Source organism: Bacillus sonorensis NBRC 101234 = KCTC 13918, from assembly GCF_001592005.1.
GTDB classification, from domain to species: Bacteria; Bacillota; Bacilli; order Bacillales; family Bacillaceae; genus Bacillus; species Bacillus sonorensis.
Genome location: NZ_BCVZ01000001.1, coordinates 173015 through 230685, shown reverse-complemented (window position 1 = coordinate 230685; position 57671 = coordinate 173015). Strand labels below are relative to the sequence as shown.

60 protein-coding genes (2 of these 60 running past the window's edge) are annotated in these 57671 nt (G+C 46.2%); 45 read left to right on the top strand and 15 right to left on the bottom strand.

Annotation, left to right across the window (positions count from 1 at the left end):
* A protein-coding gene (pobA, locus tag BTR1S_RS01110) for a 4-hydroxybenzoate 3-monooxygenase (protein WP_029419652.1) crosses the window boundary here: on the top strand, nt 1-1019 show its 3' portion. The gene continues 187 nt to the left of window position 1, outside the view; only the last 1019 of its 1206 coding nucleotides appear in the window; the start codon falls outside the window, past its left edge; it ends in the stop codon at nt 1017-1019.
* A gap of 114 nt (nt 1020-1133) precedes the next feature.
* Nucleotides 1134-1979 carry an octanoyl-[GcvH]:protein N-octanoyltransferase gene (gene lipL / locus BTR1S_RS01105; RefSeq protein ID WP_006639472.1) on the top strand — a complete coding sequence of 282 codons (846 nt, stop codon included), beginning with the start codon at nt 1134-1136 and terminating at the stop codon, nt 1977-1979.
* A 37-nt stretch (nt 1980-2016) separates the two neighbouring features.
* On the opposite strand, the gene BTR1S_RS01100 is transcribed toward lipL, so the two are convergent.
* Both BTR1S_RS01100 and BTR1S_RS01095 read right to left on the bottom strand, forming a co-directional pair.
* Entirely contained in the window at nt 2017-2346 is a 330-nt protein-coding gene (locus BTR1S_RS01100; RefSeq protein ID WP_006639471.1) for a YjdJ family protein, read from the bottom strand.
* 108 nt (nt 2347-2454) lie between these two features.
* Nucleotides 2455-3246, bottom strand: a complete 792-nt coding sequence (locus BTR1S_RS01095) for an RsfA family transcriptional regulator (RefSeq protein WP_029419651.1) — start codon at nt 3244-3246, stop codon at nt 2455-2457.
* Between the two features lie 219 nt (nt 3247-3465).
* Here BTR1S_RS01095 and BTR1S_RS01090 point away from each other — a divergent pair, with 219 nt between their 5' ends.
* The 4 genes from BTR1S_RS01090 (at nt 3466) to BTR1S_RS01075 (ending at nt 6743) form a co-directional block, all read left to right on the top strand.
* The gene (locus tag BTR1S_RS01090) at nt 3466-3690 is read left to right on the top strand and encodes a YuzB family protein (protein ID WP_006639469.1); all 225 of its coding nucleotides are present in this window, start codon (nt 3466-3468) and stop codon (nt 3688-3690) included.
* Between the two features lie 235 nt (nt 3691-3925).
* Nucleotides 3926-5224, top strand: coding sequence for an HD domain-containing protein (locus tag BTR1S_RS01085; RefSeq protein WP_006639468.1), 1299 nt, complete (start codon nt 3926-3928; stop codon nt 5222-5224).
* A gap of 30 nt (nt 5225-5254) precedes the next feature.
* A complete protein-coding gene (locus tag BTR1S_RS01080) occupies nt 5255-5755 on the top strand; it encodes a YwgA family protein (RefSeq protein WP_006639467.1) in 501 nt (166 codons plus the stop codon).
* A 181-nt stretch (nt 5756-5936) separates the two neighbouring features.
* Nucleotides 5937-6743, top strand: a complete 807-nt coding sequence (locus BTR1S_RS01075) for a zinc-dependent metalloprotease (protein ID WP_006639466.1) — start codon at nt 5937-5939, stop codon at nt 6741-6743.
* A 42-nt stretch (nt 6744-6785) separates the two neighbouring features.
* Here BTR1S_RS01075 and thmT read toward each other — a convergent pair whose 3' ends face one another.
* Nucleotides 6786-6971, bottom strand: a complete 186-nt coding sequence (thmT, locus tag BTR1S_RS01070; RefSeq protein WP_006639465.1) for a 2-hydroxymuconate tautomerase — start codon at nt 6969-6971, stop codon at nt 6786-6788.
* Nucleotides 6972-7108: 137 nt separating this feature from the next.
* Here thmT and BTR1S_RS01065 point away from each other — a divergent pair, with 137 nt between their 5' ends.
* Together BTR1S_RS01065 and BTR1S_RS01060 are read left to right on the top strand one after the other, a co-directional pair.
* On the top strand, nt 7109-7738 hold the full coding sequence (locus BTR1S_RS01065) for a site-2 protease family protein (RefSeq protein WP_051397557.1): 630 nt from the start codon (nt 7109-7111) through the stop codon (nt 7736-7738).
* A 12-nt stretch (nt 7739-7750) separates the two neighbouring features.
* The gene (locus BTR1S_RS01060) at nt 7751-8266 is read left to right on the top strand and encodes a YwhD family protein (RefSeq protein ID WP_006639463.1); all 516 of its coding nucleotides are present in this window, start codon (nt 7751-7753) and stop codon (nt 8264-8266) included.
* 33 nt (nt 8267-8299) lie between these two features.
* Here BTR1S_RS01060 and BTR1S_RS01055 read toward each other — a convergent pair whose 3' ends face one another.
* From BTR1S_RS01055 to BTR1S_RS01030, 6 genes are all read right to left on the bottom strand, one after another.
* Nucleotides 8300-10372 (bottom strand): transglycosylase domain-containing protein, encoded by a 2073-nt coding sequence (locus BTR1S_RS01055; RefSeq protein WP_029419649.1) that lies wholly within the window; start codon nt 10370-10372, stop codon nt 8300-8302.
* A gap of 116 nt (nt 10373-10488) precedes the next feature.
* Nucleotides 10489-11115 (bottom strand): hypothetical protein, encoded by a 627-nt coding sequence (locus tag BTR1S_RS01050; RefSeq protein WP_155910200.1) that lies wholly within the window; start codon nt 11113-11115, stop codon nt 10489-10491.
* Nucleotides 11115-11879, bottom strand: coding sequence for a hypothetical protein (locus BTR1S_RS23000; RefSeq protein WP_255265698.1), 765 nt, complete (start codon nt 11877-11879; stop codon nt 11115-11117). Before BTR1S_RS23000 ends, BTR1S_RS01050 begins: the two co-directional genes overlap by 1 nt.
* Nucleotides 11876-12514: an ABC transporter ATP-binding protein gene (locus BTR1S_RS01040; protein ID WP_006639459.1), complete on the bottom strand. Its 639-nt coding sequence runs from the start codon at nt 12512-12514 to the stop codon at nt 11876-11878. Before BTR1S_RS01040 ends, BTR1S_RS23000 begins: the two co-directional genes overlap by 4 nt.
* A complete protein-coding gene (locus tag BTR1S_RS01035) occupies nt 12511-13287 on the bottom strand; it encodes a hypothetical protein (protein ID WP_006639458.1) in 777 nt (258 codons plus the stop codon). The genes BTR1S_RS01040 and BTR1S_RS01035 overlap by 4 nt, the downstream gene beginning before the upstream one ends.
* Nucleotides 13288-13353: 66 nt before the next feature.
* Complete coding sequence (locus BTR1S_RS01030) at nt 13354-13725, bottom strand: hypothetical protein (protein ID WP_006639457.1); 372 nt, start codon at nt 13723-13725, stop codon at nt 13354-13356.
* A gap of 516 nt (nt 13726-14241) precedes the next feature.
* Between BTR1S_RS01030 and speE the strand changes: the two genes are divergently transcribed.
* The 5 genes from speE to BTR1S_RS01005 all read left to right on the top strand — a co-directional run bounded on the left by speE (nt 14242) and on the right by BTR1S_RS01005 (nt 18838).
* Nucleotides 14242-15072 (top strand): spermidine synthase, encoded by an 831-nt coding sequence (gene speE / locus BTR1S_RS01025; RefSeq protein ID WP_029419647.1) that lies wholly within the window; start codon nt 14242-14244, stop codon nt 15070-15072.
* 54 nt (nt 15073-15126) lie between these two features.
* The gene (gene speB, locus BTR1S_RS01020; RefSeq protein WP_006639455.1) at nt 15127-15999 is read left to right on the top strand and encodes an agmatinase; all 873 of its coding nucleotides are present in this window, start codon (nt 15127-15129) and stop codon (nt 15997-15999) included.
* 169 nt (nt 16000-16168) lie between these two features.
* Complete coding sequence (locus BTR1S_RS01015; protein WP_006639454.1) at nt 16169-16597, top strand: YwiB family protein; 429 nt, start codon at nt 16169-16171, stop codon at nt 16595-16597.
* Nucleotides 16594-18264 carry an arginine--tRNA ligase gene (argS, locus tag BTR1S_RS01010; RefSeq protein ID WP_029419646.1) on the top strand — a complete coding sequence of 557 codons (1671 nt, stop codon included), beginning with the start codon at nt 16594-16596 and terminating at the stop codon, nt 18262-18264. The genes BTR1S_RS01015 and argS overlap by 4 nt, the downstream gene beginning before the upstream one ends.
* A gap of 106 nt (nt 18265-18370) precedes the next feature.
* The gene (locus tag BTR1S_RS01005; protein WP_006639452.1) at nt 18371-18838 is read left to right on the top strand and encodes a GNAT family N-acetyltransferase; all 468 of its coding nucleotides are present in this window, start codon (nt 18371-18373) and stop codon (nt 18836-18838) included.
* Nucleotides 18839-18872: 34 nt separating this feature from the next.
* Here BTR1S_RS01005 and BTR1S_RS01000 read toward each other — a convergent pair whose 3' ends face one another.
* Both BTR1S_RS01000 and cls read right to left on the bottom strand, forming a co-directional pair.
* Nucleotides 18873-19145: a hypothetical protein gene (locus BTR1S_RS01000; RefSeq protein WP_006639451.1), complete on the bottom strand. Its 273-nt coding sequence runs from the start codon at nt 19143-19145 to the stop codon at nt 18873-18875.
* Between the two features lie 83 nt (nt 19146-19228).
* Nucleotides 19229-20446 carry a cardiolipin synthase gene (cls, locus tag BTR1S_RS00995; RefSeq protein WP_051397554.1) on the bottom strand — a complete coding sequence of 406 codons (1218 nt, stop codon included), beginning with the start codon at nt 20444-20446 and terminating at the stop codon, nt 19229-19231.
* A 133-nt stretch (nt 20447-20579) separates the two neighbouring features.
* Between cls and BTR1S_RS00990 the strand changes: the two genes are divergently transcribed.
* The 7 genes from BTR1S_RS00990 to pyrG all read left to right on the top strand — a co-directional run bounded on the left by BTR1S_RS00990 (nt 20580) and on the right by pyrG (nt 29859).
* On the top strand, nt 20580-22694 hold the full coding sequence (locus tag BTR1S_RS00990; protein WP_006639449.1) for a (Fe-S)-binding protein: 2115 nt from the start codon (nt 20580-20582) through the stop codon (nt 22692-22694).
* An 89-nt stretch (nt 22695-22783) separates the two neighbouring features.
* Entirely contained in the window at nt 22784-23962 is a 1179-nt protein-coding gene (locus tag BTR1S_RS00985; protein ID WP_006639448.1) for an acetyl-CoA C-acetyltransferase, read from the top strand.
* A gap of 15 nt (nt 23963-23977) precedes the next feature.
* Nucleotides 23978-24835 (top strand): 3-hydroxybutyryl-CoA dehydrogenase, encoded by an 858-nt coding sequence (locus BTR1S_RS00980; protein WP_006639447.1) that lies wholly within the window; start codon nt 23978-23980, stop codon nt 24833-24835.
* Between the two features lie 15 nt (nt 24836-24850).
* A complete protein-coding gene (locus BTR1S_RS00975) occupies nt 24851-25981 on the top strand; it encodes an acyl-CoA dehydrogenase family protein (protein WP_006639446.1) in 1131 nt (376 codons plus the stop codon).
* 21 nt (nt 25982-26002) lie between these two features.
* Nucleotides 26003-27142 carry an acyl-CoA dehydrogenase gene (locus BTR1S_RS00970; RefSeq protein ID WP_006639445.1) on the top strand — a complete coding sequence of 380 codons (1140 nt, stop codon included), beginning with the start codon at nt 26003-26005 and terminating at the stop codon, nt 27140-27142.
* 333 nt (nt 27143-27475) lie between these two features.
* A complete protein-coding gene (gene rpoE, locus BTR1S_RS00965; protein WP_006639444.1) occupies nt 27476-27991 on the top strand; it encodes a DNA-directed RNA polymerase subunit delta in 516 nt (171 codons plus the stop codon).
* A gap of 260 nt (nt 27992-28251) precedes the next feature.
* Nucleotides 28252-29859 carry a CTP synthase gene (gene pyrG, locus BTR1S_RS00960; protein ID WP_006639443.1) on the top strand — a complete coding sequence of 536 codons (1608 nt, stop codon included), beginning with the start codon at nt 28252-28254 and terminating at the stop codon, nt 29857-29859.
* A gap of 160 nt (nt 29860-30019) precedes the next feature.
* Here the strand turns inward: pyrG and BTR1S_RS00955 are convergent, their stop codons facing one another.
* Nucleotides 30020-30550 (bottom strand): DUF2529 domain-containing protein, encoded by a 531-nt coding sequence (locus BTR1S_RS00955; RefSeq protein ID WP_006639442.1) that lies wholly within the window; start codon nt 30548-30550, stop codon nt 30020-30022.
* Nucleotides 30551-30727: 177 nt separating this feature from the next.
* Here BTR1S_RS00955 and BTR1S_RS00950 point away from each other — a divergent pair, with 177 nt between their 5' ends.
* The 10 genes from BTR1S_RS00950 to BTR1S_RS00900 all read left to right on the top strand — a co-directional run bounded on the left by BTR1S_RS00950 (nt 30728) and on the right by BTR1S_RS00900 (nt 41586).
* A complete protein-coding gene (locus tag BTR1S_RS00950; RefSeq protein ID WP_006639441.1) occupies nt 30728-31102 on the top strand; it encodes a response regulator in 375 nt (124 codons plus the stop codon).
* Between the two features lie 205 nt (nt 31103-31307).
* On the top strand, nt 31308-32165 hold the full coding sequence (locus tag BTR1S_RS00945) for a class II fructose-bisphosphate aldolase (RefSeq protein WP_006639440.1): 858 nt from the start codon (nt 31308-31310) through the stop codon (nt 32163-32165).
* 202 nt (nt 32166-32367) lie between these two features.
* Nucleotides 32368-33003 (top strand): fructose-6-phosphate aldolase, encoded by a 636-nt coding sequence (gene fsa / locus BTR1S_RS00940; RefSeq protein ID WP_006639439.1) that lies wholly within the window; start codon nt 32368-32370, stop codon nt 33001-33003.
* A 259-nt stretch (nt 33004-33262) separates the two neighbouring features.
* A complete protein-coding gene (gene murA, locus BTR1S_RS00935; protein WP_006639438.1) occupies nt 33263-34552 on the top strand; it encodes a UDP-N-acetylglucosamine 1-carboxyvinyltransferase in 1290 nt (429 codons plus the stop codon).
* Between the two features lie 67 nt (nt 34553-34619).
* The gene (gene glpX, locus BTR1S_RS00930; RefSeq protein WP_006639437.1) at nt 34620-35585 is read left to right on the top strand and encodes a class II fructose-bisphosphatase; all 966 of its coding nucleotides are present in this window, start codon (nt 34620-34622) and stop codon (nt 35583-35585) included.
* Nucleotides 35586-36076: 491 nt separating this feature from the next.
* Nucleotides 36077-37360, top strand: a complete 1284-nt coding sequence (gene rho / locus BTR1S_RS00925; RefSeq protein WP_006639436.1) for a transcription termination factor Rho — start codon at nt 36077-36079, stop codon at nt 37358-37360.
* Between the two features lie 125 nt (nt 37361-37485).
* Complete coding sequence (gene rpmE, locus BTR1S_RS00920) at nt 37486-37686, top strand: 50S ribosomal protein L31 (RefSeq protein WP_006639435.1); 201 nt, start codon at nt 37486-37488, stop codon at nt 37684-37686.
* An 81-nt stretch (nt 37687-37767) separates the two neighbouring features.
* Nucleotides 37768-38352: a thymidine kinase gene (locus BTR1S_RS00915; protein ID WP_006639434.1), complete on the top strand. Its 585-nt coding sequence runs from the start codon at nt 37768-37770 to the stop codon at nt 38350-38352.
* Between the two features lie 355 nt (nt 38353-38707).
* A complete protein-coding gene (gene malS / locus BTR1S_RS00910) occupies nt 38708-40411 on the top strand; it encodes an oxaloacetate-decarboxylating malate dehydrogenase (protein WP_006639433.1) in 1704 nt (567 codons plus the stop codon).
* Nucleotides 40412-40626: 215 nt separating this feature from the next.
* A complete protein-coding gene (locus BTR1S_RS00900; protein WP_006639432.1) occupies nt 40627-41586 on the top strand; it encodes an AEC family transporter in 960 nt (319 codons plus the stop codon).
* A 48-nt stretch (nt 41587-41634) separates the two neighbouring features.
* On the opposite strand, the gene racA is transcribed toward BTR1S_RS00900, so the two are convergent.
* Nucleotides 41635-42186, bottom strand: a complete 552-nt coding sequence (gene racA, locus BTR1S_RS00895; protein ID WP_029419644.1) for a chromosome-anchoring protein RacA — start codon at nt 42184-42186, stop codon at nt 41635-41637.
* Nucleotides 42187-42327: 141 nt separating this feature from the next.
* A complete protein-coding gene (gene gloA2 / locus BTR1S_RS00890; protein ID WP_006639430.1) occupies nt 42328-42711 on the bottom strand; it encodes an SMU1112c/YaeR family gloxylase I-like metalloprotein in 384 nt (127 codons plus the stop codon).
* A 134-nt stretch (nt 42712-42845) separates the two neighbouring features.
* On the opposite strand from gloA2, the gene prfA reads away from it, so the two are divergent.
* Together prfA and prmC are read left to right on the top strand one after the other, a co-directional pair.
* Nucleotides 42846-43916, top strand: a complete 1071-nt coding sequence (prfA, locus tag BTR1S_RS00885; protein WP_006639429.1) for a peptide chain release factor 1 — start codon at nt 42846-42848, stop codon at nt 43914-43916.
* Nucleotides 43917-43918: 2 nt separating this feature from the next.
* The gene (gene prmC, locus BTR1S_RS00880) at nt 43919-44785 is read left to right on the top strand and encodes a peptide chain release factor N(5)-glutamine methyltransferase (protein ID WP_006639428.1); all 867 of its coding nucleotides are present in this window, start codon (nt 43919-43921) and stop codon (nt 44783-44785) included.
* A gap of 142 nt (nt 44786-44927) precedes the next feature.
* Here prmC and BTR1S_RS00875 read toward each other — a convergent pair whose 3' ends face one another.
* Nucleotides 44928-45917 carry a LacI family DNA-binding transcriptional regulator gene (locus BTR1S_RS00875; protein ID WP_029419643.1) on the bottom strand — a complete coding sequence of 330 codons (990 nt, stop codon included), beginning with the start codon at nt 45915-45917 and terminating at the stop codon, nt 44928-44930.
* Between the two features lie 106 nt (nt 45918-46023).
* Between BTR1S_RS00875 and BTR1S_RS00870 the strand changes: the two genes are divergently transcribed.
* From BTR1S_RS00870 to upp, 13 genes are all read left to right on the top strand, one after another.
* Nucleotides 46024-47337: a DegT/DnrJ/EryC1/StrS family aminotransferase gene (locus tag BTR1S_RS00870; protein WP_006639426.1), complete on the top strand. Its 1314-nt coding sequence runs from the start codon at nt 46024-46026 to the stop codon at nt 47335-47337.
* Nucleotides 47324-48172: an HAD-IIB family hydrolase gene (locus BTR1S_RS00865; RefSeq protein ID WP_029419642.1), complete on the top strand. Its 849-nt coding sequence runs from the start codon at nt 47324-47326 to the stop codon at nt 48170-48172. The genes BTR1S_RS00870 and BTR1S_RS00865 overlap by 14 nt, the downstream gene beginning before the upstream one ends.
* Before the next feature lie 13 nt (nt 48173-48185).
* Nucleotides 48186-49232, top strand: a complete 1047-nt coding sequence (locus BTR1S_RS00860; RefSeq protein ID WP_029419641.1) for a Gfo/Idh/MocA family protein — start codon at nt 48186-48188, stop codon at nt 49230-49232.
* 74 nt (nt 49233-49306) lie between these two features.
* Nucleotides 49307-50491, top strand: a complete 1185-nt coding sequence (locus BTR1S_RS00855; protein ID WP_006639424.1) for an MFS transporter — start codon at nt 49307-49309, stop codon at nt 50489-50491.
* A gap of 121 nt (nt 50492-50612) precedes the next feature.
* A complete protein-coding gene (spoIIR, locus tag BTR1S_RS00850; protein WP_006639423.1) occupies nt 50613-51272 on the top strand; it encodes a stage II sporulation protein R in 660 nt (219 codons plus the stop codon).
* A gap of 350 nt (nt 51273-51622) precedes the next feature.
* Entirely contained in the window at nt 51623-52066 is a 444-nt protein-coding gene (locus BTR1S_RS00845; protein ID WP_029419640.1) for a GNAT family N-acetyltransferase, read from the top strand.
* Nucleotides 52067-52224: 158 nt separating this feature from the next.
* The gene (locus BTR1S_RS00840) at nt 52225-53268 is read left to right on the top strand and encodes an L-threonylcarbamoyladenylate synthase (protein WP_029419639.1); all 1044 of its coding nucleotides are present in this window, start codon (nt 52225-52227) and stop codon (nt 53266-53268) included.
* A 72-nt stretch (nt 53269-53340) separates the two neighbouring features.
* The gene (locus tag BTR1S_RS00835) at nt 53341-53901 is read left to right on the top strand and encodes a manganese efflux pump MntP (protein WP_006639420.1); all 561 of its coding nucleotides are present in this window, start codon (nt 53341-53343) and stop codon (nt 53899-53901) included.
* 147 nt (nt 53902-54048) lie between these two features.
* Nucleotides 54049-54501 (top strand): low molecular weight protein arginine phosphatase, encoded by a 453-nt coding sequence (locus BTR1S_RS00830; RefSeq protein ID WP_029419638.1) that lies wholly within the window; start codon nt 54049-54051, stop codon nt 54499-54501.
* 142 nt (nt 54502-54643) lie between these two features.
* Nucleotides 54644-55093: a ribose 5-phosphate isomerase B gene (gene rpiB / locus BTR1S_RS00825; protein WP_006639418.1), complete on the top strand. Its 450-nt coding sequence runs from the start codon at nt 54644-54646 to the stop codon at nt 55091-55093.
* A gap of 15 nt (nt 55094-55108) precedes the next feature.
* Nucleotides 55109-55651 (top strand): TIGR01440 family protein, encoded by a 543-nt coding sequence (locus tag BTR1S_RS00820; protein WP_006639417.1) that lies wholly within the window; start codon nt 55109-55111, stop codon nt 55649-55651.
* 227 nt (nt 55652-55878) lie between these two features.
* Complete coding sequence (gene glyA / locus BTR1S_RS00815) at nt 55879-57126, top strand: serine hydroxymethyltransferase (RefSeq protein ID WP_006639416.1); 1248 nt, start codon at nt 55879-55881, stop codon at nt 57124-57126.
* A 155-nt stretch (nt 57127-57281) separates the two neighbouring features.
* Nucleotides 57282-57671, top strand: partial view of a uracil phosphoribosyltransferase gene (upp, locus tag BTR1S_RS00810; protein ID WP_006639415.1) — the 5' portion only. The gene runs 240 nt beyond the window's last position; only the first 390 of its 630 coding nucleotides appear in the window; the start codon lies at nt 57282-57284; the stop codon falls past the right edge of the window.

The following is a 57671-nucleotide window of genomic DNA, read 5'->3' as shown; positions in this document are numbered from 1 at the left end:
AACGAATGATGAAAATGGGGATGTTCCATAAAGGAATCGAAATCCGCTTTAACGGCAAACGCCGCAGGATTGATATGCATGAACTGACAGGCGGGAAGTATGTCACGATCTATCCCCAGCATGAAGTCATCAAGGATTTAATTTCCGCACGGGTGAAATCCGGGGGGGAAATGTATTTTAGCGTTTCAAATGTGCGCCTTTCTGATCTTGATACGGCAGAGCCTACAATCACTTATTTGAATGAAAATCAGGAAGAGGAAGAGATCATTTGCGACTATATTGCCGGCTGCGACGGATTTCACGGTCCAAGCAGACAGAGCATTCCGGCAGACATCCGCAGAGAATACCAAAAAATTTATCCTTACAGCTGGCTCGGCATTTTGGCGGAAGCGCCGCCGTCAGCGCCTGAGCTTATCTACGCCCATCATGAAGACGGATTCGCTCTTCACAGTACAAGAACGCCGGAGATCCAGCGTTTTTACCTGCAGGTCGATCCGGCTGACTGTATTGAGGACTGGTCTGATGAACGAATTTGGGAAAAGCTACGTTTGAGGCTGTCAACCGATGATGAATGGAGATTGATCGAAGGTCCGGTCATTCAGAAAAACATCGTGCCAATGAGAAGTTTTATTTGTGATCCGATGCAATACGGGCGTCTGTTTTTAGCCGGTGACGCCGCACATATTGTACCGCCGACAGGAGCAAAAGGGCTGAATTTGGCTATGGCTGATGTCCAGGTCCTTGCCGGGGCGCTTCATGATTATTATGCAAACGGTGAAACAAGACGCCTTGAGCGATATTCAGCGGTTTGCCTGCGCCGGATCTGGAAAGCGGAGCGTTTTTCCTGGTATATGACATCAATGCTCCACAGGCATCACCATGACTCTCCTTTTGATTATCAAATCCAATTGGCTGAACTCGATCATGCCACATCATCAAAAGCGGCAGCTCAAAGCCTGGCGGAAAACTATGTCGGACTGCCTCTCGAACTAGAGGAACAGCCTTTAAGCGTCATTTGAATGGTCATGTTTCCAATGGTTTATAAATTCCTGCCTGAATGAGTACATCCCCTTTCCCGCAAATGGTATAATGAATGGTAGCGCAAATGCATAACGAAAGGGTTTACATCATAAATGGACAAGCAATTCATTGACTTACTGATCCAGCCGAAATGGAGAATCATCGATCAATCCAGTCTCGGCCCATATTTTGACGCAAAACAATCATTCGCGATCGATGACACACTGTGCGCGTCGGTCGGAAAGGGACTGTCCCCGGCGACCGCCCGCTCCTGGGTCCACCACGACACGATCGTCCTCGGGATTCAGGATACGAGGCTTCCATATTTAAAAGATGGCATTGCGTTTCTTGAGGAAGCGGGCTACAAGGTCATCGTCCGCAACTCAGGCGGACTTGCGGTTGTGTTGGACAGCGGAGTGTTAAACGTATCGCTTATTTTTCAGGACAAGAAAAACGGCATTGACATTGACCGCGGCTATGAGGCGATGTTTGAGCTGATTAAAAGGATGCTTGCGCCTTACAATGCAGAGGTTGAGGCGTATGAAATCGAAGGGTCGTATTGCCCGGGAAGCTATGATTTAAGCATTGACGGAAAGAAATTCGCCGGGATCTCACAAAGGCGCTTAAGAGGCGGGGTGGCTGTCCAGATTTACTTATGCGCTGATCAAAGCGGAAGCGAGCGGGCGGAGCTCATCAGACGGTTTTACGATATCGCTTTAAAAGACGAACGGGGCAAAACGAAAGCCGCTTACCCCGATATACGCCCGGAAACGATGGCCTCCCTCACAGAGCTTCTCAAGAAGGAGATCTCTGTCCAGGAGCTGATGCTCGCTCTTTTAACGGAGCTAAAGGATCTCAGTGGAGACATCTTTCAGGCGCCGCTGTCAGGCGAAGAAGAAGCCGAGTATGAAAAAAATCTTGTGCGCATGGTCGAACGGAATGAAAAGGTATTTGGATAGGAAAAACAAAAACGCTCCGGTGGATACCGGGGCGTTTTTAAGCTGTGCGAACATCTTTTTTTCGGCGTTTTCCGTATTTGAAAAGCAGCCAGCATGCAAGGCCAATGATGTAGATGAAGCTGCCGGCCATTAAAACGACGGTTGTCGGCGTATGTTTAGCCGCATAAACGAAAAAATCAAGCTGTGATATATCTCCCGCGTCCTTGATCGAATCAGCTCCATAGAGCAGTGTTGTGAATTTGGCTGAATACTTCCATTCCCATGGATCGTTTAAAAGCCCGCTTCCCTGATACCAGCTGGCCAGCGCAGAAAATAAAAACAGAATGGCAGCGGTACCGAACTGGACAATATACAAAACAAATTTCATCAGAAAATCCCCGCCCTTGTTCGTGTCTACGATTTATTATGAAATTCTTGGCACATAAAATCAAGGGATTGGAGAAAAATCCCCCTTCTAAAAAAAGGGGGAGAGAAGCTATTCGGCCATTTTTTCTAAATTTCCATTTCGGTCCATTTTAAAAGCTGGAGCAGCGTGTTCATCATCCTCAAATAAAACTAGTTTTCTTGCACGGTTCATGATTTTTACAAGCGTTTCGTAGTCTTCCTGAATGGTCGATTGATCCTTTTCAAGCTTCTTGACTTCCGCTTCAAGCTTGTCAACCTTTTTCGTGAGTTCTTCATTTTCCCGCTTTAAGCGGTCGTTTTCCATTTTTAAAGCATCTGTTTGTTCCTGATTTCCAGTATAGCTTTGCAAAAAGCGGATGACATCATCCATCGTCAAAGCTGAAGGGGCAGCTCCAGCCTGTCCGGCATTCGGCTGATTTGGCGATAAAAGATGCGACAAACTAGCTAACTCTTCTTTAAAGCTTTCATCAACATAAGGAAGATTTTCGCTTGAGATCGGGGCTTGTTCTTGACTTGTTTCCGCCTCTTTCGTTTTCGGCTGAACGGCTTCTTCGGCAGCATTTATGGCATCCGTTTCGACAGGAGGTTTGTACAGCAGCCGCTTTTTCGCAGGCTGGCCGTTGCCAAGAGCCCGCATCCTCTGTTTCCTCTGCTTTTTGGCCAGCTGCAAGGCTTTTTCATATTGATGCCGCACGACGGCGTTCCATCTAAAGCCGCAGGCGGCCGATGTCCTGTTCAATCTGTCTCCGACTTCCTCAAAGGCGTTCAGCTGTGTGCTTCCTTCCCTGACATGCCGCAGAACGGTTTCGGCAAGCAATAAATCATTTTCCTCAGACCATGCGTCTTGTCTTTGTTTCATCACTTCTCAACTCCCAATATTAGTATTGGTATTAGAGTGTCCAATTTGGAAATATTTATACAAGTTTGCTAAAAGAATAGGAAGCGATTTTTTTAGCGGCCGCTCCTTGCAGGAATGAAAGAATCCTTGTAGAATGAAGGATGGTGTCATTTTTATTACAGCTCGGCAAAACGAAATGCCTTCCATAAAGACAGATGAACAAAACGAAAGGAAGCGTATGAAATGGCTAATGAATTTCGAGTGTGTGACGATTGCCAGGCCACAAATTTAAAGACGCTTTTGCCCCGGCTGAAGGAAATCGATCCGGATGCGAAAGTGGAAATCGGCTGCCAGTCTTATTGCGGTCCTGGACGAAAAAAATCGTTTGCTTTTGTCAATAATCGTCCTGTCTCAGCTCCTACTGAAGACGAGCTGATCGAAAAAGTGAAAAAGAAAGTTAAAAAATAACCGCCTCCCTGATGGGTCAGGCGTTTTTGCTTGTTTTCCGGCTTTTCTTGCATATTGGAACAAGTTCTTGGATAAATTCAAGGATGTTTTCAAAAATCAGACCCGATATAATAGAAACAGACCTAAAAGAGGACGGGCCGATCGGGCAACATTATTGTCGGCAGTACACTTTGATGAAAAAGAACGGATTGGCATGCAAACATTTTGCCTCACGTTTAAAAAAAGAGGGACACAAATGGCGTATCCAAACGGAAAATTATCAGAAGAAAAGGTATTTAAAGACCCTGTACACCGCTATGTCCATGTACGGGACAAGCTGATTTGGGATTTGATCGGAACACGCGAATTTCAAAGGCTGCGCAGAATCAAGCAGCTGGGGACGACCTATTTGACATTTCACGGCGCCGAACACAGCCGTTTTAATCATTCTCTCGGCGTCTACGAAATTGTCAGGAGAATGGTTGACGACGTGTTCAAAGGCAGGGAGGAATGGGATGACGGCGAACGCGACCTTTGTCTGTGCGCCGCGCTTTTGCACGATTTGGGGCACGGGCCGTTTTCTCATTCATTTGAAAAAGTATTCCGCCTCGATCATGAAGATTTTACAAGGGCGATTATTTTAGGCGATACAGAGGTTAACAAGGTGCTCGGAAAAGTGAGTCCGACATTTGCGAAGGATGTCGCTGAAGTCATTGCAAAAACCTATAAAAATAAACAGGTGGTCAGCCTGATATCAAGCCAGATTGACGCTGACCGCATGGACTATCTGCAGCGCGACGCATATTATACCGGCGTCAGCTACGGGCATTTTGACATGGAGCGGATTCTTCGCGTCATGCGTCCGCGCGAAGACCAAATCGTCATTAAGCAAACCGGAATGCATGCTGTCGAAGACTATATCATGAGCCGCTACCAAATGTATTGGCAAGTATACTTCCATCCGGTGACAAGAAGCGCGGAAGTGATTTTGACGAAAATCCTTCATAGAGCAAAGCAGCTTCATCAGGAAGGCTACATTTTTACGCATGCCCCTGTCCACTTTTATTCCATTTTTGAAGGAAATGTCACATTGGAAGATTATTTAAGTCTTGATGAATCGATTATTCTTTATTATTTCCAAGCATGGGAAAAAGAAGAGGATGAGATTCTGTCTGATTTATGCCGCCGTTTCATTAACCGCAGACTGTTCCAGTATGCCGAATTTAATCCGAATGAAGAAATGGCGACTTACTTTGAACTGACCTCGCTGTTTAAAGAATCAGGCATTGATCCCGATTACTATCTTGTGGTGGATTCTTCATCAGACCTTCCTTATGATTTCTACAGACCTGGAGAGGAAGAGGAACGTCTGCCGATCCAACTGCTGACCCATGGCGGTCAGATTAAGGAACTGTCGCGGCAGTCTGATATTGTGGATGCGATTTCCGGCAAGCGGAGGACAGACCATAAGCTTTATTTTCCGCTGGATCTCATCGAAGGGCTGTCAGCCGGCCGGCACGCAAAAAGAATCAAAGAATTGCTTGGACTGACATAGAAAGAAAAGGATGAAGGAGATGTCGGGGATTTGTTAAAAGAACATGCAAAGCTGATGAAGGTGTTCTCAGATTCGGGGGAGATTATCGGGCGAAAAAAGCTGCAAAAGATCATTTATATCGCCAAGAAACTCGAGCTTCCATTCTATGAAAGGTACGACTTCCACTTTTACGGACCGTACTCGGAGGAGCTGACGCTGCAGGTTGAAGAACTGTGCAATCTCGGGTTTCTCCATGAAGTCAAAGAGAAAAAAGGCGGATATTATCAATACCGGTATTCTCCCACCGAGTCAGGAAGGCAATTTTTGAGCCAGTGTGAGCTGGATATGCAGGATATCAAACCCTATATTGATGATGTAAACCGCCAGTCTTCGCGTTTTTTGGAGCTGGTCGCCACGATCCTTTATTTTGAAGGACTGGATCAGCATGAAATCAGAGAAAAAGTGTTTACCATTAAAAGCAAACAGCGCTACACGGATGAAGAGTTTGATGAAGCTGTCGCTTACATAGAAAAACTGAGAAGCCTATGTTAAAAGACCTGTCGGACGACAGGTTTTTTTGTTGTATTTTGTCGATTGTTTGGGAGTTGTAGGGATATAGAAAGAAAGCAGTAGAAAGAACATATGCTATACGGCCTCTTTTTATCTGAATTGAAGGAATTTTCAGATGATTGGAAGAATTTATAATTCGTTCAAAAAAAAGGAGGGGTTGAAAGTGAAAAAACGTTCTTTATTTTTTTCTCTACTATTGTCCGCCGGTTTGCTTCCCGGAATAACGGCAGGAGCCGCCAAAACAAGCGGCCACGATCATGGCCACGCACATGAAGCAAAAGGAAACTATGTCGAATCATTGCCGAAAGCTAACAGTTTTAAAGATTTGAACGGTAAAGTTCAAATTGAAAGAACAACGGTCACGAAGATACTGGATGAAAAAGGGGATGTCACCGGAACGAAAACGTTCAAAAAGAATACAAGCGGAGGGGAATTTTCAACACAGGCATCAACAGGGACCCAAAAGGTAAGCGTTCTGGCTGTGGCGGATGCCCAGTATCGCGCGAAATACGGTGACTGGCAGACGAGAATCGTCCAAATCGTCGAGCAGGCTGATGTGATGTTCAACCGCGATCACAGCATTGATTTTGTCGTGGAGGCTGTAGCGCCCTGGACGTCTATCGGCGGCAACAGCTCTCAGATTCTCTCAAACCTTCGAAGCAGCTTCAGCGGAGGAAAGTATAAATTTGTTGTCGGGTTTACCGCCAACAGCAAGTTCGACGCCGGCGGCATCGCATACGTGTACAGCAGCAAGCCGAGCGGCAGCGCATACAGCGTCAACCTCGATCAGGGAACGGCCAATACCGCCAAAGCGGCTACACACGAATTTTCCCATAACTTCGGTTTGAATCATGATGCACAAGGAAGCGGGATTCGCTGCATTATGAACTACGATTATGCGTATACCGCCGATGTCTGGGATTCGGCCCACAACAGCCAGATCTCAAACAACAAGGCTTGGTATAAATAATCAAAAAGGGCGCCCTGCATGAAGCGGCAGGCGCCTTTTTGATTATAGATCGCTCATTCGTTTACCGGCCACGCCATAATGTTCTTTTTTCATCTCTTCAATAATGACAGCGATTTTTTCTTTCGGCGCCCCCGTTGTTTCAGAGACGGCTTCTGTCACTTTCTCGACAAGGTTTCTTTTTTGTTCGTCAGTGCGTCCTTCCAGCATTTGTACGGTTACATACGGCATATTGATTCCTCCTTTGAAAAAATGGTCGTTCACTTTAGCATCAGTTGCTCTTATAGTATACTTAAGATAGCAAATCTTTGTATACGGGAAAGAGGGAAAATGCCATTTTAGACCGTTTTTTGATATATCCGCTCGAAATGATTCCATATGTCGTATTGACGCTTGCCGCCGCATTTACCGTGCATGAAGTCGCCCATGCGTATGTGGCGTATAAATTTGGCGATGAAACGGCCAAACGGCAGGGAAGGCTGACGCTGAATCCCCTCAAACATCTTGATCCGTTTGGGACGATTTTGATATTTTTGATGGGGTTTGGCTGGGCGAAGCCCGTACCCGTCAACCGCTTTTATTTTAAAAAGCCGAGGCTTGCCGGATTTCTCGTCTCGATTGCCGGCCCGATCAGCAACCTTGTTCTTGCTTTGCTCGGTTTTGTTTTGTTAGTGTTATCTGCAAAGCTGACTTCTGTGCTGCCGACTGCTTTTTATCACGGATTGTTTCAGTTTTTTACGATTTGGATTAATTTAAATCTGCTTTTATTTCTTTTTAATTTGATGCCGTTTCCGCCGCTTGACGGCTTCCGGGTTATACAGGACGTCGTCGCGCCTGATGTGCGGGCGAAGCTGACAAAGTATGAGGCTTACGGCTCGATCGTTTTTCTGATTATCGTCATTACGCCGCTTGGGCAATATGTATTCTGGCCATTTCTCAACGATGGACGGGAATTGATCATATCGATATTCAACATCGTTTTTCGGCCGCTGATGTAGGAGGTATTTTTGATGGAACAAGGAAAAAAGAAAAAAACAATCGGCTTCAATATCATTAAAAGCGACCCCACCGATGGACACGGAGGATTTGGAGCGGGCTCGCTCAGTCTTGACAACATTTCGCCCGTCATTGTCGACGTGACCGAAAAGGAAGCGTTTGTTGATATTGGCGCTATGCATGCAAGAAGCACTGTCGAGAAAGGGATCAAATTTCTTCCGAATAAAGAGGAGGTGCCCAATGGGAAGCCTTATTGGCTTGTCTGGGTCACCATTGACCGCAAGGAGGAAGGCCCTTACTACGCAGGTGTGACGGCTTGTGAAATGACGGTGGACAGAAGCATCCGCCGCGGCTATAAATCGCTTCCGGAGCATGTGAATTTGATGGATAAGTCCATGAAGCGGAAGATTATCGTCGATCATATGGATGAAGATTCAAAAAGCGTGCTTGGCGAGTTTTTGAAAAAACACGATCAGGGGCTTTGGGATCGTTCGTCAGATGAGCTGAAAAAAGGACTGCTTCAGGAATAGACATGCAAAACCCCCGGGTAAGGGCCCGGGGGTTTATTCATCTCTCCTGAACCACTTTTCCCACCATTTCTTCCGTTTTTGCGGTTTTGCGGGATTGTCCGGTTCGGCTTTTTTATGCTGATAGGTTTCTTTGCCAAAGCAAACCTGGCTCGGCTCGGTTCCTTCGATAAAATAGGCGAGATGCTTGGACGGACAGCTCGGAGCCGCGGCATACCCTGTAGAGGGATCGATATACATGCTTTTTACGCCTTCAGGCGGTTCTAATGCGGCCGCTGGTTCATCTTTAAGGGCTTTTTCCATGAACTCCGCCCAAATTTGTTTGGCATAATTTTTTTCTTCTACGATATCGATCGTCCGCTCCTTGTCATAGCCGGTCCATACGCCTGAAGCCAGGCCCGGATGAAAACCGATCATCCAGCTGTCCGTACTGGTCGTTCCCGATTTTCCGGCATATGTCCGGGTCAATTGATCGGCGATCGTCCGTCCGGTTACGGATGTGTAGCCGTTCAGTGATGGATCAAACATGCCGGTCATCATGGCAGCCGTAATAAAAGCGGCTTTTGGATCAAGAATTTGCTTATGGCGGTCCGGTTTTTCATACAGCACCCTGCCGTTTGAATCGGTGATTTTCGTAATGAAAGACGGCTCGATTTTCTTTCCGCCGTTTGCCAGCATGGCGTATGCATTCACCATTTCAATCGGCTTCACCGGCGAAGTGCCGAGAGCCAGCGAAGGCACTTTTTGCAGCGGACTTGTAATGCCGAATCGCTTGGCAGCATCCATCAGTTTGTCCATTCCGAGAAAAAGGTGTGTTTTTACGGCGTAAATATTATCGGACAAAGCGAGGGCCTGAAGCAGGGTAATCGGACCGTCCGCGTAATAGCCATGGTAATTGCTCGGAGAATATGCGCCTCCATTTCCGAGTTCAAATGTCGTTTCCGCGCTTTTCATTCTCGTTGCCGGTGTGAAGCCGTTTTGAATCGCGGAATAGTAAAGAAAAGGCTTCATCGTTGAGCCGGGCTGACGCCGCGCCTGTGTCACGCGGTTGAACGGACTTTTTTGATAATTCCGCCCTCCGACGAGAGCGAGGACGTTTCCGTCATCAGGATTGACTGCGGCAAAACCCGCTTGAATGCCGGACTCCGGATCGATTATATGGTTGATCGTCTTTTCGGCGATTTTTTGCAGGCGGGGGTCGAGCGTCGTATACACGTTGTACCCGCCGGTTTCCGCCTGCTCCGGCGTCAGGTTCAGTACGCGGGCGATTTCTTTGACAGCCTCATCGTAAAAGTATGGAGCGGTCTTTGCCTCTGTTTGCTGTTGTTGTTTTTCATATGTGAGCGGCATGTCTTTTAATGTTTCCGCCTGTTTTTTGGTCAGTTTGTTTTCTTTCTCCATCATCGTCAAAATCATTTCCTGCCGCTGCTTCGCTTTTTGTTCATGAACAAAAGGCGAATAAACCGACGGTCCTTTCGGAATGCCGGCAAGCATCGCAGCCTCGGCTGCATTAATATCCTTGGCCCGCTTGCCGAAGTAAAGGCGTGAGGCTGCTTCGATTCCATAGGCTCCGTGCCCGTAATAAATCGTATTTAAATAGCCTTCCAATATGTCTTTCTTTGAATAGTTTTGTTCGAGCCGTATCGTGTAAAAGGCTTCAGTCCACTTTCTTTTCCATGTTTTATCATGGCCGAGGTAGAGGTTTCTCGCATATTGCTGGGTAATGGTGCTGGCTCCCTGGACCTTGGACATCGCTTTCAGATCGGCAATGGCGGCGCCGGCCATCCGCACATAATCAAAACCGTGATGCCGGAAAAAATTCCGGTCTTCAACGGTCAGCGTTGCATCGATGACAGCGGGATTGATGTCTTTAAGCGGCACCCAATACCGCTTTTGTCCGTAATGGCTTTCACCCATCTGTTTTCCGCTGCCGTCATAAAGCACGGTTGATCTCGGCACCTGAACGGAAGGAGCCCCCTGCCAGCGTGCGGCCAGAATCACCGTCATGATGATGATTGAAAGGAAGAGCAGCATCAATATTCCCATGAACAAAAAAGCCCGTATCGTTTTGATGGTCAAACGGACCCGCTTGTTCGTCATCATGTCCATGCTAAAAATCTCCTCTCAGATTATCAAATGTTCTTATCATTATGAGAAAAAAGAGGAGGATTTAAACAAAAAGAAAAGAAAAAACGCACGGTGAACATGCGTCTCTTAAAAAATGATCACCCCCAATTTGCCGTCTTCATTTGCATTAAATATAGAAAGGAGGATCCCGTTGTTAAAACAAGTAATAAACAAGTATGGAAAAAAGCTGTTCCTTGCAGCCAAATTTCATAGCCCTGCCCATACATCCACGGAAGGAATGATGAAAGCGGAGCGATGGTTGAGAAAATGAGCAGTACAAGCCATATTCCGTACCGGTTCTCAAGTAAAAGTAGCACAGCTACTAAAAAACTGAGAGCGATCCAAGCATATAGAAAAGAAAAAACGGTCCCTGATGTAAAAGGCCCTCCCCAAGCTGCTGTAAAACAAACAAGCAGCACATAGGCTCCCGTCCGCCGATAAATTGTCATCATTTCCTTGATAATCAAGCGTTTTCGGGATAGGATCCGGCCGGGAAATAACGGATATAATTCACGTATGTCCGAAACTTTGCTTAACACAAAGAGCGCCCCGAAAAGAGAAAAACCAATCCATAAGATGGAATCGGCTGGGGTGCTGTTTGTGAAAACAACCGCTACATCTAATGGCCCTCCTTCATTGTTCCACACTCTTAAATCGAGCGATTGCTTCACCCACAAAGAAACTGATCCTAGCAATAACCAAATGATGCTGATTCGTTTTCTCATCATCGGTCTGCCCTTGGCATGACAAGATTTGTCTGAACAATGATTCGATAAAAAACAAACCATAGAAGAAGAACGGCGCATTCATTTGACAGCATGACTATTAGGGGATCAGCTCCATATGCATGAACCGATAATATCATTCCTTCTCCGGGGATTAGGCCTTTGGAAGATATGTTTGCTTTAAAAAGGCCTGTTATTCCAAATGACCATCCTAAAGATAGCATGAATGAGATCAGTACTTTTTTCATTATAAATGCCCCGGCCATTCCTAAAAATACGATAAAGCATAAACACCACCAATCAATAAACCAGCGCGAGACGACAAACCAAAAAGGCGAATCGGTTAATTGGAAAAACGGATGGGAATTTGCGTGTGCGTAGCCGCCGAATTTAAAATAGCCAATAACAATGCTCCAAAATATTAATATGATAACAACATAGGCGGCAATAGATGTTCCAAGCGTAATATAGGCCCAAAAAAGTGTACTGCGTTTAGAAATACGAGCCAATGAGGCCGTTCCAAACGGCGTCCATAACCATTGTGTCGTATCGAAACATAACAATGTAACAGACAGCCCGGCAAAAAAAGCGATCACAAGCAGGGAACCGCTGACTTCCAAGAGCCAGTCGAGCAGCGACGGAACCGCTGAAATTGGAATATAAACGGGTGGAAAAACAGAGACCGCTGCTCCCGAAAGCAAGAAAATCAGTAAAAGCCTTTTCCAGCGCCCGACTATATGCAGCCTTAAAACGTGTTTCATCATACCGGTTGAACTTCCTTTAAAACGCCTTCTTCAAGCATATACACACGATCACACAAACGCTTAATCTCTTCTTTATTATGTGAAACTAAAGCGATGCCGGCGCCTTGCTGCCGCGCTTCAAAAATCATTTCTTCAAAGCGCTTTTTGCTATCTTCATCAAGAGCGTTTGTAGGCTCATCAAGAAGAAGTAATTTTGGTTTCTCCATAAATACTTGTACAAGGCCTAAGCGTTGATTCATACCAAGTGAATAAGTTTTAACAGCATCTTTTAAATGGGGATCGAGCTTGAATTTTTCCATAGTAGATCGGATTTCCGCTTCCCCGATCTCACCCTTTAATTTAGCGAGCATTTGCAGGTTTTCATATCCGGATAAACGTTCGATAAACCTGGGGGTTTCAATCAATAAACCGATATTGCCGGGAAATTGTCCTTTTTTTATCTTTTTTCCATGAACAATGACATCTCCGCGGTCGGCATACATTAATCCAGCCAGCAGTCTTAGAATAGTCGTTTTGCCTGAACCATTTCCCCCGACAATTCCGACGATTTCATTCTCATTTATTGTTAAATTTATATCTTCTAATACGCGTTTTCCTTTAAATCGTTTTTGCACCCCGTGAAGTTCTGCGATCATCGGACAAGCCCCTTTCTTCTTTTGGATGATAACGTTATAAATAGCAGGAAAGCATAGATTGCTGCAAACCCAAGCCATGTGATGGTGTTGATTTCAAGGGAATGCAATCCGCTTTCCTGTTCATAAATCAGAAGATCGTTAGAATAGGATGGTACCCAAGATTCAGGGATTGCCATTAAGTTCATCAGGATAATCGGTAAAAGGACAATCAAAATAAACGGATAAACAATCGTTTCCCAAATACGTTTTGCAAATTGCAAAATCCATAGGGAACATAAGGCATATCCAATAGCTTGAATCATCTGAAGGCAAATCAGGATTGTAGTAGTCTGGAATTGACCAAAAATGCCGTTTAATCCGGGAGCAATGATCCTTGGATCAGAAGCCCATTGAAAACCGTGGGTAATCCCCAAAAAAAGAAGTGATAGAAAATCACCGAGAAGTATGTATAAACATACACATGCTAATATAAAACATATTTTTTTGGAGATGTATGGTTTATAGCCAATCCGCATGATGCTCCATATCCGCATATCACTCAGCCATTCTCTTGCTGCTATTTCCGAAACAAGCAATACAACTAAAAGCGGGAATACTAATGAAGAAGGATTAATATTGCTGAAATAACCATGGAATACCAAAGCGTTAATACCCGTTCCATTTATTAAACGGTTGAATTCGAACACAGTAATGCTTAAAGGGAATAACAGTATAATTACCAACAACGGCAGTTGCTGCTGTTTAAAAGGCAGAAAGTAGTTTTTTGTTTTCATAATAACCTTCCTTTTTTAAAGTGAAAAAACGCTGCTGGAACAGCGCTTTCTCACCACTTTGTATTTTTAAGGAGCCCATTCAACATGTGCAGTTGTCGTGAAGTAGTTTATCCATGTTGTTTTAAAGGACGCATGCAATTTAGCACCTTTTAATCCAGTATAATGATATTGGGCGTGGGGATGTTTTTCCCCGCCATCCCATGTCCTGTCCGGCCCTACTTGTTTATCGGTAGCATGCACTTCAATCCAAGAGTACACCTTATGACTATTCTTACTAACAAACGTTCCTTGAGTATTAGAAACAGCTTTTCTGCCTACCGTATCCCAATCTCCTGTTCGTGGCAGTGTGACATTTTTCTTATACCAAGTAGCAGCTGATGCGCTGATAGGTGCAATAACCATGACGGCTAAAGCGACTATCATAAAAACTTTTTTCAATATAATCCCTTCCTTTCTTTAAAATACTTTCTCATATTATTCCTTTATAGGTAAAAAGTAAAGTATTTTAAGGAAAAATATCGATAAATTATCTTTTAATGGAATTTTATTGCATGCAACTAATTATCAAATAGCTGCACAGGTCTTAATCCCTTTTTGAAACTAGAAAAATCAGATTTGATTAAAAGTAAGCATAATAAGGATATTTTTTATTCCCAAAGGAAATAAGCTTGATTATTATAAAAGAAAAATTATCCAATGTGAATACTTTAAATTATATTAAGGGAATTTATTCAATTTGAATTTTTCGGAAATTTCTTTATAGAAGCTGTTTTTATTTACTTGAAAATTTCAAACGGTTTTCGCCGCTTCACCTGAAGAGCCGTCTTTACAATTTCCTTTAACTCCTCTATACTTTTTCTTTAGGCAAAAGCCGATCCTGCTTGCAGAATAATCGTCGCCAGAGACGAGAAAAATAGATGGGAATACAGCTCATATTGAAAGGAAGATGAAGCTTTGAGCGGACTTTGGTATACAGAAAAGCAAACGAAGAATTTTGGCATTACAATGAAAATCAACAAGACTTTACATACAGAGCAGACCGAATTCCAAAAGCTTGAAATGGCGGAAACTGAAGAATTCGGAAACATGCTGTTTTTGGACGGCATGGTCATGACATCTGAAAAAGATGAGTTCGTTTATCATGAAATGGTAGCTCATGTTCCGCTGTTTACGCATCCGAACCCGGAGCAGGTGCTTGTCGTCGGCGGCGGCGACGGCGGCGTCATCCGCGAAATTTTGAAGCATCCGAGCGTAAAAAAAGCTACGCTTGTCGATATCGACGGAAAGGTCATCGAATACTCGAAGAAATTTCTTCCGGCAATCGCGGGCAAGCTTGATGATCCGCGCGTCGAAGTGAAAGTCGGCGACGGCTTCATGCACATCGCCGAATCTGAGAACGAGTATGATGTTATTATGGTTGACTCCACAGAGCCTGTAGGTCCGGCCGTCAACCTGTTCACGAAAGGCTTTTACGCTGGAATTTCCAAAGCGCTGAAAGAAGACGGCATCTTTGTCGCCCAAACGGACAACCCTTGGTTTACGCCTGAGCTGATTACAAACGTTCAGCGCGATGTGAAGGAGATCTTCCCGATTACAAGGCTGTATTTGGCAAATATCCCGACATATCCAAGCGGTCTGTGGACGTTTACAATCGGATCGAAAACATACGATCCTCTTGAAGTGGAGGAGAGCCGCTTCTTTGACGTCGATACGAAATACTATACAAAAGATATTCATAAGGCGGCATTCGTGCTTCCGAAATTCGTCAGCGATTTAATCAAATAAAAAGCCGATGCGCAGGATGAGATTCTGCGCTTTTTTTCAGGAGGTTTATGGAACATGAGATTTGATGAAGCATATTCCGGAAAGGTATTTATCGCAAGCCGCCCGGATTGGGAGGATGCCGAGGCCATTCTGTACGGCATGCCGATGGACTGGACGGTCAGCTACCGTCCCGGCTCCCGTTTCGGTCCGGCGCGAATCCGCGAGGTGTCCATCGGGCTTGAAGAATACAGCCCTTATTTGGACAGGGAGCTTGAGGACGTCCGCTTTTTTGACGCGGGCGACATTCCCCTGCCTTTTGGCAATCCTCAGCGCAGTCTTGATATGATCGAAGAATTTGTCGACAGCATTTTGGAAAAGGGGAAATTTCCGCTCGGGATGGGCGGGGAGCACCTTGTTTCTTGGCCTGTCATTAAAGCGATGTATAAAAAATATCCGGATCTGGCCATCATCCATATGGATGCGCACACAGATCTCCGCGTCGATTACGAAGGGGAGCCGCTCTCGCATTCAACGCCGATCCGCAAAGCGGCGGAATTGATCGGTCCGGAAAATGTCTTTTCATTCGGAATCCGCTCAGGCATGAAAGAAGAGTTTGAATGGGCGAAAGAAAACGGCATGCACATTTCCAAGTTTGAAGTGCTCGAACCGCTCCGGCAAATCCTTCCTAAGCTCGCCCGCCGTCCGGTCTATGTGACGATCGATATCGATGTCCTTGATCCGGCTCATGCGCCTGGAACGGGCACGGTTGACGCCGGAGGCATCACATCGAAAGAACTGCTTGCATCCATCCATGAGATTGCCCGTTCTGATGTGAAAGTCGCCGGGGCGGATCTTGTGGAAGTGGCGCCGGTGTACGACCATTCTGAGCAGACGGCGAATACGGCGAGCAAGCTGATTCGCGAAATGCTGCTCGGCTGGGTAAAATAAGTCAAGCTGTCCATTTTCGGACAGCTTTTTATAATTGACGATTTCTTTAAAAAGTGTTTATATTAAGCGCTGTTCTGTTAAGATGTATATAAGGGGACAGCGGTTGAACTTTTATCCTTGAATGATTATACTAATCAAGTCAAATCCGAATGAAAAAGGATGTGTCGGAATGGATCGGGAGACACCCGTAAAGATTCATGTGAAATCTGTTATCCAGGAAGGATCAGACTTGGAAACGATTGAATTCCGGACAACCGGATTTTATTATATGAAAAAAGATAAAGTATACCTTTCCTATCATGAAGAGCATGAGGCCGGCAAGGTCAAAACCATTGTTAAAGCAAGTGAAAATGAGGTATTGGTCATGCGTTCCGGCGCGATTGAAATGAAGCAGCGTTTTATACGGGGAAGCCGTACGGTCACCCATTATAAAATGCCATTCGGAAGGCTCGAACTGGGGGTTAACACAAAGGATATATCGGTCAATCACCAGCCGTTAAACGGAAATATCAATATTGTCTACGATATGCTTGTAAGCGATGATCAAAAGCACTTACATAAAATGTCGATTTCGTATAGAGGAGGACATGATTTATGAATATAGTCGAACAGATGAAGGATGTGCTGAAGCAGGAAATCAAAGAGGCGGTCATAAAAGCCGGGCTGGCTGAGGCGGCGGATATTCCGGAAGTCGTGTTGGAAGTGCCGAAAGATAAAGCCCACGGCGATTACTCGACAAATATGGCGATGCAGCTGGCAAGAATCGCGAAAAAAGCGCCGCGCAGCATTGCGGAGGACATTGTCGCTTCCTTTGATAAAGGAAAAGCGTCAATTGATAAGCTTGATATTGCGGGGCCGGGATTCATCAACTTTTACATGGATAATCAATATTTAACAAAGCTCATCCCCGCCGTGCTTGAAGCCGGAGAAGCGTACGGCGAAACGAATGTCGGCGCCGGAGAGCGCGTTCAGGTTGAATTTGTGTCGGCAAACCCGACAGGAGACCTTCATCTGGGACATGCCCGCGGCGCCGCAGTCGGTGATTCCCTGTGCAACATACTTGAAAAAGCGGGCTATGATGTAAGCCGCGAATATTATATCAATGATGCCGGCAATCAAATCAACAACCTCGCACTTTCCGTCGAAGTCCGTTATTTTGAGGCGCTCGGCAAGGAAAAGCCGATGCCTGAAGACGGATACCGCGGCGAGGACATTAAAGAAATCGGCCGCAAGCTCGCCGAAGAGTTCGGCGACCGCTTTATTCATGAAGAAGAAAGCGAGCGCCTTGCCTTTTTCCGCGAGTACGGCCTCAAATACGAATTGGGCAAGCTCCGCGAAGATCTCGAGAATTTCCGGGTCCCGTTTGATGTCTGGTATTCCGAGACCTCGCTTTACCAAAACGGAAAAATCGATAAGGCGCTTGAAACGCTTCGTGAAAAAGGGCATATCTATGAAGAGGACGGGGCGACATGGTTCAGATCAACGGCATTTGGCGATGACAAAGACCGCGTGCTGATTAAAAACGACGGTTCCTACACATACCTCCTGCCGGACATCGCCTATCATAAAGACAAGCTTGACCGCGGTTTTCAAAAATTGATCAACGTATGGGGCGCGGATCATCACGGCTATATTCCGCGCATGAAGGCGGCCATTGAAGCGCTCGGCTATGATAAAGAAACGCTTGAGGTCGAGATCATCCAGCTTGTGCACCTTTACAAAAACGGCGAAAAAATGAAGATGAGCAAAAGAACGGGCAAAGCCGTGACGATGCGTGACTTGATCGATGAGGTCGGCCTTGACGCGGTCCGCTATTTCTTTGCGATGCGCAGCGCCGACACACACATGGACTTTGACCTGGACCTTGCCGTTTCTTCATCAAACGAGAATCCGGTATACTACGCGCAATATGCACATGCGAGAATCTGCAGCATGCTGCGTCAAGGAGAAGAAAAAGGGCTTCTGCCAGGAGGGAATCTTGAACTGGAAAAGATATCCTCTGAAAAAGAATATGATGTACTAAAAGTGATCGGCACTTTCCCTGAGGCTGTCGCCGATGCCGCTCAAAAACGGATACCTCACCGCATCACAAATTATATATTTGAACTGGCATCCGTGCTCCACAGCTTTTACAATGCCGAGAAAGTGCTCGATCCGGCAGATGAAGAAAAAAGCCGTGCGCGTTTATCCTTGATGAAAGCAACGCAGATCACCCTCAATAACGCGCTTAAACTAATCGGCGTTTCCGCGCCTGAAAAAATGTAAACAAAAAATCCCTTATCTTTTGGATAAGGGATTTTTTATGTTTTGCAGCATATGACTTGAAATTTCATGGTATGGTAAAGGGAATCAAGCAAAGGAGGCGGCAATGATGGAGACAGAACACATCGATGTAGGCAACGGGTTTTTTATTTCGACAAATAAAAAGAAACTTAATATTGAACGCATCCACCATTTCTTAAGCGAGCAATCGTATTGGGCAAAAGGGATCAAACAGGAGCTTGTCAACGAAATGATTCGGAATGCGCCGCTTTGTATCGGATTGTATGCAGATGACGGGAAGCAGGCCGGATTCGCCAGGGTGATCACGGACTTTGTCCGCTTCGGCTGGGTGTGCGACGTCTTTATTTTTCCTGAATACCGGGGCCGTTCCCTGGGGAAGAAGCTTGTTGAAGCGATCGTGAGCCACCCGAAGCTCGGCGGCGTATGCCTGATGCTGGCGACTGATGATGCGCACGGTCTTTATGAACAATACGGATTTGAAAGACCTGAGCATCATCAGAAGCTGCTGATGAGAAAATTGAATATGGAAGCGGTCGAGAAAAGCTACGGGCTATAAAAAATCAGAGGAATGGGAAGGGGGCAGCCCTTCCTTACTGAGTCCCTGCCCTGCTATTAGAAATAATTGACCTCGCTTTTTGAACTAAAGTCCCCGCTTCTTTCCCTTCAATCACAATAAGGCATTCTTTTTCCCAATTGGCCATCCTGAACATTTCCAGTTCGATCAAATCTTTAATTTTACACATCGTTTTTTTGGAACATATATAAAGCTGATGTTTGGCTGAACGGCAAAGGCGGTACAGCTCGATCAGGTTTTTCAAGGTCATGGACTGCGCGCGCAGTTTGATAGACTCTGCTGTATTCATAGTACATCCCTCCATATGTAATCAAATATCCACTTTGGTGAATTGTTACCCGCGGTGCTGATATGGTAAACATGACAATGTGATTACAAAAAATAAGCAACCGACCTTGCCAGCCATTCGACAGGCCGCTGTAAAAGCGGGCGCCTTGCATACCGCTCCCTTGTCAGAAGCTCGGAATGTTCGACGCTTTCCTTGACAACATGCAAAAATTGCTTCGTCCATTCTTTATCATGGATGATCACGTTCATTTCATCATTTAAAAACAAGCTTCGATTATCAAAATTCGAAGTCCCGATCATCGCGTGCCGATCATCGACAATCAAGGCTTTGGCGTGGTAAAAACCCCTGTAATACCGATAAATAAAACAGCCTGCTTCCAAAAGGGCATTGAAATACGTAAAGGCCGCTTCTTTGACAAGCGGATGATCAGCTTTCATCGGAATAAGGATCGACACGATCACGCCCCGCTTTCTCGCTGATAACACTGCTTGCTGCAGGGCTTGGCTCGGAATGTAATAAGGTGTGCAAATCATGATTCTTTCTTTTGCCTGGTCAATAAATGAAACGTATTTTTCCTCAAGTGTAAAACCTCTGGTGGCATGCATGGTATGAGTGACAGACCCTTTATGCAAAGGGGGAAATACATCGCTTTTCGGCTTTGCCTCAGGCGCTTCTCTTTTTACATCCGTTAAAAAAACGTGCTGCAAATCAGCGACACCCTCGCCTGTCATCCGCAAATGATAATCCTTCCACGGCCCGAATTCCGCTTTCTTTCCAAGGTATTCCATCGCAATGTTAAAGCCGCCCACATAGCCTATCTTTCCGTCGATCACCGCTGCTTTTCGATGATTCCTGGCGTTCAGCCGATAAAAGAAAAATGGAAATGAGGGACGGTTTGTAAAGTGAACGTGCGCCCCGCTTTCTTCTAAGCTTCGCAAGATGTTTCGCTTCACTTTCATGGCGCCGATCCGGTCGATCAGCAAGTAGACGGATACGCCGGCTTCTGCTTTGTCTTTTAGCACGTTCAGAAATTCAAGGCTGATGTCATCATGCTTAATAATATAAAACATGACATGGACAGATGAAGCGGCTTGGCGTATATCGTCCATGATCCGCTCACACAGATCTTCTCCATTATGAATCAGTTCAATGTCGCTTTTTTTCTCGGGAAAAACGGGTTCATAAGCTTTTTTTTGAAAAGCTTTGCGTCCGAAATAAAAATCAAGCACAAGCAGCGTGATAATCAACAGAATGATCATAAGCGGAACCACTGAAGACACTCCCTTTTTGCGTGTACACATTAGTGTCTCCCCAATTGCAAGATTTATGAAAAAGCATTGACTGAACGCTCATTCATTATTTAAGATAAAGATAGACAGACGGGGTATTCATTTAGGGGAGATCAGGTTACGGAAATGAAAGGGGGAGCTGGTGGTGAGTTTTTTGCTGTGGTTGAATTTCATTGCATTTCTTGGTGTAACCGCTTACGCCGTTTATCTGTTCATCTATCTGGTCAGAACGAGAATCAGCTATATCAGGCTCGGGCAAAAAGAAGTGTTTGATAAACGGATTAAAGAACGGCTTCAAAGAATATGGGAGAATGTGTTCGGGCAAAAAAAGCTGCTCAAAGATAAAAAGAGCGGAATCATTCACGTGATCTTTTTTTATGGTTTTATTCTCGTCCAGTTTGGAGCGCTCGATTTTATTATCAAAGGGCTTTTGCCTGGCAGAGGGCTGCCTCTCGGAAAAGGATATCCGGTGTTTACGTTTTTTCAGGAAATCGTGACGCTTTTGATCCTGCTCGCGGTCGGCTGGGCTTTCTACAGGCGGTATATTGAAAAGCTCGTCAGGTTGAAACGCAACTTCAAATCGGGCATCGTCCTGCTTTTGATCGGTGGATTGATGTTCACCGTCCTGCTTGGGAACGGGATGAATATTATCTGGCGCGGGCATTCGCTGTCATGGACTGAACCGACGGCCTCTCTGGCCGCATACGTATTTGGCTTTATGGGTGAAACCGCGGCAGGAGCCGTTTTCTATGCGGCGTGGTGGGCGCACCTTTTGATTTTGCTGACGTTTTTGGTCTATGTTCCCCAGTCCAAGCATGCCCATTTGATCGCCGGACCAGCAAACGTCTTTTTCAGCCGGCTGACAAACCCGGGAAAACTTGAAAAGATCGATTTTGAAGATGAATCAAAAGAGACATTCGGAGTCGGACGCATTGAAGAATTCAGGCAGTCCCAGCTGATCGATCTTTATGCATGTGTGGAATGCGGCCGTTGTACAAATATGTGCCCGGCAACAGGCACTGGAAAAATGCTTTCGCCGATGGACCTGATATTGCGGCTCAGAGACCATTTAACGGAAAAGGGAGCAGCAGTGACTTCAAAAACGCCTTGGGTTCCGGCGCCGCTTTTTCGGCATACAAAGGGAAATCAGCTGGCGCTGGCCGCCGGGGGAGAAGGGTCAAGGGAAGCGGCCGCTTCAGAGATCTACAATCCAAGCTTAATCGGTGACATCATTACCGAAGAAGAAATTTGGGCCTGTACGACCTGCCGGAATTGCGAAGACCAGTGTCCGGTCATGAATGAACATGTCGACAAGATCATTGATCTCCGCCGCTATCTCGTGCTGACGGAAGGAAAAATGGACACCGATGCCCAGCGCGCCATGACGAGCATTGAAAGACAAGGCAACCCTTGGGGATTAAACAGAAAAGAACGTGAAAACTGGCGTGATATAAGAGAGGATGTCGAGGTGCCGACGGTAAAGGAAATGAAGAAAAAAGGCGCATCATTTGAATATTTGTTTTGGGTCGGCTCAATGGGTTCGTATGACAGAAGAAGCCAAAAAATCGCGATGGCTTTTGCCCGCCTTCTCAATCAAGCAGGCGTCACATTTGCGATTTTAGGAAATAAAGAAAAGAATTCAGGCGATACCCCGAGGCGGCTCGGCAATGAATTTTTATTTCAGGAGCTTGCGGCGAAAAACATTGAAGAATTTGAGAAAAACGATGTTCGAAAAATTGTAACGATCGATCCTCATGCATACAATGTGTTTAAAAATGAATATCCTGATTTTGGTCTTGAAGCGGATGTTTATCATCATACAGAAGTTCTGGCAGGTCTTATTAAGGACGGGAGGCTTAAACCGGAGTTTCCGGTTGATGAAACGGTCACTTTCCATGATTCATGCTATTTGGGCCGCTATAACGAAGTGTATGATCCTCCGCGTGAGATCCTCCGTTCAATACCGGGCGTACGCTTAGTCGAAATGGAACGGAGCCGGGAAAACGGGATGTGCTGCGGAGCCGGGGGCGGCCTCATGTGGATGGAGGAGGAGACGGGAACAAGGATCAATGTGGCCAGAACAGAACAGGCGCTGCTTACCGGCCCTTCGGTCATCAGCTCGGGGTGTCCGTACTGCCTTACGATGCTTGGCGACGGAACGAAAGCAAAGGAGCTGGATGATCAAATCGGCACATACGACGTGGCCGAACTGCTTGAACGCGCCGTATTTGGCGCGGAAGAGAAGGAGCATGCTTCATAAGGTATGCTTCAGGTTTAAAAAGAAGGTGTGAGCTGGATCTCCGCCTTCTTTTTCACCATTCAAACGACAGATGCGGGGGAGAGGGAGAAATGGTCAAAACGGTTATCATCGATGGGGCGCGAACGCCTTTCGGAAAACTGGGAGGAGCGCTTCAGGCGAAAACGGCATCAGAACTTGGAGGCATTGCCCTAAAAGAGGCGTTGAAACGGTCGGGAGTCAGTCCTGAGGATATTGATGAAGTCATCATGGGGAGCGTTCTGCAAGGAGGCCAGGGACAGCTGCCGTCAAGGCAGGCGGCACGGCATGCGGGGCTGCCGTGGGATGTCAAAACGGAAACGATCAATAAAGTATGTGCATCCGGGTTAAGAAGCGTAACGATCGCGGATCAAATCATCCGCGCCGGCGACGCAGACGTCATTGCCGCGGGCGGGATGGAATCGATGTCCAATGCCCCTTATATCCTCAAAAAAGCGAGATGGGGCTTGCGAATGGGGGATGGATCGGTTAAGGACCTGATGATCATGGACGGATTGACCTGCTCATTTACAGGTGCGCATATGGGATCATATGGAAATGCTGCGGCAAAAGAATTGCAGATTACGAGGGAAGAGCAAGACCGCTGGGCGCTCAGAAGCCATATGCGGGCGGTCAGGGCCGCTGCCTCAGGGGCGCTTGGGGAAGAGATTGTTCCTGTGAAGATTCCGCAACAAAGGGGCGGAGAGCTGACAGTGGACCAGGATGAAGCCCCGCGAAGGGATACATCGTTTGAACGCCTGTCCATGCTGGCGCCCGTCTTTGATCATGATGGTACGATTACGGCGGGCAACGCCCCTGGTGTGAATGACGGCGCATGTGCCTTCGTCATCATGAGCGATCAAAAGGCCAAAGCGATGAATTTGAAGCCCGCCGCCGTGATGAAGGCCCATGCCTCTATCGCTGTTGAAGCAAAAGACTTTCCAAAAACGCCCGGACTTGTCATCAATGAACTGCTGAAAAAAACAGGAGCAGAGCTTTCCGATATCAGCCTGTTTGAAATTAATGAAGCCTTTGCGGCCGTCGCTTTGGCAAGCGGGCAAATCGCGGGGCTTGATATGGATAAGGTCAATGTCAACGGCGGCGCGATCGCGCTCGGCCATCCGATCGGCGCCAGCGGTGCAAGAATCATATTGACGCTCATGTATGAATTAAGGCGGCGCGGAGGCGGCACAGGCATTGCGGCGATTTGCAGCGGGGGCGGCCAGGGAGATGCCGTCATGATTCAAGTATAAAAGGGGGAGTATCATATGAGGGAAGACACGATTATGGTCATCGGCGCAGGCCAAATGGGATCGGGGATCGCACAGGTCTGCGCGCAGTCCGGCTACAATGTATACATGTATGATGTATCAGATGATCAAATTCAAAAAGGGATGAAACGGATTTCCGGCCAGCTTGTCAAACAGGCGGAAAAAGGAAGGATGCCTCATCAAGACGTAAAGCGAATTTATCAGCGTCTGTCTCCGTCGGCATCGCTTGAAGACGCAGGAGGGGCATTCCTGATCATTGAAGCCGCTATCGAAAATATGGACGTCAAAAAAGACATCTTCAAGCGTTTGGATGAACAGACTGAAGAAGGAGCCATATTGGCATCCAATACATCCTCCTTGTCGATTACAGAGCTTGCTTCCGTTACAAAAAAACCGCAAAACGTCATCGGCATGCATTTTATGAACCCGGTGCCCGTCATGCAGCTTGTCGAGGTTATCAGGGGGCTTGAGACGAGCGATCAAACCTATGACGCCGTCGTTACCGTGGCTGAAAGGCTCGACAAAGTTCCGATTGAAGTCCACGATTTCCCCGGATTTATCTCAAACCGTATTTTGATGCCGATGATCAATGAAGCCGTTTTTGCCTTATATGAAGGGGTTGCGGAAAAGGAAAGCATTGATGGAATCATGAAGCTCGGAATGAACCATCCGATGGGGCCGCTCGCTTTGGCAGACCTGATCGGCCTTGATACGTGCCTGTATATTATGGAAACGCTGCACAGAGGCTTCGGCGATGACAAATACAGACCGTGTCCGCTTCTGAGGCAATATGTCAGCGCGGGCAGACTCGGGAAGAAAACGGGCAAAGGGTTTTATACGTACGGTGGCAATTGAACAGGAGGGACGATATTGAACCTTCATTTTACAGCCGAACAAAGGCGCATGCAGAAGCAGGTCAGACAGTTTGCCGAACAGGAGGCAGCGCCCTTAGTGCCGGAAATGGAAAAAGGGAATTTTCCAACCGCCATTATAAAGAAAATGGCGGAACGCGGCTGGATGGGACTGCCGATTCCTGCCGGATACGGCGGGGCTGAAAAGGATTTTATTTCTTATATTATAACGATTCATGAGCTGTCTAAGACAAGTGCGGTGTTGGGTGCGATTTTATCTGTTCACACGTCAATTGTCACGATTCCGATTCTATTATACGGAAATGATCAACAAAAAGAGCGCTACGTTAAAAAGCTTGCGGCAGGACAATGCCTGGGGGCCTTTTGTTTAACAGAGCCAAGCTCGGGCTCTGATGCGGGAAGCCTCAAAACGAAAGCGGAAAAACGCGGGGATGTGTACGTTTTAAACGGCACAAAGGTCTTTATCACAAACGGAGGAGAAGCGGATGTCTATCTCGTATTTGCTTCAACAAATCCTGAAGCGGGAACGAGGGGCATATCGGCTTTTATCGTGGAAAAAGGCACACCGGGCTTCCACATCGGAAAAAATGAGGAAAAGATGGGGCTGCACGGTTCACAAACGGTCACCTTGAATTTTGACAACGCCGTCATTCCATCAGGACAGCTGCTCGGAGAAGAGGGCAAAGGGTTCAAGATGGCATTGTCAAACCTTGATACCGGCAGAATCGGAATTGCCGCGCAGGCTCTCGGGATTGCCGAAGGCGCATTTTCTGAGGCTTCCGCTTTTTTGAAAAAACGCTATCCGAACGGAGAGCTGAATAACAGCCGGCAGGGGCTTGCCTTCAAACTGGCCGATATGGCGACAAGGGTCGAGGCGGCAAAGCTTCTCGTCTATAAAGCGGCATCATTGAAGGAGCAGGGCATGAAGACCGGAAAAGCGGCATCGATGGCCAAGCTGTTTGCTTCAGAAACGGCGATGTTCGTGGCGGCTGAGGCAGTTCAGCTGCTTGGAGACTTCGGCTACACAAAAGATTTTAATGCTGAACGGTATTTCAGGGACGCAAAAGTATGCGAAATCTATGAAGGTACAAGCGAAATCCAGCGAATTGTCATCAGCAAGCATGTATAAGGCGCCAGGAGGGAGCAAGATATGAATTTTAATCTGTCTGAGGAACATCAAATGATTCAGAAAATGGTCCGCGATTTTGCGAAGCATGAGGTTGAGCCGACAGCGAGGGAGCGGGATGAAGAAGAACGTTTTGATAAAGAACTGTTTGCGAAAATGGCCGATTTGGGATTGACGGGGATTCCATGGCCTGAAACGTACGGCGGAATCGGCAGCGATTATTTGGCATATGTGATTGCGGTCGAAGAGCTCTCAAAGGTCTGCGCGTCAACCGGCGTCACGCTGTCCGCCCATACATCGCTGGCATGCTGGCCCATTTATGCCTTCGGAATTGAAGAGCAAAAGCAAAAATATTTAAAACCGATGGCCCTTGGGAAAAAGCTCGGAGCCTACGGATTAACCGAACCGGGCTCAGGCTCTGATGCGGGCGGAATGAAAACGACCGCTGTAAAAGATGGGGATGAATACATTTTAAATGGAACGAAAGTCTTTATTACAAACGGCGGAATCGCCGATTTTTATATCGTGTTCGCTGCTCTTGATCCTGAAAAAAAGCATAGTGGGGCAACGGCTTTTATTATCGAAAAGGAATTCCCTGGATTTACCGTCGGGAAGAAAGAAAAAAAGCTCGGCATCCGTTCGTCTCCAACGACGGAGATTATATTCGAAAACTGCCGCGTACCCTTGAAAAACAGGCTCGGTGAAGAGGGAGAGGGCTTTAAAATCGCGATGATGACGCTTGATGGCGGCAGAAACGGGATAGCTGCCCAAGCTGTCGGCATTGCGCAGGGCGCGTTTGAGGCTGCAACGGCATACGCAAAGGAAAGAAAGCAATTCGGCAAGCCGATCGTCGAACAGCAGGGCATCAGCTTTAAGCTGGCGGATATGGCGACGGAAATCGAAGCTGCCAGGCTCTTAACCTATCAGGCGGCCTGGCTGGAATCAGAAGGCCTGCCTTATGGAAAAGCATCGGCCATGTCAAAGCTTTATGCAGGAGATACGGCCATGAGGGTGACGACAGAGGCTGTTCAGATTTTTGGCGGATACGGCTATACAAAGGAATACCCTGTCGAGCGCTATATGCGCGATGCGAAGATTACCCAGATTTATGAAGGAACACAGGAAATCCAGCGAATCGTCATCTCCAGAATGCTGTTGAAATGATTCAATGGAAAACAAAGCATGCCGCTTGAGAGAACGCCTGGCGGCAGGAAAAGCCGGCGGACAGGTCCACCAAACCGCCGGCTTCTTTTGCATGCGGATCTCCTTTCAAACAGCCTGCTTCTTAAGTCTTTTTTAGCCTCCAGCCTTATACCTGCACCACTTCCTTTATTGCGTGGTAAAAATTATTGAATTAACGGCAATAAAGGTAGCATAAACTGTTTTCTTTTGTTTATAATGAGAGGTATGGTTTGTCGTAAAGACAGGAAACACATGCTTATTTTCTATACAAAGATAGTAGATACATACATGAAGATAGAAAGGGAGTGTCTGGCGATGAGTTTGAAACAATACTCAGAGGAGCAGCTAAAGGAAATGGCTTTAGTTGAAATCGCATACGAAATTTTCTCAGACCAAAAAAAATCGATTACATTCCAGGAGCTTACAGATAAAATTTCTTCTTTACTTGGAGTAAGGAAAGAAGAGATGGAAGACCGCATTGTCCAGTTCTACACCGATTTAAATATCGACGGCCGCTTTTTGGCGCTGTCTGATCAAACATGGGGGCTCCGCAGCTGGTACCCGTATGATCAGCTTGATGAAGAAACACAGCCGACCGTAAAGGCCAAAAAGAAAAAAGCGAAAAAAGCCGTTGAAGACGATCTTGATCTCGATGAATTTGAAGAGGTTGATGAAGACGATATTCTTCTTGATGACGTAGAAGAGGATCTCGATCTTGACGATGAATACGAGGATCTCGACGAAGCGGACGATGAGGAGCTGGACGATCTTGAAGACGAAATCCTTGACGATGATGACGAGGATTTTGAAGATGAGGAAGACGAAGATTAATATTTGTCCGGGCGGAGATTCATTTTTAAATCCATCTTGACTTTCACAGACGAACTATGTAGTATGTATTTTGGGCTCTTCAAAAAGAAGAGATTCAAGTGATACGGACTATCAGCTCCCTTTCAAGAAATTGAAAGGGAGCTTTCTTGTTTTTCCGCCTCCTACTATATTTGAATCATTTAGAGCTTTTCTAAATGATTTTTCATAAACAGAGCATTTTAAGGAATAAGCGTTAGATTGAAGAGAGGGGTAAAGAAGCTATGACAAAATACATTTTTGTAACTGGAGGAGTCGTGTCCTCGCTTGGAAAAGGAATTACGGCATCTTCATTGGGCCGTCTGCTGAAAAACAGAGGTCTGAATGTAACGATTCAAAAGTTTGATCCATATATCAACGTAGATCCGGGTACGATGAGTCCTTATCAGCATGGTGAAGTATTCGTGACTGACGACGGTGCGGAAACCGATCTGGATTTGGGCCATTATGAACGCTTTATCGACATTAATTTGAATAAATACAGCAACGTCACAACCGGAAAAATTTATTCTACAGTGCTGAAAAAAGAACGCAGAGGCGATTACCTGGGAGGCACCGTCCAGGTGATTCCGCACATCACGAATGAAATTAAAGACCGCGTGTTCCGTGCCGGAAAAGAGTCAAACGCCGATGTTGTCATCACGGAAATCGGCGGAACCGTCGGCGATATCGAGTCATTGCCGTTTCTTGAAGCGATCAGACAAATCAAGAGCGACATCGGGCGCGACAACGTGATGTACATCCATTGTACACTTGTTCCGTATCTGAAAGCGGCCGGTGAAATGAAAACAAAGCCGACGCAGCACAGTGTAAAAGAACTGCGCAGCCTTGGCATTCAGCCAAACGTGATCGTCGTCAGAACGGAAATGCCGATTTCCCAAGATATGAAGGACAAAATTGCGCTGTTCTGCGATATCGATCCTAAAGCCGTCATTGAAGCCGGAGATGCAGAAACGCTATACTCCATTCCTTTAGACCTTCAAAAACAAGGACTTGATGATCTGGTCTGCAGCCATTTGAAGCTCGAATGCAAGGATGCCGACATGGAAGAGTGGAAAGTGCTCGTCAATAAGGTGAAAAATCTTTCCAAAACAGCAACCATTGCTTTGGTCGGTAAATACGTCGAACTTCCCGATGCTTACATTTCAGTGGTCGAATCCCTTCGCCATGCGGGATACGCGTTTGATTCCGATATTCAGATCAAATGGATCAACGCTGAAGAAGTAACTGACGAAAACATCGCCGAATTGGTGCGGGATGTAGACGGCATTCTCGTTCCGGGCGGATTCGGGGACCGCGGAGTTGAGGGGAAAATCGCAGCCGTCAAATATGCGCGCGAACAAAAAATTCCGTTCTTCGGCATCTGCCTTGGCATGCAAGTGGCATCCATCGAGTATGCGAGAAACGTTCTCGGGCTTGAAGGCGCGCATTCGGCTGAAATTGATCCTTCAACGCCATATCCGATCATTGACCTTCTTCCTGAACAAAAGGATATTGAAGATCTCGGGGGCACGCTTCGCCTCGGATTATATCCATGCAAGCTTCAAGAAGGATCAAAAGCTTATGAGGCTTACCAGAATGAAGTGGTCTACGAACGCCACCGCCACCGCTACGAATTCAACAATGAATTCAGACAGCAGATGGAAGAAGCCGGTTTTGTCTTCTCAGGGACAAGCCCTGACGGCCGCCTCGTAGAAATTATCGAGCTTAAAGACCATCCGTGGTTTGTCGCGTCTCAGTTCCACCCTGAGTTTACTTCAAGACCGACAAGGCCGCAGGCGCTGTTCAGAGACTTTGTGCACGCTTCATTAAAAGCTTCCGAGAAGCTGTAAAACAGTAAAAAAGCCTGTCAGCAACGAGCTGACAGGCTTTTTCAACTTATTTAAAATCCCCGGTTCTTTCTGCTGATAAGGACAGGCTGAACTGATACTATATTCATAAGGCCGGCCTTACCCTTGGGCAAAAAAACTTATTTCCACGGAACGGCCTGTTTTATTGGTATTCCTGAAGAATTTCCTTTAATGTAAAGGAAAGGGCATGATAAATATAAAGGCCGACCATCAGGGACGGAAACCCGAATCTTGTTCCGTCTTCATCCGGAAGAAGCGGCATTTTCAGCTTTGAATCAATATGAACGTCCGCAAATGATGCGATTGGCGCGCCTTCTTTGCCTGAAGGGGATGCGACAACCAGTCCGATGCCTTTTTCATTCAGCTTTTCCGCCATTTTCAGCTCTTTTTCATCTGCGGAATCAGCGCAGAACATGAGCACTTTGTCAGCCGCTTGAAAAGCCGGCCAGCTTTCTTCGTCTTGAGGCAGCGGTTTGACAGAAGGAAACGGCTCAGAACTGTAAAGCGCTTCTTTTAAAATGCCCTCCAATTCATTTTTTCCATATACATAAACCGAATGGTCACTGATGACCGCCTGTGCCAATAACCGGGCGCCGTCTTCGATCGATGAGGCTTCCCCTTCCTGAATCCGGTTGAAGATTCCCGACAATTGAGTGGTGAAAATTTTAAGCAAGCTGACTCCTCCTTTTTTACTGTCTGTTCATTATATAACAAAAGAGAATAATGGGAAAAATCCTCTAAATATGTCGCAAACTTAAATATTTTAATTAAAGGAAAAGGGAAAATCAAAACAGAATAGATAAACTACTGCTTAATTTTGGCGAAAATTATAATTATAGAGGTGTAAAAAATGAATGAGAAAATTTTAATTGTAGATGACCAGTACGGGATTCGGGTTTTGCTGAACGAAGTTTTCAATAAAGAGGGGTATCAAACGTTCCAGGCGGCAAACGGAATTCAGGCGCTCGACATTGTCAAAAAAGAACGGCCCGACCTTGTTTTGCTTGACATGAAAATACCTGGTATGGATGGAATTGAAATTTTAAAAAGAATGAAAGTCATAGATGCGGACATCCGCGTCATTATCATGACGGCTTACGGAGAGCTCGACATGATACAGGAATCAAAGGAGCTGGGCGCCCTGACCCACTTTGCCAAGCCGTTTGACATCGATGAAATTCGCGAAGCGGTCAAAACATACCTCCCCATTAAATCAAACGGCTGACGGAACAAAAAGTTTTTGATGTTGTCACAAGCGATGATGTTGCCGATTTGTCGATTAATTGTTATTCTATATAAGTAGAGAAAAGCTATCTAACGTTTAATGAACAAAACATTTTACATATGGCAGGTTTTTCTGGTCATGCTAGGTAGGTGTGGAGGCTTTTTTCGCAAAAAGCAAATCAGGCTACATAAGGAGGACTTTCGACATGCCTTTAGTATCAATGACGGAAATGTTGAATAAAGCAAAAGAAAACGGATATGCTGTCGGACAATTTAACTTAAATAACCTTGAGTTCACTCAGGCGATTTTACAAGCTGCTGAAGAAGAAAAATCTCCTGTCATCCTTGGTGTATCAGAAGGTGCGGGACGCTACATGGGCGGTTTCAAAACCGTCGTTGCAATGGTTAAAGCGCTGATGGAGGAATATAAGATCACTGTTCCTGTTGCGATCCATTTAGACCACGGTTCAAGCTTCGAGTCTTGCGCCAAAGCGATCCATGCGGGATTCACTTCAGTTATGATCGATGCTTCCCACCATCCTTTCGAAGAGAACGTTGCGACAACTTCAAAAGTGGTTGAGCTTGCTCATTTCCACGGCGTTTCAGTTGAAGCTGAGCTCGGAACTGTCGGCGGACAGGAAGACGATGTTGTAGCAGACGGCGTCATCTATGCAGATCCAAAAGAATGTAAAGAGCTTGTGGAGCGCACAGGCATCGACTGCCTTGCACCTGCATTGGGTTCTGTTCACGGCCCTTACAAAGGCGAGCCAAACCTTGGATTCAAAGAAATGGAAGAAATCGGAAATACAACTGGTCTTCCGCTCGTACTTCACGGCGGAACAGGAATTCCGACTGCCGACATTAAGAAAGCTATTTCTTTAGGTACGGCAAAAATCAACGTAAACACAGAAAACCAAATCGCTTCTGCGAAAGCTGTTCGCGAAACGCTTGCTGCAAAACCGGAAGAATACGATCCGCGTAAATATCTCGGACCAGCACGTGAAGCTATTAAAGAAACGGTTATTGGCAAAATGCGTGAATTTGGTTCTTCAAACAAAGCATAATGACATCTTAAAAAACGCCTGTTTCCCTGCAATTTCCGCGGGGAGCGGGATGTTTTTGGGGGAGCGCTGTTTCACATGAGGCCGTTCTTTCCCATTCAGTCAAAAGCCGCCTGATAGCGACAGGCGGTTTTATCCTTATCATCCGGAAAGCGCAAACATGTTCCACAGTTCAGACATTTTCATGACAGGAGGTTTTATCAATATGCTGTTTTTTATTGATACTGCAAATTTAGACGAAATTAAAGAGGCTCATTCTCTCGGCGTGCTTGCGGGAGTTACGACAAATCCCAGCCTGGTAGCAAAAGAAAACATTTCGTTCCATGACCGTCTGCGTGAAATTACCGAAGTGGTATCAGGGTCTGTCAGCGCCGAGGTTATTTCCCTGAAGGCGGAAGAGATGATTGAAGAAGGAAAAGAGCTTGCGAAAATAGCACCGAACATCACGGTCAAAATTCCGATGACACCGGATGGCCTAAAAGCTGTTAAAGCGCTGACCGATCTGGGCATCAAAACAAACGTAACGCTGATTTTCAGCGCAAACCAGGCGCTTTTGGCGGCCAGGGCGGGCGCTACTTATGTCTCTCCATTCTTGGGACGGCTGGATGACATCGGGCATAACGGCCTCGATCTGATCAGCGAAGTCAAACAAATCTTTGATGTGCACGGTTTGGATACGCAGATTATTGCCGCATCGATCCGTCATCCGCAGCACGTGACTGAAGCTGCACTACGAGGCGCACATATCGGCACAATGCCGCTGAAAGTCATTTACCAGCTGACAAAACACCCGCTGACTGATAAAGGAATCGAACAGTTTTTAGCTGACTGGAATAAATAAAGCCTGAGGCTTCAGAGTGAGTGGCAAGTGGAGGAATCCCTCCGTTTGTCACCATTTTGTCTTGCAAAGAGAAAATCACGTTTTGCAGAAGACAACCTTGCCGCATCCAGCCTCGCTATTTCTTCCTAATAAATTTTTAAATGTGTTGTATTCTTTCTCTTTTAATTGGATAGATTTTGAAAAGAACCATTTATTTTGGGTCTGGATAAAATCTCACTACATGCTCCATTAGCTATCTTCTTTAAGGAAGGAGACGATCATGGAAAAGTTAAATATAGCCGGCGGCGATCCTCTGAATGGAACAGTACATATAAGCGGAGCCAAAAACAGTGCTGTCGCCCTCATACCTGCGACGATTTTGGCTGATTCGACGGTTACCCTTGAAGGCCTTCCTGATATATCGGATATCCTGACGCTTCGCGATCTGCTGAGGGAAATCGGCGGGCATGTTCATTTTGAAAAGGGGGAAATGGTCGTTGATCCTGCGCCGATGATCAGCATGCCTTTGCCGAATGGAAAAGTGAAACAGCTTCGGGCTTCTTATTATTTAATGGGAGCGATGCTCGGCCGTTTTAAAAAAGCGGTCATTGGGCTGCCGGGCGGCTGCCACCTCGGTCCAAGGCCGATTGACCAGCATATCAAAGGTTTTGAGGCGCTGGGAGCCGAAGTGACGAATGAACAAGGTGCGATTTATTTGCGTGCGGAAGAATTAAAGGGCGCAAGAATTTATCTTGATGTCGTCAGTGTTGGAGCAACGATCAACATCATGCTGGCCGCTGTGCTCGCCAAAGGCAGAACCGTGATTGAAAATGCTGCGAAAGAACCGGAAATTATCGATGTCGCCACCCTTTTAACGAGCATGGGGGCAAAAATCAAAGGAGCCGGAACAGATGTGATCCGCATCGAAGGGGTTGAATCCCTTCACGGCTGCAGACACTCGATTATCCCGGACCGGATTGAAGCCGGAACATTTATGATTGCGGCTGCTTCCATGGGGAAAGAAGTGCTGATCGATAACGTGATACCGCCACATTTGGAATCATTAATAGCCAAGCTGCGCGAGATGGGGGTTCACATCGAAGAAAGCAGCGAACAAATTTTAATGATCGGCGGACAGAAGGAGCTGAAACCGGTCGACCTTAAAACGCTTGTATATCCGGGGTTTCCGACCGATCTGCAGCAGCCGATGACATCGCTGCTGACAAAGGCGAACGGGACGAGCGTCGTGACTGACACCATTTACTCCGCGCGCTTTAAACATATTGACGAGCTCAGGCGGATGGGTGCGTCAATGAAGGTTGAAGGAAGGTCGGCGATCATTACCGGCCCAGTTTCCCTTCAAGGCGCAAAGGTGAAAGCGAGCGATCTTAGAGCCGGAGCCTGTCTCGTCGTCGCCGGTCTGATGGCGGACGGAATCACCGAGATTACCGGTCTTGAACACCTTGACAGGGGATACAGCAAGCTTGAGGAAAAGCTGACAAACCTTGGAGCGACTGTCTGGCGCGAAAAATTGACGGATCAAGAAATCGAGCAGCTCCAGAATTCCTGACGGATGGAAGGCAGTTACATGACATACAAAAACCGATTCTAGATTGGTGAGAGGAGATCAGATAGGAATGGAAAGAAGCTTATCAATGGAACTTGTACGTGTAACAGAAGCGGCTGCGCTTAAGTCGGCGCGCTGGATGGGAAGGGGAAAAAAAGACGAAGCCGATGACGCGGCGACAAGTGCCATGAGGGATGTGTTTGACACCATTCCGATGAAGGGGACAGTCGTTATCGGTGAAGGCGAAATGGATGAGGCCCCTATGCTTTATATTGGAGAAAAGCTTGGGAACGGCTACGGTCCCCGTGTAGACGTGGCGGTCGATCCGCTTGAAGGAACGAACATCGTAGCGAGCGGCGGCTGGAATGCCCTAGCCGTTATCGCAGTTGCGGATCACGGAAACCTTTTGAACGCGCCCGACATGTACATGGATAAAATCGCTGTTGGCCCTGAAGCAGTCGGCTGCATCGATATTGAGGCGCCGGTTATTGATAACTTGAAGGCCGTGGCAAAAGCCAAAAATAAAGATGTTGAAGATGTCGTGGCAACCATTTTGAACCGTCCGCGCCACGAAAAGATCATTCACGAACTCCGGGAAGCCGGCGCGAGAATTAAGCTGATCAACGACGGTGATGTAGCCGGCGCGATCAACACCGCTTTTGATCATACGGGTGTTGACATTTTATTCGGTTCGGGAGGAGCCCCGGAAGGCGTTTTATCTGCAGTGGCCCTGAAAGCCCTTGGAGGAGAAATCCACGGCAAGCTGCTTCCGCAAAATGAAGAAGAGCTGAAACGATGTGAAAAAATGGGCCTTGATACGTCTAAAGTGCTGCGCATGGAGGATCTCGTCAAAGGCGACGACGCGATTTTTGCTGCGACAGGCGTGACAGACGGAGAGCTGCTGAAAGGCGTCCAATTTAAAGGATCTGTTGGAACAACGCACAGCGTCGTCATGAGAGCCAAATCCGGAACTGTCCGGTTTGTCGACGGCAGACACAGCCTAAAGAAAAAGCCTAACCTGGTCATTCGGCCTTAAAGGAAAGAAAAAGCGGGGAATCATTGACGACCCGCTTTTCCCCTGTATTCGCCGTATGAATTGAACGGATGAAAGCATTCTGGTACAATTGCAGGCGGCTTGATGCTTCTTACCGTGCCTCATGAGCGGGCATGCTTCGTTTTCAAAACAGAGTCATCTCTATCAATTTTATGTCAAAACACAAATGAAGTTGAATATGATCGTCAAATAAGGTAAAAATAAAGAGTGCTGCGAAATTTTTTCCGGGCCTCCCTGTTCTGGAAGGGAGAGCCGAAATTCCTGCCGCATCAACATGATATGCGATAATCTTCTCTTGTTAAGTCCTCGCTTCTTTCTCGACTCATACTTATAATCCTTTTCAATTCGTCGATATATATGGGTGGAAGCGTTGCCGATAGAAGCTGACATCGGCTGTATCAATAAAAGCGTCTCTGTTAAATGTTATGGGACAAAAAGCAAATTTATATGATTAGAAAAGCGTGGTGTTCTTAGTGAAAGATGTATCCATTTCATCTTTAGAAAATATGAAATTAAAAGAGCTGTATGAGCTGGCGAGACATTACAAAATCTCGTATTACAGCAAACTGACAAAAAAGGAACTGATTTTCGCCATTTTGAAAGCCAATGCCGAACAGGAAGATCTTTTGTTTATGGAAGGCGTTCTGGAGATAATCCAATCGGAAGGTTTTGGTTTTCTGAGGCCGATTAATTATTCGCCAAGCTCAGAAGATATCTATATTTCCGCTTCTCAAATCCGCCGCTTTGATTTGAGAAACGGCGACAAAGTGTCGGGAAAGGTCCGGCCTCCAAAAGAAAACGAGCGGTACTACGGTCTTCTCCATGTTGAAGCTGTCAATGGGGATGATCCCGAATCAGCCAAAGAACGCGTGCATTTCCCGGCTCTAACGCCTCTTTATCCTGATCGCCAGATGGTGCTGGAAACGAAGCCTAATCATCTGTCGACGAGAATCATGGACATGATGGCGCCGGTCGGCTTTGGACAGCGCGGATTGATTGTGGCGCCGCCTAAAGCGGGTAAAACCATTCTCTTGAAGGAAATTGCGAACAGCATCACGACGAATCATCCTGAGGCAGAGCTGATCGTCCTGCTGATTGATGAACGGCCTGAGGAAGTCACAGATATCGAACGTTCAGTGGCCGGAGATGTCGTCAGCTCGACTTTTGATGAAGTGCCTGAAAACCATATTAAGGTGGCCGAGCTTGTGTTGGAGCGTGCCATGAGGCTCGTCGAGCATAAAAAAGACGTCATCATTCTAATGGACAGCATCACAAGGCTGGCCCGGGCCTACAACTTAGTCATTCCGCCAAGCGGCAGAACTTTGTCAGGGGGGATAGACCCTGGAGCGTTCCACCGTCCGAAGCGGTTCTTTGGAGCGGCGCGGAACATTGAAGAGGGCGGAAGCCTGACAATATTGGCGACTGCGCTTGTGGACACAGGATCGCGCATGGATGATGTCATTTATGAAGAGTTTAAAGGAACCGGAAACATGGAGCTCCACCTTGACCGTTCTCTTGCGGAAAGAAGAATTTTCCCTGCCATTGATATCCGCCGTTCGGGTACGCGTAAAGAAGAGCTTCTTGTTCCGAAAGAACACCTTGACCGCCTGTGGTCCATTCGCAAAACAATGTCCGACACACCGGACTTTGTAGAGAAATTCATGAGAAAAATGAAAAAGACCAAAACAAACCAGGAATTCTTCGATATGCTGATTCAGGAATGGAAGCAATCTAATATGTCGGCGGCCAGACGCTAGTAGAAACTTTAGTTTGCAAAACGTCCAGATCGCTGTTATAATTCTATCATGTGCGTTCCGGAGATTTTGTCCGGAATAATAACTCTGTTTCCGAATGGGATTCAGGGCGGAAGGAGATGACAGAAATGAAAGCAGGAATTCATCCTAATTTCAAAAGAGCAACTGTGAAATGCGCTTGTGGAAACGAATTTGAAACAGGTTCAGTAAAAGAAGAGGTACGCGTTGAGATTTGTTCTGAATGCCATCCGTTCTACACTGGCCGTCAGAAATTCGCTTCTGCCGATGGTCGTGTTGATCGCTTTAACAAAAAATACGGTCTTAAGTAATAATAGATATTATCAACAGGCAGGAATGTTTTCTTGCCTGTTTTTTACGTGCCATAAATCGCTGGAGAGGGGTTAAAGACAATGTACATCATGAAGCAAAGCGGCTGGCTTGAACTCATATGCGGAAGCATGTTTTCAGGTAAATCGGAAGAGCTGATCCGCCGGGTCAAAAGAGCGACATTTGCAAAGCAGGAAGTGAAAGTGTTTAAGCCTGCGATCGATAATCGCTACAGCGACGATTCCATTGTGTCTCATAATGGGACAGCCATTGTATGCCACTCGATTACGTCTCCAAAAGAAATATTTGAACACATCAGTGAAAAAACGGATGTGATCGGCGTTGATGAAGTGCAATTTTTTGATGAAACGATTATCGATACTTTAACCGCTCTGGCAGATCAAGGTTACCGCGTCATTGCCGCCGGACTTGATCAAGACTTTCGCGGAGAGCCCTTCGGTGTAGTACCGGATTTGATGGCATTGGCGGAAACGGTGACCAAACTGCAAGCGGTATGTTCTGTCTGCGGTTCCCCCGCAAGCAGGACCCAGCGGCTGATCAATGGAAAACCGGCCTCATACCATGATCCGGTCATTTTGGTGGGCGCATCTGAAGCGTACGAACCGCGCTGCCGCCACCACCATGAAGTGCCGGGAAAGCCGGAATAAAGGTAAAGGAACATTGATTGTCCGTCATATGTTTGATAAAAAAATATCGTGGAAAAACACTTGGTAATAACAAGTGTTTTTTTTATTGAATTCTTTTTGTGTGAATAATTGTAATTAAAAAACTTATTTAAGGATACGAAAAAATTATCTAATTTTCATCGCTTGAATTATGACAAAAGCAGGCATAAAATGACTTACTGTAGTCAGAAAAAATGTAAATAGGTTTTAGGTATTGTTCAGATTATTGTCAAAAACGCGCGTTCAAAATTGACAAATCCAAATGTGTGACAAATGCCTCACTAGCTCATTGTAATTATTTCACCTTATTAACATTTTAAGAAAGAAGGTAATTAGTGTGAATAACATGAAAAAAACGAAGGAAGGATATTTAGAGACTTCTTTAAGAGGAAAAGACGTATTATCGATTCCTGCGTTAAATAAAGGGGTGGCCTTTACTCTTGAAGAGAGAAGAGATCTCGGTCTTGAAGGTCTGCTGCCGCCAACAGTACTTAGTCTTGATCAACAGGCAGAACGTGCATATGAACAGTTTTCAGCACAGCCTGACCGCCTTCGCCAAAACGTATACTTAAACGATCTTCAAAACCGGAATGAAGTGCTTTTTTATAAATTATTACAAAATCACCTTCGTGAAATGCTGCCGGTTGTTTATACACCGACTGTCGGGGAAGCGATTCAGGAATACAGCCATGAATATCGCAGACCGCATGGCGTCTACTTATCTATCGATGATATTGCCGGAATTGACACAGCGTTTAAAAATCTTAAAGCTTCAGCTGATGACATTGATTTAATCGTTGCCACTGACTCTGAAAGCATTCTCGGAATCGGCGACTGGGGTGTCGGAGGCATCAATATTGCGATTGGTAAGCTTGCTGTTTACACGGCCGCGGCGGGAATTGATCCGAACCGCGTGATTCCGGTTGTGCTTGATGTCGGAACGAATAATGAAAAGCTTCTCAACGATCCATTGTACATCGGAAACCGTCATCCACGTGTACAAGGCGAACGTTATGATGAATTCATCGACGCTTATGTGAATACAGCATTGAAATATTTCCCTAATGCGCTTCTGCACTGGGAGGATTTCGGAAATAAAAACGCCCGCAATATTATGGGTAAATATAATGATAAAATTGCGACATTTAATGATGATATCCAAGGAACAGGAGCGATTACGCTGGCGGCCATTTTAGCGGCTGTTAAAAGAACTGGAACATCATTAAAAGAGCACCGCGTTGTCATCTTCGGACCGGGATCTGCCGGCATCGGAATTGCTGATCAAATCCGTGACACGATGGTTCTTGAAGGACTGTCTGCCGAAGAAGCCAATCAGGCGTTCTGGACAGTCGATTACAGAGGACTGTTAATCGAGGGTATGGATGATATCCGCGACTTCCAAGAGCCGTACTTGCGCACGACAGACGAAGTGAAAGATTGGAAACGCAATGATAAAGGCGAAATTTCGTTCGAAGAAGTTGTTCGCCAAGTGAAGCCAACCATTTTAATTGGTACATCTGGTGTGGCGGGAGCCTTCACAGAGGAAATTGTAAAAGAAATGGCGGCACACACAGAGCGTCCGGTTATTTTGCCGATGTCAAACCCTACACCGCTTGCTGAAGCTGTTCCGGAAGATCTGTTCAAATGGACTGACGGAAAAGCATTGATCGCAACAGGCAGCCCGTTTGAACCAGTCACTTACAACGGTGTGTCGCATGAAATTGGACAATCAAACAATGCTTTTGTTTTCCCTGGACTGGGGCTTGGAACGATCGTTGCAAAAGCGAAAGTGATCACCAATGGAATGTTTGCGGCATCCGCAAATGCAGTTGCAAAAATGGTTGATAATGAGAAACCTGGTGCGGGGCTGCTTCCGAAAATTGATGATCTTCAAGATGTGTCCATTCAAGTTGCAATAGATGTGGTAAAAGCAGCTATGAAAGACGGAGTGGCCCGGGTTCAGCCGGACGATATTGAACAAGCAGTGCGCGATGCAATGTGGCGTCCTGAGTATAAAACGATTGTCGCAAAACGTGACTAATATTTTCCGCTAAGGAAAGGATAAAAATATGTTTCGCGGCTGAAAGCTTGGACGTCCTGTCCAAGCGCCGCGATCAAGATCTGTAACTTCAGGATCGGCGGATATTCTGCTGTCACGATATCCTGTAAAAGAGGGATCGGCGGTCCGAATGCTGTCCGGCCGCCGTTAATTACCAAGTCCTGATCCAATGGGACAACATAGAGGAGGAAACAGCTTTGAGCTTTTTAAATATTTTAATCCTCCTTGCGCCAATATTTTTTGTTATTGCGCTGGGATGGTTTGCCGGTCATTTTGGAAGTTATGATGCGAAATCAGCAAAAGGGGTAAGTACGCTCGTTACGAAATATGCGCTTCCCGCTCACTTTGTTTCAAGCATCTTGTCTACGCCGAAAGATAAATTTTATAGCCAAATTCCGTTGATGATTTCACTGATTGTCGGAATCGTCGGTTTTTACGTCATTATATTACTTATTTTGAGATTTTTATTTAAATACGATTTAACGGATGCGTCAATGTTTTCGTTAAACTCTGCCCAGCCGACATTTGCTTTTATGGGAATTCCGGTTTTGGGAAGCTTGTTCGGGATGCAGGAAGTCGCGATTCCGATCGCGATTACAGGAATCGTCGTCAATGCGATGCTCGATCCTTTGGCAATTATTGTAGGTACTGTAGGACGTTCATCTAAAAAACAAGATGAAAACAACAATGAGAGCATTTGGAAAGTGACAGGAAAATCCATTTTGCACGGTTTGTCTGAGCCGTTGGCTTTTGCACCGCTCGCAAGTATCATTCTTGTGCTATTAGGTCTGCAAATTCCTGAATTGCCGCAGAAAATGCTCGATATGCTCGGAGACACAACATCTGGTATCGCTCTGTTCGCAGTCGGTGTAACAGTCGGTATCCGCAATATCAAATTCAGTGTGCCTGCGTTGAGCATCGCCTTGTTAAAGGTTGCTGCACAGCCTGCGTTAATGTTTGTGATCGCCATGATTTTCGGCTTATCTTCTGCCGACATGACAAAAGCAGTGCTTCTTGTCGCATTCCCTGGTTCTGCCGTGGCTGCGATGATCGCTACAAACTTTGAAAGCCAGGAAGCTGAAACAGCGTCTGCATTTGTGATCAGTGCGGTGCTGTCCATTATTTCGCTGCCGATCTTAATCGCAATTACCGCATAAGAAAAAAGCTTGCAAGTCTGGTTTGGGACTTGCAAGCTTTTTTTGCGCTTAAAAGGAAAAGATCGATTTGAATCTTCTTTTCGGTTTGTCTTCTCTTCGGGGAGGCAGTTCTTTTTCGATGCTGCTGCTTTCCAATTCGCGAATTTTTTGTTCGAGTGTTTTGATTTGCTGCCTCTCTTCTTCGAGTTCGCGTCTTTGCTGAAGAAGCTGATAAGAGACGACATCATCCGCTTTTTGCTCAAGCTTCCTTTCCAGTTCTGCGATTTTTTTCTGAAGCAATTCCCGTTCAAACTGTTCATGCTGCAAAAAGCGCTGCAGCTTTTCTTCAAAGATGTCGCTGAGGTGTTCAGGCTCTTTCGGCTGAACGCTGTCATTCTTGTTGATCAAGAAGGATGTTGTTGGCCGCTTGACGATGACATCCTGCATCGGCGTTCCGTTTTTCAGCTGTTCTTTTACATCCTCTAAAACGGCAATATCATCATTCGAAAAGAAATAATGGCCAAGCTCATTCCGTGAGGCTGGCAAATTCAGCTGTTTGACCCAGCGCTGAATCGTTTTTGTTGAAACACCGAGTTTATTTGCCGCATCCGTAGTATTCATGGTCATTCCTCCTTTTTAACCTGTGGCTTTTTCATCTAACAGGGGTATTCGACCTGAATGGGAAGCTTCCTTCCCGTTAGACAAAAGAAGAAGGGATTCGGCAAAGAAATCGGTTTTTCTCAAGGATTGCCGCGGAATGTGCTAGGCTTCATACAATTCCAGAGGCAGGCCGTCGGGATCGGAGAAAAACGTGAACCGTTTTCCGGTACCGGGATCTGTGCGGATCGGTTCAGCCGAAATGCCTTTTTGGCCCAGCTCGCTGACGGTTTGGTCAAGATCGTCCACTGCAAAAGCCAAATGGCGGAGCCCGGCTGCTTCAGGGCGTGTTACACGTTCGGGCGGGTTTGGAAATGAGAACAGTTCAATGATATACCGGCCGTTCAATGCGAGATCGAGTTTGTACGAATCCCGGTCTTCTCTATAGGTCTCAGCGATGATCTCAAGGCCAAGCTTGTCGACATAAAATGCTTTGGAAGTTTCATAATCCGAGCATATGATGGCGGTATGGTGTATCGATTTCAGCATGTGATAAGCTCCTTTTTTCTTAAAGTATAACAAAGCGGAGGGGGAGGAGCCTATCTTTTGCCAGGTTGTTTTGACTGGGAAGAGTCCCTATACTATAATTAGAATGTTACGCACAGCAAACAGAGGTGAAGAGCGTGTTAGACCGTTTAAAATCGATAGAAGATCGTTATGAAAAATTAAATGAACTGTTAAGCGATCCGGAGGTCGTAAACGATCCGAAGAAGCTTAGAGAATATTCAAAAGAGCAATCCGATCTGCAGGAAACAGTTGAGGTATATAGACGTTATCGCAGCGCATCAGAACAGCTGAATGATGCGAAAGCGATGCTTGAGGAAAAGCTTGATCCGGAAATGCGCGATATGGTAAAAGAGGAGATCTCAGAGCTTCAGGAAGAAATCGAAACTTTGACAGACCAGCTGAAGGTCTTGCTTATTCCGAAAGACCCGAACGATGACAAAAACGTCATCATGGAAATCCGCGGTGCGGCCGGCGGTGAGGAAGCGGCATTATTTGCCGGAAACCTTTACCGGATGTACACCCGTTATGCTGAGCTGCAAGGCTGGAAAACCGAAGTCATGGAAGCCAATACGACCGGAACAGGCGGCTATAAAGAGATTATCTTTATGATCAATGGTAACGGAGCATACTCAAGACTGAAATACGAGAACGGCGCTCACCGGGTGCAGCGTGTACCTGAAACAGAATCAGGAGGCCGCATCCATACGTCAACGGCAACGGTTGCCTGTCTGCCGGAAGCGGAGGAAGTCGAAGTTGAAATCCACGAGAAAGATATTCGCGTCGATACCTTCGCCTCAAGCGGCCCGGGAGGACAAAGCGTAAACACGACGATGTCCGCCGTCCGCCTCACACACTTGCCGACGGGTGTTGTCGTTTCGTGCCAGGACGAGAAATCGCAGATTAAAAACAAGGAAAAAGCGATGAAGGTTTTGCGCGCGCGGATATATGACAAGTTTCAGCAGGAAGCCCAGGCCGAATATGATCAGAACCGGAAATCGGCAGTCGGTACGGGAGACCGTTCAGAGCGCATCCGTACGTATAACTTTCCGCAAAACCGCGTCACAGACCACAGGATCGGCCTTACGATCCAAAAGCTCGACCAAATTCTTGAAGGCAAGCTTGATGAAGTGATTGACGCCCTGATTGTAGAGGATCAGGCAAGCAAGCTTCAGCAGGCGGAGAGCTAAACATGAAAACAATTTTCGAAGCCCTCAGGTGGGCTTCTTCTTATTTGACGGAAGCGGGAAGAGACCGAAATGCCGCGGAAATTTTGCTGACAGATCAGCTGAACATCGACCGCAGCAAATTGTTGGCAAGCTTCCATGATGTCATATCAGAGTCTGATTTTTTGGGGTTCAAAAAATCTGTCGAGCTTCATCATCAAGGAGTGCCTGTTCAACATATCACCGGAAAAGAGTTCTTTTACGGACGGGAATTTTCGGTAAATGAACACGTTCTGATTCCGCGTCCTGAAACAGAGGAAGTCGTTGAAGCGGTCCTTTCCGAAGCGGAAAGGGTTTTTCCCGGAACGGATCGTCTGAAAGCCGTCGATGTCGGTACAGGGAGCGGGGCGATTGCGGTGACCCTTGCGCTTGAGAGCCCGCGTTTTGCCGTCACAGCGACGGATATTTCGGAACAAGCTTTAAGGACGGCAAGACACAATGCTGACCGGCTTGGAGCGAAAGTGGATTTCATCGGCGGCGATTTGCTTGAGCCGCTTATCACGCAACAGAAGAAAGCTGATGTCATTGTTTCGAATCCGCCTTATATATCTGAGGAAGACATGAAGACGCTGTCAGATGTCGTCCGCCTTCATGAACCCGCCGGGGCTTTGACGGACGGTGCTGACGGATTGCAGTTTTATAAGCGTTTCATGAAAGAAATTCCTTTTGTCATCTCAGATCAGGCACTGGTGGTGTTTGAAATCGGCTGGACTCAGGGGAATGCCGTCAAAGACATGTTTCACCGGTTTTTTCCTGATGCGGATGTGCGGGTAAAGAAGGATCTTAATGGAAAAGACCGCATCGTCTGCGCGGTAATTGAACAACATAGTTAAAAAAACCGCCGGAATTCCCGGCGGTCTTTTTTGTTTGAAAATAGGAAACCCGGCCTTGACCGTTCAGGCGGCTTGTTTTACTATTTTTTTACAAAATTTTTATCTGAATAAAATAAAAAATAGTTCAAGATTAATATATAGCCTAAACAGATTGTCTTATTTTTAATGTAGGGGACAGTGTGGCGACATCCCTCTGTAAGCCGCTTTTCCCATTCAGAAGGTTTACCATTGCACATACGGCTTTTTGAGCCAGCTCTTCAACAGGTATATCGATTGTCGTGATTTCCGGATCGGTCACCTCACAGATCGATTGATTGTCATATCCAAGCACTGCAAGCTGCTCTGGCACTTCATATTGATAATATCGGGCCCTTTTAATAATTCCTGCGGCCACTTGGTCGTTTCCCGTAAAAATGGCGGTCGGCTTTTCGGACATGCTGTGGATCTGGTCCATAATGCGGAAGCCGTCATGAATGGTAAATGCGTGGCTGAACATCCACTTCTCCTGGAAATGTAAACCTGCATCAGACAATGCTTTCATAAACCCTTCTTTTCTCATAATCTGGGCCTTGCTGTGTATCGTATCACAGCAAAAGGCCATTAAATGATGCCCTTTTTGAATAAAAAGCTCCGTTCCTTTATAGCCGGCTTCGAATTCGTCATAGCAAATCACCGGCACGTCCGCTTTGGCGTGGAATTCATTCGCCAAGACCACGGGACCGTATTTGAGGTATTTTTTAATGTTTTCCCATTCATTTTCAAGGCTGCATAACATGACGCCGTCGACTTCTTTCCTCTTGAGGAGCTCCAGCACTTTCAGTTCATTCTGCTTTTGATAAAACGTCTGAAACACAATGACTTTGTATTGGTGTTTCAGCGCTTCAGCGGACATATGCTTCATGAGCTGCGCGAAGAATGGGTGATCCGCGTGAGGGACAGACACCGCGAGAAACATCGTTTTGTTGGATCTGAGCTTTCGTGCAGACGTGTTCGGGATGTAGTCCAATTTTTCGATGACTTCCAAAACCCGCTTCCTTTTTTCTTCAGATACATAGGGATGATCGTTCAGTACTCTTGAAACAGTTGTTTTTGACACATTACTTAATTTTGCAATTTCGTCAATCGTAGGCATAAAGTCACTTCCTGAAAAAAAGAGTTGTTATGGTATCGATTCCATCATTTAAGATATGTCATGAAATATGACAATTTCCCAAAATAATAAAAATGGGGTGAAATTGATGAAAACCGCAAGCGAAAACATGACTTGCACAAGCAAACAGCTATTTGCCCTTCTGAATGATTTGAAGGAAGGGAAGCTCGCTGGTGAATGCCGTATAGACGACACACTGGCCAATCAAAAATTAAAAGAGACATTGCAGCAGGACCAATTCGACATGACCGCCAATTTGCTGAACAGAATGGATTCCCCGCCCTCCAGAGTTGATTTTATGCCGCTTCATCGCCTGATCACAGAAGAAGAAGTAGAAGACGTGATTCATGCGGTGAAAGACGTGCTGCCGACCGGGCAATTTACAAGCGGTTCTTATGTTGGCGTATTTGAAGCTGAAATAGCCGCTCTTTTGAGAAAAAAGCATGTCATGGCTTCCTCCAGCGGAACCGATGCCATGATTGTCGCACTGAAGGCTGCGGGTGTTGGACAAGGTGATGAAGTCATTATGCCCGCAAACAGTTTTGCTGCAACGGAAAATGCCGTGCTTGCAGCTGGAGGCACTCCGGTTTTCTGCGATATTGACCCTGTTACATTTTGCATGGACCCTTCTGAAATTGAAGCATGTGTCACTTTGAAAACGAAATGCATTTTGCCTGTACACCTTTATGGAAAGCTGCCAGACATGGAAGCCATCGCAAAAATCGCTGATAAATACGGCATACCGATTATTGAAGACGCCTGCCAGTCGATCGGCGTTTCCGATCTGGGAAAAAACAGCCTTTGCTCCATATTAAGCTTCAATCCGTATAAAAATCTCGGCACATGCGGAAAAGCCGGCGCAATTGTGACGGACGATCCATCATTTGCATCCGCATGCATGGAATATATGTATCACGGCTTTGAACTGAATCAAAAAAATAAAAAGGCGGCTGATTACGGCTTTAACGCTAAGATTGATAATCTGCAAGCCGCTATTGGACTGGCAAGGATGAAATATCTTTCATTAAATAATCTGAAACGCTTATATTTAGCAGATCGTTATATTGCGCATTTGCAGCAGTATGAAGACAGAGGTCTGATCAAACTGCCTCAAATGACCGATGATCATGTATGGCATTTGTTTACAATAAAAATAATAAACGGAAATCGAGACCAAGTCAAAGATATGATGCTTAAATTTCATAATGTCCAAACAGATATTTACTACCCGATTTTATCCCATCATCAACACACACCACTTGTAAAAGCCAATTATCAGCACACATCGCTGCCGGTCACTGAATCAGTGCATAAACAAATGCTTCAGCTTCCTCTCTATCCGGGACTCACCGTAGAAGAACAAGACAAAGTAATGGAGGCCTTAATTGATGTCGTATCATGAAACACTTTCTTTTCACACCTTACAGCAAGTAAACAAGCCGAAGTACGCCGTATTTTGCGATTTTGATGAGACATATTTCGCCCACAGCATCACCGATGAATCGAGAAAAGCGCTCATGGACCTTGAAACATTTATTCATTCGCACCATCTTGATCACAAGATTTTGCTCGGCTGGGTGACCGGGAGCAGCCTGTCATCCGTTCTTGCAAAAATGAAGCGGGGAGGCTTTCGATATCTTCCGCATTTTGTCGCCAGTGATCTTGGCACTGACATCACCTATTTCTCCGAAGAAGGCCAAGTCTCTGATAAAGATTGGGAAGCCCGATTGCAAGAATCAAATTTCTCGCGTGAGCTTGTCGAAGAAATCAAGCAGACTCTCTCTAAAAAATATGAGATTGCGCTTGTGCCTCAGACTCAGCATGGTTTTTCCCGCTATAAAATCAACTATTACTATACATCGTCGGATGAGAGCACGGACAAGAGAGCGCTTGAAGCCATCAGGCGGCTGGCAGCAGAGCATGAAATAGGAGTAAATATCAATCGCTGCAATCCTTTGGCAGGCGATCCGGAAAACAGCTATGATGTGGACTTTATCCCTTTGCGGACGGGCAAACCGTACATTGTGGATTTTATATTGGATAAATTCGCGATAGAGAGGGAGAATTCATTTGCTTTCGGCGACAGCGGAAACGATGTGGATATGCTTAAAAAAACCGGACATGGTTATCTGGTTGGAAATGCGACAGCAGAAGCCAAGTCGCTCCATTCCCGGATTACAGAAGGCAGCTATACGGCTGGAATTTTAGAAGTGCTAAAAGCCCATATCAAACGATAAGGAGTGTCCTTAGATGAAAATCGGAATTATTGGAGCCGGAGGAATTGCAAAAGCTCATGCGAAAGCTCTCTCAACAGTCAAAGGTGCCGAGCTTTCCGGGTTTTATGATATCAACTCGCTTGCCTCGCGTAAATGTGCGTTTGAATACGGAGGAACTGCATTTAATAGTATGCAGGAGCTGCTGAATCAGTCGACGGCAGTCATCGTTTCATCGCCGAACTTTTGCCATAAAGAACATGTGCTTGAAGCGATGGCCGCAGGTAAGTATGTATTGTGTGAAAAACCGATGGCTGTCTCAATGGAAGAAGCGGAGGAGATGAAAAACAGGGCGTCTCAATCTGCTTATATTCCGATCATGGGCTTCAATTACCGCCATCTCACATTTGTTCAGCGCCTAAAAGATATGATATCCGGCAATGAACTTGGAGATATTTTGTCGATCAATGTCCATTTTAAGAAAAACAGCGCCTTGAGAAGAAAAAAATATACTTGGCGCGATCATTCGAAAAGCAACAAAACGAGCGGGGCATTAGGAGATTTGGGTGTGCATTTAATCGATCTCATTCTCTATTTGTTCGACAGCCCGTTTAAACTGGACAGTTTAAAAGTCAAAATGATGACGGTCGTCAAAGAAAAAGAACAAAAACAGGTATATGTTGATGACCATTCTGAAGTATACGGCCAGCTTGAAAATCATGTGTTTGTAAATATGATTACGTCAAAATGCACAAAAACGGATGAGTGCGGCTTTAGCATCGAGGTCAATGGCCAAAACGGCGTATTTTACTATCATTCACGGCAGAAAAATCAGTTTTTGCTGAGGACCGGATTGTCGGAGCAGATGATAACAATGCCGGATACGTGGCTGACAGACCCTGAAAATGAATTTTACGGATGGGCCGATTCCTTCAGAGTTCAGCTGATCCAATGGATGAACGGGATTCGGGATCGCAATTTCGCATCTCTTGCCACTTTTGAAGATGGATACAAGACGCAGTTCTATTTAAATGAATTTTTCAATAAAGGTCAGCAGCTGTCCCTTTCAAAACAAGCAAACTAGCATTGTGAAAAACCCTTGCCGGCCGTGCCGAAAGCCGCAAGGGTTTTATGGTCTGCAACGAAGGAGTGAGTCTAATGAAAAAAATATTTCTATTCGGCTGTTCGTTTTATTTTCTTGTAGGGGTTATCCATATCCTGCTGGGGAGCCTGTCGCCGTATATCATTCAAGAATATCATCGGGATCTTCATGATTTATCCTTCCTGATCTTTTTTCAATTCACCGGTTTTTTAATCGGTGTTCTGCTTGCGCCGATATTTGTCAGACGCACCTCTCATACGGCTGTATTGACGTTTGGCCTTCTTCTTATTCTCGTTACGCTTTTAGGCGTTTTCCTTTTTGATATGTTCATCTTTTTTGTCATCATGGGGTTTTTGCTCGGCTTTGGCGCGGGTACTTTAGAAACGACGATGGGAGCGTATGTGATTGCGCAAGATAAAAATGCGAAAGGGATGAATATTTTAGAGGTTTTTTTCGGGTTGGGCGCTCTGCTGTTTCCTTTTCTTATTTATATCCTTACGGAACGATATGCCTGGCATTTCCCCTTGTATGCTTTATTTATCTTCGTTTTTGTGCTTGCGTGTATGTGGGCGGTTTATTTGCGCAGAAAAACCCCCGACACTGCTTCCGGTCAAATGGCTTATCAGGAAAAACCGACTGTGTCAGCCATATTTGAAACCGGAAGGAAGGAAAAAAACATTTTCCTCTTTCTCATCTTCGCTTTTGTATATGCGGGTATCGAGACCAATTTCGCAAACTTTCTGCCGGCGCTGATGCTGGAAAAAGGAGCAGAGGAAATCAGCGTGATCAGCGTCTCGTTTTTTTGGACGGGAATGGTGTGCGGACGCTTATTGACAAGTATTTTTGGCGGACGCTTAACTTCTGTTGCCTTTCTGATCTTCAGTGCCGGAGCCTTGGCTGCTTTGCTTTTGATTCTGGCGTGGTTTCCGGTTCACCAAACACAGCTGCTCCTCGTATTTTTCATCGGGCTTTCGGCAGCCGGAATTTTTCCGTGCGCCGTCACTCTGGCCTCGTTGGCCGGAAAGCCTTTTACAGAGGAAATCACCAGTCTCTTCATTTCATCCGCGAGTCTTGGAGGAGCGCTTCTTTCATTTTTGATCGGCTGGGCGATTGATGCAAGCGCAGCCGCTGTCTTCCCGTTTCTGCTCTTCGGCGGATTAGGGGGCTTGCTGCTGGTGATCAGCGCGGTGATTTTTTTATCCGGCCTGCAAAAAAACAAGCAGAGCCATTTGGATATGTAGATCTTTTAGGGAGAGATTACAAGCTTAGTAGGATTTTTTTTCAGCATCCGTTTAAACCGTTCCATCTTTGACCATAATGTTGCTAGAAAAGGTTGAAGAACGGAGAGGAACGGTGGGGAAAATGAAGAAATCAAACATTGCCTGCATGTATATTTTTCTTTTATTAATAGGAGCGCTTGCAAATCTCACGACGGAAGAGACGGCCCAATCATCAGGCGGGAAGCCTGCCGTGATTCCTGATGAAGCGATTCGGCTGCGGATTTTGGCAAACAGCGACAGCGGGAGCGACCAAAGCATCAAACGCAAAATCAGGGATGAGGTCAATAAACAAATTACGAAATGGGTGGAAAACCTGACCTCGGTTGAGGAAGCGAGGCAAATCATCAGGTCGAAGCTGCCCGAAATCAAAGAGGTTGCCAAGGATGCCATGAAACGCGAAAATGTCCGGCAATCCGTGTCCGTCCGTTTTGATCGAGTTTCATTTCCAACAAAGCTATACGGCAATATGGTGTATCCGGCCGGAGAATATGAGGCTGTTTTAATTACATTAGGCAAGGGAGAGGGAGCCAACTGGTGGTGCGTCCTGTTTCCGCCGCTTTGCTTTCTTGATTTTTCCAATGGGGAAGCCGTAAAGTCGCCTGAAGACGAACAAACCGCTGCCGGGGAAAACCGCCAGGAAGAAAAAACAGCCGCAGCGGATGAAGCGGGATCTGGCAAAGATAAAGAAGACAAAGAAGTGAAATTTTTTCTTGTCGAATGGATTACCGGGCTTTTTTCTTAAAGGGACCGCCTTGCTTTCGTGCAGGGCGGTTTTTTACTGTTTGAATCTATTATTTTTGATGATGGTTATTCACGCTTCTGAATATGATATAATTTTCCAAAACGGTGCAGGGGAAATACTGCTTTTCGGACATACACCTTTTGCTCCTTTCTGATGCGCCAATTACATTGCGCGGCAGAAGAGAAACTGTCTTATCACCAGTACAGAGTTTATTTGCATACTCATTCAAAGCGTTAGTTCCTGCTAATCAAAATTGAAAAATGAATAGCCGGCTTTCTTCCAAATCAAAAGGTATATTTTACTGTCGCCCTCATAGATTGGATAGAGAAGTTAAAAAACGGGGTGAAAAGATGTTCTACCAATTGAGGTTAGCGGAAACAAAAGATAAGGATGCGATTGAAGCCTTTTTAAAAGAGGCGGGGACAAGCCATAAAGGAATTAAAGTGAATCACGGCCAATTTATTATGATGGAAGATTCTCAGAAAAAAATCGTCGCCTGCCTCGGGATGGAGGAGTTCGAAAAGAAAAAAGGGCTTTTGCGGTCGCTTGTCGTTTCTGATAAGCTGAGCCAGGGCCATATTGTCTCTCTGTTTCAAAGCATGCAAGTATTGTGTGAAAAGAGGGAGATTCATACATTGTATGTAATCGCAAACAAGCGGACATCCATGGACTTTCTAGAAGTGCTTGGCTTCAAACAATTGGAAAATGTGCCCAATGAACTATATGAATCCGAACATGTCTCAGAATCACTGAAAACAAAAGGAGCCGTTTTGATGGTGAAAACATCTGCATAATCTCTGATTTATACACAGAGATATCCACGGTTTCATAAGCGTTATCCACAAAATGTGGACAACGCTTGTTTTCTTTTCCCTCATCTTTTATACTTTCAACAGGATTTACATGAATAATTAAGGTTTTTTAGTGTTTTGTTAAGGGAGATCTGATATGAATGAATACAACATTATGGACTGTGGATTCAACAGGTGATTTGTCCACAAACTATCCACAAATTACACAAGCGGCACAGCTGCTTCAGCATAATGAAACGGTCGCCTTTCCGACGGAAACCGTTTACGGCCTAGGTGCAAACGCAAAAAGTACGGATGCCGTTGCTAAAATATATGAAGCAAAAGGGCGGCCCAGCGACAATCCCCTGATTGTCCACATCGCCGACACCGAACAGCTGAAGGAATTTGCAAAGATTGATTCAGCTCAGGCCGAAACGCTGATGGAACAGTTTTGGCCGGGTCCGCTGACGCTTGTTCTGCCCTGCAAGGAAGGTGTGTTATCCACAAGGGTGACCGCCGGGCTTGACACGGTGGCTGTCAGAATGCCTGATCATCCAGTCGCAATCGAACTGATTAAAAGAGCCGGCGTTCCTGTAGCGGCTCCGAGCGCAAACATATCCGGCAAACCGAGCCCGACAAAAGCCGAGCATGTCGTTCATGATTTAAACGGACGGATTGCCGGGATCGTCGACGGCGGTCCTACAGGTGTAGGCGTGGAATCGACGGTTGTTTCCTGCACTGGCGGCATTCCGGTTATATTAAGGCCGGGCGGCGTTACAAAAGAGCAGCTCGAACAAGCGGTTGGCCCCGTTATGATTGACCAGGGGATTACAGATGAGAAGAAAGCGCCAATATCCCCTGGAATGAAATATACCCATTACGCGCCGGAAGCCCCGCTTGCCATTGTAAAGGGAAGCAGTGAAGACATCCAGCGGCTGATTGAGCAGTATCAAAAAGATGGCATGAAGGTCGGCGTTCTCACCACAGAAGAACGGGCAGGCGCATATCAGGCGGATGCCGTCCGCATTTGCGGCACAAGAGACCGCCTGGAAACCGTTGCTGCCGGGTTGTATGACGCTCTCCGCAGCTTTGATGGCGAAGATCTCGGCTTTATTTTTGCCGAATCTTTCCCTGAGGAAGGCGTGGGCCGCGCGATTATGAACAGGCTGCTGAAAGCGGCCGGACACCGCGTCATCGAAGCGTAGCCGGGGGGATTGTTCTATCTTCCTTTGGACGTGCATAAGCTAGAAAAGCTGGCGTGTCCAAGGGGGAATCTCATGAGTGTTGACGTGTTGATAGGTGAAATCCTGACGCTGAGTATCATGGCATTCGCACTCGGCATGGATGCTTTTTCAGTTGGTCTTGGAATGGGAATGGCCAAGCTGAGAAACAGCCAAATGCTTCAAATCGGGGTCATTATCGGATTGTTCCATGTCATCATGCCGCTATTCGGAATGATGGCGGGACAGTTTCTCTCCGGTGCGCTTGGCGCGCTTGCAGGCTATATTGGGGGAGCGCTTCTCTTGGTGCTCGGCATTCAAATGATTGCCGCATCTTTCAATAAAGACGGGGAGCAGATCATCTCTCCTGACGGCTTCGGCCTCTTCATATTTGCCGTCGGCGTCAGCCTTGACAGCTTTTCCGTCGGGCTCAGCCTCGGCCTCTACGGAACGAGACCGTTTTTGACGATTTGTTTATTTGGTCTGTTCAGCATGGTGTTGACATGGGCGGGTCTTTTTCTCGGAAGAAAAGTCCAGGCATGGCTTGGCGCGTACAGCGAAGCGCTCGGCGGTGCGATTCTGCTCAGTTTCGGATTAAAGCTTTTACTGCCCATTTAAGCAGAAAATGCGAAAAAAAACCTTCGCTGTTCCATAACATAATGAAAAGCTAAAAAGAGGGGGGAAGCCCCCTCTTTTTGATTTTTGAAGCGGAATTGATTCATTTTCGGCCAAATCCATTATAATAAGAGAAAGGAGTGAACGCAGTTGAACATACTATTTGTCTGTACTGGAAATACGTGCCGAAGCCCGATGGCTGAAGCGCTTTTTAAGTCTGCGGCTTCCAGGAAGAAGCTGGACGTCTCCGTAAAATCCGCCGGATTGTTTGCTCCAGAAAACGGAAAGGCTTCATTATATGCGGTCGAGGCGCTGTTTGAAAAAAACATTGCGCTTAATCATTCATCAGCTCCGCTTTCCAAGGAAAAGATCGAGTGGGCCGACCTTGTTCTGACGATGACAGAACAGCACAAGTTTTTAGCGAGACAGGAGTATCCGGACGACCAGGAAAAAATCTATACGTTAAAAGAGTATGTCATGGGTGGAAACGGAGACATCGCCGATCCGTTCGGCGGCTCTCTCAGCGCTTATCAAAAAACAAGGGATGAGCTTGAGCATTTATTGAAAGAGCTGGCCGAAAAGCTGTCTGAGACAATGCAGTGAAAGTTCAAAGCCGGGTGCGTTTGCAAAACAAACAGCAGAGGGTAAAATAAGACATATGTCAGAGACGTGCAAAACAATAAGCGCCCGGCGGCTAGCCTTGTTTCACATTTTGGCGACACATAAAATGAGGAGGAATCATCCCATGAAAGTAATCATTGCTTCAGATCACGGCGGAATCAATATCAGAAAAGAAATTGTATCATTGATGGAAGAGTTGAACATCGAATACGAAGATTTGGGCTGTGAATGCGGTTCAGGGTCTGTGGATTACCCGGATTATGCTTTCCCGGTCGCTCAAAAAGTGGCAGACGGAGAAGCGGACAGAGGGATTTTAATTTGCGGCACAGGGATCGGAATGAGCATTTCCGCGAATAAAGTAAAAGGCATCCGCTGTGCCCTTGTTCATGATGTATTCAGCGCCAAAATGACAAGAGAGCATAATGACACGAATGTTCTGGCGATGGGTGAACGCGTGATCGGACCGGGGCTGGCCAGGGAAATCGCAAAGGTTTGGCTTACGACTGAATTCACCGCGGGGCGTCATGCCGTCCGGATCGGAAAAATTGCCGAATATGAAGACAAGCATATATAAAGGGTGTCATCAGCCATGAAAAATCTCGAACAAACGTGGACTTCTATATTGGAGGAATTTCATACAGAAGCGGGTTTGCGGGCCGGCCAGGTCATTGTCATCGGATGTAGCACAAGCGAAGTCGCCGGGGAGCATATTGGGACTTCCGGAAGCGAAGATATCGCCGCTGCGATATACAGCGGTCTTGAGACGCTTCAGCAAAAGACGGGCGCCGCTCTCGCGTTCCAATGCTGCGAACATTTAAACAGGGCTTTGGTTGTTGAGAAAGAAACCGCCGAGGCTTGGCGTCTGCCGATTGTCTTCGCCGTTCCTGTTCCAAAGGCCGGGGGTTCGATGGCGGCGTACGCGTACAAAAAAATGAAGGAACCGGTGCTTGTTGAACAAATAGCGGCCGATGCGGGGATCGATATCGGCGACACATTTATCGGGATGCATTTAAAGCCTGTGGCCGTTCCGGTCCGCGTCTCTGAAAACAAACTTGGAGAGGCGCATGTAACGCTTGCGCGGACAAGGCCGAAACTGATCGGCGGGGTTCGAGCCGTTTATGAAACGGAATAGCGAAAAGCCGGATGGGGGAATGGTAACATCCGGCTTTTTTCTTTTTTAAAATAATATTGTGATGAATGAATTATCGAACTATAATATTATTATAATCTTTTAATATTCGGATTTTGGGATGATAAAAAACGATTTTTAAAAATAATCTTTTACATTTGCATGAAAAACCGTGTACAATGAGATGGTATGATTAACGAAATGGAAACAGATAGGAGAGGATCTCGCTGATGAAACATTTACCTGCGCAAGATGAACAAGTATTTAGCGCCATTCAAGATGAGCGGAAACGTCAACAGTCGAAGATTGAGCTGATTGCTTCCGAAAACTTTGTAAGTGAAGCGGTTATGGAAGCTCAAGGCTCCGTCTTAACAAATAAATATGCAGAAGGTTATCCCGGCAAGCGTTACTACGGCGGATGCGAACATGTAGATGTCGCGGAAGACATTGCAAGGGACCGCGCGAAGAAAATTTTCGGCGCAGAGCATGTGAACGTTCAGCCTCATTCAGGCGCACAAGCAAACATGGCCGTATACTTCACCATTTTGGAGCATGGCGACACGGTTCTGGGAATGAACCTTGCCCACGGCGGACATTTAACACATGGAAGCCCTGTTAACTTCAGCGGTGTCCAATACAACTTCGTAGAATACGGCGTTGATAAAGAAACGCAATATATTGACTACGAAGATGTCCGCGAAAAAGCGCTCAAACATAAGCCTAAGCTTATTGTTGCCGGAGCGAGTGCATATCCCCGCACAATCGATTTCAAAAAATTCCGTGAAATCGCCGATGAAATCGGGGCTTATGTGATGGTCGACATGGCGCATATCGCCGGACTCGTGGCTGCAGGTCTTCACCCGAATCCTGTTCCTTATGCTGACTTTGTGACGACGACGACTCACAAAACACTGCGCGGTCCGCGCGGCGGTATGATCCTTTGCCGCGAAGAGTTTGCAAAGCAAATTGATAAAGCGATTTTCCCCGGCATTCAAGGCGGACCATTAATGCATGTGATCGCGGCAAAAGCTGTTTCCTTCGGCGAAGCCTTGCAAGACGATTTCAAAACATATGCACAAAACGTCATCAACAACGCCAAGCGCTTGGCAGAGACATTGACGAAAGAAGGCATTCAGCTGGTGTCCGGCGGAACAGACAACCATCTTGTGCTGGTTGACCTGCGTTCTCTCGGAATTACGGGCAAACTCGCTGAAAATGTGCTTGATGAAGTCGGTATCACCGTAAATAAAAACGCGATTCCATATGATCCGGAAAAGCCTTTTGTGACAAGCGGAATCCGCGTCGGTACAGCGGCGGTTACAAGCCGGGGCTTTGACTTGGAAGCGATCGAAGAAGTGGGAGCGATTATCGCGCTTGCACTGAAAAACCATGAGGACAAAGAAAAGCTTGAAGAAGCAAAAAAACGCGTAATCGCATTGACAGACAAATTTCCTTTATATACAGGATTGGATTATTAAATGAATCATGCCGCCCCTTTATAGTGGGCGGCTTTTTGTCATAAATTTGTAGTTCGATTTTTGTTGAAACCTGCTGTTTTTTTATGTAGAATCAATAGAAGTGTGAAAAAATGACCGTTTTTTCGGAACACAACATAAAGGAGCTGAAAACGGATATGGGAAAGGTATATGTGTTTGATCATCCCCTTATACAGCATAAGCTTACATACATTCGCGATGTAAAGACCGGAACGAAAGAGTTCAGGGAGCTTGTCGATGAGGTTGCAACGCTGATGGCCTTTGAAATTACGCGCGATCTCCCTCTTAAGGAAGTCGATGTTGAAACACCTGTTCAAAAGGCCAAATCAAGTGTGATCGCCGGCAAAAAACTTGGTGTCGTTCCGATTCTCAGAGCGGGGCTTGGAATGGTAGACGGCATTTTGAAGCTGATCCCGGCGGCAAAAGTCGGCCATGTGGGGCTTTACCGCGACCCTGAAACCCTGAAGCCTGTCGAGTATTATGTCAAGCTGCCGTCTGATGTGGAAGAGCGCGAATTCATCGTTGTC

Excerpts from the sequence above, each read along its gene's own strand:
- lipL (WP_006639472.1), top strand. The coding sequence starts at position 1,134 with ATGGACAAGCAATTCATTGACTTACTGATCCAGCCGAAATGGAGAATC.
- BTR1S_RS01100 (WP_006639471.1), bottom strand. The coding sequence starts at position 2,346 with ATGAAATTTGTTTTGTATATTGTCCAGTTCGGTACCGCTGCCATTCTG.
- BTR1S_RS01090 (WP_006639469.1), top strand. The coding sequence starts at position 3,466 with ATGGCTAATGAATTTCGAGTGTGTGACGATTGCCAGGCCACAAATTTA.
- BTR1S_RS01085 (WP_006639468.1), top strand. The coding sequence starts at position 3,926 with ATGGCGTATCCAAACGGAAAATTATCAGAAGAAAAGGTATTTAAAGAC.
- thmT (WP_006639465.1), bottom strand. The coding sequence starts at position 6,971 with ATGCCGTATGTAACCGTACAAATGCTGGAAGGACGCACTGACGAACAA.
- BTR1S_RS01065 (WP_051397557.1), top strand. The coding sequence starts at position 7,109 with ATGATTCCATATGTCGTATTGACGCTTGCCGCCGCATTTACCGTGCAT.
- BTR1S_RS01060 (WP_006639463.1), top strand. The coding sequence starts at position 7,751 with ATGGAACAAGGAAAAAAGAAAAAAACAATCGGCTTCAATATCATTAAA.
- BTR1S_RS01055 (WP_029419649.1), bottom strand. The coding sequence starts at position 10,372 with ATGGACATGATGACGAACAAGCGGGTCCGTTTGACCATCAAAACGATA.
- BTR1S_RS01050 (WP_155910200.1), bottom strand. The coding sequence starts at position 11,115 with ATGAGAAAACGAATCAGCATCATTTGGTTATTGCTAGGATCAGTTTCT.
- BTR1S_RS23000 (WP_255265698.1), bottom strand. The coding sequence starts at position 11,879 with ATGATGAAACACGTTTTAAGGCTGCATATAGTCGGGCGCTGGAAAAGG.
- BTR1S_RS01040 (WP_006639459.1), bottom strand. The coding sequence starts at position 12,514 with ATGATCGCAGAACTTCACGGGGTGCAAAAACGATTTAAAGGAAAACGC.
- BTR1S_RS01035 (WP_006639458.1), bottom strand. The coding sequence starts at position 13,287 with ATGAAAACAAAAAACTACTTTCTGCCTTTTAAACAGCAGCAACTGCCG.
- speB (WP_006639455.1), top strand. The coding sequence starts at position 15,127 with ATGAGATTTGATGAAGCATATTCCGGAAAGGTATTTATCGCAAGCCGC.
- BTR1S_RS01015 (WP_006639454.1), top strand. The coding sequence starts at position 16,169 with ATGGATCGGGAGACACCCGTAAAGATTCATGTGAAATCTGTTATCCAG.
- argS (WP_029419646.1), top strand. The coding sequence starts at position 16,594 with ATGAATATAGTCGAACAGATGAAGGATGTGCTGAAGCAGGAAATCAAA.
- BTR1S_RS01005 (WP_006639452.1), top strand. The coding sequence starts at position 18,371 with ATGGAGACAGAACACATCGATGTAGGCAACGGGTTTTTTATTTCGACA.
- BTR1S_RS01000 (WP_006639451.1), bottom strand. The coding sequence starts at position 19,145 with ATGAATACAGCAGAGTCTATCAAACTGCGCGCGCAGTCCATGACCTTG.
- cls (WP_051397554.1), bottom strand. The coding sequence starts at position 20,446 with ATGTGTACACGCAAAAAGGGAGTGTCTTCAGTGGTTCCGCTTATGATC.
- BTR1S_RS00985 (WP_006639448.1), top strand. The coding sequence starts at position 22,784 with ATGGTCAAAACGGTTATCATCGATGGGGCGCGAACGCCTTTCGGAAAA.
- BTR1S_RS00980 (WP_006639447.1), top strand. The coding sequence starts at position 23,978 with ATGAGGGAAGACACGATTATGGTCATCGGCGCAGGCCAAATGGGATCG.
- BTR1S_RS00970 (WP_006639445.1), top strand. The coding sequence starts at position 26,003 with ATGAATTTTAATCTGTCTGAGGAACATCAAATGATTCAGAAAATGGTC.
- rpoE (WP_006639444.1), top strand. The coding sequence starts at position 27,476 with ATGAGTTTGAAACAATACTCAGAGGAGCAGCTAAAGGAAATGGCTTTA.
- pyrG (WP_006639443.1), top strand. The coding sequence starts at position 28,252 with ATGACAAAATACATTTTTGTAACTGGAGGAGTCGTGTCCTCGCTTGGA.
- BTR1S_RS00950 (WP_006639441.1), top strand. The coding sequence starts at position 30,728 with ATGAATGAGAAAATTTTAATTGTAGATGACCAGTACGGGATTCGGGTT.
- BTR1S_RS00945 (WP_006639440.1), top strand. The coding sequence starts at position 31,308 with ATGCCTTTAGTATCAATGACGGAAATGTTGAATAAAGCAAAAGAAAAC.
- fsa (WP_006639439.1), top strand. The coding sequence starts at position 32,368 with ATGCTGTTTTTTATTGATACTGCAAATTTAGACGAAATTAAAGAGGCT.
- murA (WP_006639438.1), top strand. The coding sequence starts at position 33,263 with ATGGAAAAGTTAAATATAGCCGGCGGCGATCCTCTGAATGGAACAGTA.
- glpX (WP_006639437.1), top strand. The coding sequence starts at position 34,620 with ATGGAAAGAAGCTTATCAATGGAACTTGTACGTGTAACAGAAGCGGCT.
- rpmE (WP_006639435.1), top strand. The coding sequence starts at position 37,486 with ATGAAAGCAGGAATTCATCCTAATTTCAAAAGAGCAACTGTGAAATGC.
- BTR1S_RS00915 (WP_006639434.1), top strand. The coding sequence starts at position 37,768 with ATGTACATCATGAAGCAAAGCGGCTGGCTTGAACTCATATGCGGAAGC.
- racA (WP_029419644.1), bottom strand. The coding sequence starts at position 42,186 with ATGAATACTACGGATGCGGCAAATAAACTCGGTGTTTCAACAAAAACG.
- gloA2 (WP_006639430.1), bottom strand. The coding sequence starts at position 42,711 with ATGCTGAAATCGATACACCATACCGCCATCATATGCTCGGATTATGAA.
- prmC (WP_006639428.1), top strand. The coding sequence starts at position 43,919 with ATGAAAACAATTTTCGAAGCCCTCAGGTGGGCTTCTTCTTATTTGACG.
- BTR1S_RS00875 (WP_029419643.1), bottom strand. The coding sequence starts at position 45,917 with ATGCCTACGATTGACGAAATTGCAAAATTAAGTAATGTGTCAAAAACA.
- BTR1S_RS00870 (WP_006639426.1), top strand. The coding sequence starts at position 46,024 with ATGAAAACCGCAAGCGAAAACATGACTTGCACAAGCAAACAGCTATTT.
- BTR1S_RS00865 (WP_029419642.1), top strand. The coding sequence starts at position 47,324 with ATGTCGTATCATGAAACACTTTCTTTTCACACCTTACAGCAAGTAAAC.
- BTR1S_RS00860 (WP_029419641.1), top strand. The coding sequence starts at position 48,186 with ATGAAAATCGGAATTATTGGAGCCGGAGGAATTGCAAAAGCTCATGCG.
- BTR1S_RS00855 (WP_006639424.1), top strand. The coding sequence starts at position 49,307 with ATGAAAAAAATATTTCTATTCGGCTGTTCGTTTTATTTTCTTGTAGGG.
- spoIIR (WP_006639423.1), top strand. The coding sequence starts at position 50,613 with ATGAAGAAATCAAACATTGCCTGCATGTATATTTTTCTTTTATTAATA.
- BTR1S_RS00845 (WP_029419640.1), top strand. The coding sequence starts at position 51,623 with ATGTTCTACCAATTGAGGTTAGCGGAAACAAAAGATAAGGATGCGATT.
- BTR1S_RS00840 (WP_029419639.1), top strand. The coding sequence starts at position 52,225 with ATGAATACAACATTATGGACTGTGGATTCAACAGGTGATTTGTCCACA.
- BTR1S_RS00835 (WP_006639420.1), top strand. The coding sequence starts at position 53,341 with ATGAGTGTTGACGTGTTGATAGGTGAAATCCTGACGCTGAGTATCATG.
- rpiB (WP_006639418.1), top strand. The coding sequence starts at position 54,644 with ATGAAAGTAATCATTGCTTCAGATCACGGCGGAATCAATATCAGAAAA.
- BTR1S_RS00820 (WP_006639417.1), top strand. The coding sequence starts at position 55,109 with ATGAAAAATCTCGAACAAACGTGGACTTCTATATTGGAGGAATTTCAT.
- glyA (WP_006639416.1), top strand. The coding sequence starts at position 55,879 with ATGAAACATTTACCTGCGCAAGATGAACAAGTATTTAGCGCCATTCAA.